We start from the raw sequence: 57,671 nt of genomic DNA, 5'->3' as shown, positions 1-57,671 counted from the left end.
ATGGAATGATAGGTAAGGTAGTTCGGCTAGATACTGATTCAATTCTGGTAGAAAACGATAAAGGCGAGCTCTTTGAGGTTCAGCGCGAGGTTTGGGAAAATGTGGAATATACCTATAGCGAAGAGAGCCAGCGGGTAGAATCGGAAGTGGTAGGTTCCTTTGTGCAGTTTCCGCTTAAGTTGGCTTGGGCCATAACCGTACATAAAAGCCAGGGGCTAACTTTTGACAGGTGCATCGTTGATATTGGCAAGTCTTTTGAGGCAGGGCAGGTATATGTGGCACTAAGTAGGTGTACATCATTGGAGGGATTGGTGCTTAAGAGCCCCATAAGCTTTCAGAGCATCAAAGTGAGTTCGGACAGTTTAGGGTTTCAAGCAGACCAAAGCCACGAAGAGGAAATAGAGCAAGAGTTGGAGTCAACTAGGGCGAAAGTAGCGGTAAGACATGCTTTCAGATTATTCCTCAGAGGTGATTACCAGCAGGCCAACCGGTTTTTCCGGGAAGCCCAAAGGGTGGAGGACTTTACGAGGTACCCAAAATGGCAGCAGTTTATGGCTGTGAGGGACTGGATAGAAGAAAGAAATACCAGATGGTGAACGAAGGGAAGCGAATTAGGCGGCAGATTGGGAAGGAATTGGTAAATAATCGCTTGATTTTTTGGTTCTTGCGTTTCCAAAGTATAATTTCGGCGTTTGTAACAGCTAAAATGTATTTGAAATTTTTTAAACTTTAGATTGTGGCAATTATGTATAAAAAGAGCAGGAGATTAGGGATAGTTTGGGTGCTAGTGCTATCGGTACTTGTATCCCATGAGTTGTTTGCGCAGTTGGATTGTACGCCAGCGGTCGGTTTACCAGAGGATTATTTTTCGAATCAAGATCTTTTCCGCGGAGAGGGTGTTTGGGTAGGAGCGGTTTTCCAGCTGAGTAGTTCTTTTGTACCAGGAATCCGTGTAAACGGGGTTTTGAATGATACCAATTTTAATTTTGGGGGAAATTCCAACGGAAACAGGCAATTTAAGGGGTTTCTACAAAGAAATGAGGCCTTCTTGCCCGTTTCTGCAGAAGAGGGGAATTTTGCCAGTGGTATAAATTTCTATACTCATTTTAATGATCCTTTGGTAGCTCAATCTGGAGCGGATGAGGGGAGTTTTTTTTCTACAAGCACGACACAAGACGGATCGAACAGTGATGGCTGCCAGGTTGAGCATCAGTTTTTTGGTGTTATTATGAGATCTAAGGTCACTATACCTGAGGCAGGGATTTATCAGATTCAGGTAGGTAGTGATGACGGCAGTTATCTCCGGGTTCGATCCAACGGGCAACCGATTCCTTTATTGGGAACCGAACGGGAAATGGAGCATATTAATTATTTTAAGACGTCAAATATGGAAAGCCCCTTTTTTGATGGGTTGAACAACTTCGTCTACTCGGAAAATATCAGGAGCTACCTAGTGGAGTTCAACGGGGGAGAAGAGGTTTGGTTTGACCTTACCTATTATGAGATGCGGGGCAAAAGTGAGTTGAGCTTTGATTTCCAAAAATACCAAGGCGGAGGTGAAATTAAAGTTAGAGGATCTAGAAGAAACTTTGTATCTTATTGCTCGGCTAATCCAAATCCAGCCCCTTTCGATGGCATTTTTGCACCTGCCATTTCAAGTAATGGTGTTTTGACGGATTATCAGTGGCAGTATTCTCTGACCACTGGGTCTACCGCAAATTGGGTGAATATACCAGGTGCAACTTCCTGGGACTACGATATCCCACCGTTTAATATGGATACCGATAAGTGGACAGGAATTCGGTATTTTCGGAGAGTGGCTCAAGATCAGGTTCTACAGCCTGATGGTAGTTTACAAACCGTTCTTTTCGTGTCCAATGTGATCGGTATCGAGAGGAATACAATCGGAGTGGAATTCGATGAGAACGAGTTTGGTATTAACGAATGGATCGGGCACATATACCGGAATATTAGGAATTTTAACACCAATGACTATTTGGGTCAACATGTGGAGGCAGCAAACTTCACCCAGAATTTTGGGGGGGGTGATCGTCCTCAGTTTACACCCAATCAATTTGGATGTACGTTTGAAGCCGAGTTTTTTACGGTCAGGTACAAGATGGTTTATTCTTTTAAGAAAGACACCGATTACACCTTTGATTTGAGATCTGATGATGGTTCCAGGTTATTTGTAGGTGGTGACTTGTTGATAGATGCTTGGGCAGGAAGTACAGGATCGGTAGTCTCGAGTTCCCCCCCATTCAAGGTAGATGAAGATACTGACATTGAGTTGGTTTTGGATTACTTCGAGCGTACAGGCCAACAACTGATTTCCTTTAGCATCACAGAGGTTTTTAATCCCTATGTGGTCGAATGGGGTACTATTTCAGGTCAACCCTGTGGAACCCAAAACTGCCTCACTTGGGAAACGACCCGAGAGCGAAATAACCGCGAATTTATCGTTGAGCGATCCTATGATGGCAGTACTTGGTCTCCGGTTGGGAATTCCATACCTGGGCAGACCGACTCTAACCAATCCAGGTTGTATTCTTTCACAGATGACTCCTTCTTGGCCGTAGGTACTTATTATCGTATCAAACGTGTGACTACTGATGATGCGATTGCCTATTCGGAAACCGTACGTATCGATAACGAAACCTTTGGCAGTAGGCTTATTCCCTATCCAAACCCAACAACAGATAAATTGAAATTCTATGCGCCGGGTGGTCTGAGATCGGTGCGAATCACAAATACAAGTGGAGCCCTCAACGAGGATCTTCCCTTTGCTTCTCTTGGCCAGCACATTTATGAAATCGATTTGTCTATCTTCCCAGGAAGTGTGTACGTGATCACGGTGACCTCCGAGGATTCCACCCAAAGACATAAGGTGATCAAAAGATAGCTTGAATAAAGTTGATCAATCGATTGCCCTGGTAGGGAATAGAGAAAACTCATTGAAGCTAGTAAGGCACTCGTTGGTTCATAGGTGCCTTACTTTTTTTCAACAATTTTACATTTCCTAGGTTCAGTTGGTATCTTTGCGGTTTATGGAAAATACGGAACCTGTAACCTCTGATAGTCTGGATATACTGGATTCGAAGAGGTTTATTGTCATAAAAAATGCCAGAGTAAACAACCTGAAAGGCGTAAGTTTGGCCATTCCAAGGAATAAATTGGTGGTAATTACCGGTCTATCGGGATCTGGAAAATCTTCGCTTGCATTTGATACACTCTTTGCTGAGGGGCAGCGTATGTATGTGGAAAGCCTTAGTTCCTATGCTCGCCAGTTTTTGGGTAGGATGGAAAAACCGGATGTAGAGTATATCCGTGGCATATCGCCTGCCATCGCCATACAACAACAGGTAAATACCAAAAACCCCAGGTCGACCGTGGGGACGACCACCGAAATATACGATTATCTCAAGCTTCTATACAGTCGTATTGGACGAACCTTTTCGCCCGTCAGTGGCGCAGAAGTCAAACATCACACGGTCACAGATGTCGTAAACCATATCCTTGGACTGAAGGAGGGTACCAAGGTTATGATAAGTTGCCCGTTGCATCGGGCAGCCGATAGAACTTGGGAAAAAGAGCTGGAAATTCTGCTTCAGAAAGGGTTTACGCGGATTATTTGTGACGGAGAGGTCCATTACGTGGAGGACCTGGTGAGAGATTCACGCCCTGGTATCGGGAATTTGGAGATACTCATTGATCGCGTTATGGTAGCCCAAGGTGACGAGGATAATCAGTTCCGAATCGCGGATAGTGTTCAGACGGCATTTTTCGAAGGACATGGGTATTGTATTGTGACAGTTCCAGGACAATCACGAACTGAATTCAGTGACAAGTTTGAACTTGATGGAATGGGTTTCGAGCTTCCGTCGGTCAACCTATTCAGTTTTAACAATCCCTACGGAGCTTGCAAAACCTGCGAAGGATTTGGTTCCGTACTGGGAATTGACCCTGATCTTGTTATTCCTGATAAATCACTTTCTGTATACGATGGTGCGATCGCTCCGTGGAGGGGCGAATCTACCGGTAAGTGGCTCACACCACTTGTAAAGAATGGCATTAGGTTCGACTTTCCCGTGCATAGGGCTTACGAAGACCTTACAGATCAGGAAAAGGAGCTCCTTTGGAATGGCAATAGCTATTTTAAAGGTATCCACGCGTTTTTTGAGTTTTTGGAATCCAAGCTGCATAAAATTCAATACCGTGTTATGTTGTCCCGCTTTCGGGGGAGGACCACCTGCCCTGACTGCCGAGGTACACGCATTCGAAAGGACGCGTCTTATGTCCGTGTAGGCGATGCGTCTATCACAGATGTGGTGTTAAAGCCGGTAGACAGGGCACTTGCGTTTTTTAGGGGTTTACGTCTTTCATCGTCCGATCAACAGGTTGCCAGTCGCTTACTTAAGGAGATTATTAACCGATTGGAATATTTGGATAAAGTAGGTTTGGGGTACCTAACCCTCAACCGGTTGACCTCATCGCTCTCCGGAGGGGAATTTCAGCGCATTCGGCTGGCAACATCGCTGGGAAGCGCTTTGGTGGGCTCTATGTACATACTAGATGAACCCAGCATAGGACTTCATCCCCGTGACACGGAAAGATTGATTGAAGTACTAAGATCCCTCAGAGACTTGGGAAATACCGTGATTGTCGTAGAACATGAGGAGAAGATCATTCGTGCCGCTGATCACATCATTGATATTGGTCCCGATGCAGGGGTAAATGGTGGTAAGCTAATGTTTCAGGGAGACTTGAGCGAGCTTTTGAAAGATAGATCTACCCATACGGCAAGGTACTTGAGACGGGAGGAAACCATAACCCGAAATTCAGCGCCCAGGAAATGGCGAAACAGCCTACTTATTCAGGGGGCGAGGGAAAACAACCTGAAGAATCTTACCGTTCGTATCCCGCTCGACGTGATGACAGTCATCACCGGGGTCAGCGGTTCGGGAAAGTCAACCCTCGTCAAAAAGGTGCTATACCCGGCCTTGGGTAAAATGTTGGGCACGGTATCAGATGAATCCGGGAAGTTTGACCGGTTGGAGGGCGATATTAAGTTAGTAAACAGGCTGGAGTTTGTGGATCAAAACCCCATCGGGAAGTCATCTAGGTCAAACCCCGTGACCTACGTGAAAGCCTATGACGTAATTCGATCTTTGTATTCGGATCAACCCATTTCGAAACAACGCGGTTACAAGCCGGCTTTTTTTAGTTTTAATGTGGATGGGGGGCGTTGCGAGGCCTGTCAGGGTGAGGGTACCCAAAAAATCGAGATGCAGTTTATGGCCGACATCTACCTTACCTGTGAGTCCTGTAAGGGAAAACGGTTCAAAAATGAAATTTTGGAAGTAACCTACAACGGTAAAAACATTTCGGATATCCTCGATATGACCATCGATGAGGCGATGGAGTTTTTTTCGGATAAAAACCCCATCATCAATCGGCTTCAACCACTCCAAGAGGTTGGATTGGGATATATAGGTATGGGACAGTCCTCTAATACCCTAAGTGGAGGAGAAGCACAGCGGGTGAAGCTGGCCTCGTTTTTGGGAAAAGGCGATAGCCGTAGTGCGGAGCGCATCCTGTTTATTTTTGATGAACCCACCACGGGATTACACTTTCACGATATAAAAAAACTGTTGCATTCGATGAATGCGCTTATCGACCAAGGACATTCTGTGCTGATCATAGAGCATAACTCAGAGGTCATTTCCGCTGCCGATTGGGTAATTGATCTTGGACCTGAGGGAGGAGAGCTGGGTGGCCATCTGCTATATGAGGGAATTCCGGAAGGACTGCCACTTGTTTCTGAGAGCCATACGGGGCGCTATCTTGGCTCAGCATAATTTTTTGCAGTTTCGTTATCCGCTAGATCCTGCTTTGAAACACGAACGGATTACCACTTAAATAAAAGGATAAGCTAGATAGGAAAGAATTCGTTTTTTTTACTTTTGTTTCCCATCTTGATGAGAAGGGTTCTTTTAATTGTTCGAAAATAAAGTTAAATTAGTCGTCCGGTTAAATCCAATCTTAGAAATCGTTTGTTCTTCGTGAGGGATTTCCGATAATTTCAAACCCAATTATGCATAAATTTCGCATAACAGCAGCACTCGCGGTGCTCGTTTTTTTATCCGCTTGGATAATGCTACCAAAGTGGGCAAATGATTTTAAAGCCTATGATCAGTCAATTCCCAATACATCCCTGAGCTTTGGCATGGTGCCGATTCCCGGTGGATCATTCAAAATGGGCAGCGAGACAGGTAAGCCAGATGAAGCACCGATCCATGAAGTGCATGTGGATCCGTTTTGGATGGGTACCCACGAAGTTACCTGGGATTTGTATGAGATGTTCTTAGATAAGAATTTTGAAGCCTCTATCAGCGATCAGCCCCTGACTACAGAGGTTGACGGCCTTACCCGCCCCTCCATACCTTATTTGGATATGACGTTTGGCATGGGCAAGAATAATAAGCCAGCCATTGGAATGACCCAGTACGGAGCGGTTCAATTTTGTAGGTGGCTATATCTTAAAACAGGGATTTTTTATCGGTTACCCACTGAAGCAGAGTGGGAATATGCCAGCAGGGCCGGTACCAGCACTGCCTATTTCTTTGGGGATGACCCATCGGAGCTGGGTAAGTACGCATGGTATGCAGAAAATGCAGGAGACGCGACACAGGAAATTGGGAAAAAATTACCTAATCCGTGGGGGCTTTACGATATTTATGGGAACGTAAATGAGTGGACCATTGACCATTACGATCCAGCGTTGTACGAAAAACGCTCCGGTACGAAAGTAAGCAATCCAATCCTATTGGACGAGGAGCTATATCCAAAGGTCCTTAGAGGGGGCAGCTATAAGAGCACAGCTGTGGATCTGCGCTCTTCCCATCGGGTAGCAAGTACAGCTCAATGGAAGCGAATAGACCCTCAGATTCCCAAGAGTCAGTGGTGGTTTCCCGAGGCACCTTTTGTAGGAATGCGTGTGGTAAGGCCGCTCAATCCCCCTACTCTGGAAGAAATCGAGGCCTATTTTGGTACCCTTCCGCAAGAAGACTATTAATTAAACATTCATAACTATGGAACCAATCAAAAATAACCAAAGGAGGGACTTTCTAAAGACCTCCGCTCTAATCACAGGCGGAGCGCTGCTGAACCCCTTCTCTCTACCGGGAGCGTATGCAGCCGGATCTGATGAAATCAAAATTGCGGTAGTAGGCTGTGGAGGCCGTGGAACAGGTGCGGTATTCCAAGCGTTTGAAACAGGACATAACATTAAATTGGTAGGCATGGCCGACGCTTTTGAGGATAGGCTGGAACAATCCTATGACCGTATCCTAAAGCGCTTTGGCGAAGATAAGGTGGTAGTTCCTAAAGAAAAGCGCATCGCCGGATTTGATGGGTACAAGGAAGTGATGAAGGATGCGGATGTCGTCATACTGGCAGCACCTCCGGGTTTTCGTCCAGACCATTTCGAGGAAGCGGTTCGCTTGAAAAAGCAGATTTTTATGGAAAAGCCAGTGGCTACCGATGCAGTCGGTATACGCAGGGTGCTTGCCGCCGCTGAAGAAGCCAAGAAGAATAAGCTGAATGTGGTCGTTGGATTGCAGCGTCACTATCAGGATAGCTACGTGGAGACCATCAAGCGAATCCATGATGGTCAGATCGGTGATATCGTGGGAGGCCAGGTTTTCTGGAACGACGGAGGTGTTTGGGTGAGAGAAAGACAGCCCGGCCAGACTGAAATGGAGTACCAAATGAGAAACTGGTACTACTTCAATTGGCTTTGCGGCGATCACATAGTAGAGCAACACGTACACAACCTGGATGTGGCAAACTGGGTGAAAAAAGGGTATCCGGTGAAAGCCGAAGGAACGGGTGGACGGACAGTACGCCGGGGCAAGGATCATGGAGAGATTTTTGATCATCACGTTGTTCTTTTTACCTACGAGGACGGTACGGTGATTCACAGTGAATGTCGGCATTTTCCAGGTGCGGCCAACCGGGTAGACGAATCCTTCCAAGGCACCAAAGGCCGAACCTACATGAACGCAGGTCACGTAGGTAGGATTTCGGATTACAAAGGCAACAGCCTATACGAGCACAACGGTGAGAATAACATCAATCCTTACCAAAAGGAACATAACGAACTGTTCGCAGCGGTGGTGAAGGGTGAGTATAAGTTTGCAGATGCAGAAAATGCGGCAAAGAGTACGATGACATCAATTCTTGGACGTTTTGCTACCTATTCTGGCAAAGTAGTATCCTGGGATGAAGCGATCAACTCGGAGATTAACCTGATGCCAGATGTATTGGCATGGGATGCTATTCCGAAAAATACCCCAAATAACGAAGGCTTCTATGCCTATGCCGTTCCGGGACAAAGTAAAGTAGTCTAATTACGACCTGATTATCGAATGAAAAGAAGAAATTTCATAAAGAACGTTTCTCTCGGTACCGCCGCGGGATTTGCAGGAGCTAGCGGGCTGCAGGCGGGTGTACTGGACAGCAACCCAACAGCCGAAAGCACATTCAATTTGAACTATGCACCCCATTTTGGCATGTTTCGAAACCATGCCGGCGAAGACTTGATTGCCCAGCTCGATTTCATGTACGAACGTGGGTTTAGGAGTTTGGAGGATAACGGCATGATGGGCCGACCGGTTGATGTTCAGGAGAAAATTGGCAACCATCTGGCCAAGCTGGGCATGGATATGGGCGTGTTTGTCCTTGACAAAGGAGGCAACGGAGCGAACACCTTTGCTTCCGGCCTTAAGGAGCATACAGATATCTTTCTTAACGGCTGCCGGAGAGCGGTGGAAGTGGCTAAGCGGGTGAACGCCAAATGGATCACGGTGGTTCCCGGAGATTTCGATAGGCGCTTACCGATTGATATTCAAACAGCGAATGTAATCGATACGCTCAGATTGGGCGCGGAGATATTGGAACCACACGGGCTGGTGATGGTATTGGAACCTCTGAGCGACACCCCCAATCTCTTTCTTCGAACCTCGGCGCAGACCTACATGATTTGCAGGGCAGTCAACAGTCCTGCCTGCAAGATATTGTATGATGTCTACCACATGCAGAAAAATGAGGGCCACTTGATCACCATGATGAATCATTGTTGGGATGAGATAGCCTACATACAGATCGGTGACAATCCTGGAAGAAAAGAACCCGGTACCGGAGAGATTAACTATTTGAATGTGTTTAAGCACATTCACGAAAAAGGATACCGCGGTATAATGGGTATGGAGCATGGTAACGCCCACCCGGGAAAAGACGGAGAGTCAGCCTTGATAGCGGCCTATAGAAAGGCAGATAGCTTCTTATGATAGACCGCTTTTGTCTCAAATTGGATTGACTGAATAGAAAAAAGGTTGAAACCAGCTGGTTTCAACCTTTTTTTAAGCTATACCCCTTTCGTTTCAGAATGGTCTCGATGAATTTCACATCGTTTTCAGAATTAAAGATCTTGAAGGGAAGATAGATGAACTGGGCCTTGGACATGGTAAAGACAAATGCATCTTTTCGTAGTTCTACCTTTTTTATCATCTCCCATTTGATCGGCATTCCCTGCCTTGCGTTCAGCTTCATTAGGATCTGCCTGCTATCAATTTCGTAGGCCATCTTTTCAAACATCACCTTGTTTTGTTCAAGCTGGGTCACTCCGGCAAACTGAATCACCCAAAAAAGCCAATAGAGAACATAGGCCAATATTGCCATGCTGATCCACCACCAAGAGGCGATCCAGAAATAACCACAGCCAATAAGGATGGCTATTAATACGACCCACCATTGCTCTTTCAGAATGTTCAGCAGGCCGAGTTTTATGTAGGTTCCGTTTGGGAGTTGGTATTTTTTAGTTTTTACGATCATCTGCGTTAAAATTTTCAGTCCGCAAATATCCGACGATACAGGCGTTATCGCAAGCGGACGAGGTAGTAGCCCTTGATATTTTATGTTTTTTTAGAACACTGCGAAAAGTACTTGGTTTTAAATATTGACTTATTGGATTTAATGATGTAATTTAAAGCGCTAAAGAGCTTGTATATGAGTAGCTTAGTGATAGACCTTTTCCTTTGTGGAGTAGCCTACGTGGTGTTGATTTACTTCGTGGCTACGATGACCAAGACACGAATAAATAAAAACCGCAACAATGACGACGATGGAGACGGAGGGGTGGAAGATCTGACGCCTCCGAAAATCGACCTCCCTCCGGGTATTGTATGGCCTACAGACGATGCTCCTAAGCCGACTAAACCACAGGTAGTTGAATACTAGCTACAGTTTTTGCAGATACCCTGCACCAAAAGGCTCTTTTCCTTACTGATGTATCCACTGGGTAGGGATATTTTTGGCAACGTTATTTCCTGTATACAACTGGTATTTCCACATACTTCGCATTTGAAATGAACGTGCTCGTGATTGTGGTGATGCTGTGTCGGGTCATGGGCACAAAGTGCGTACTTGGTGGTACCGCTATCGTCTAGCACCTTGTGTATGAGATCATTTTCCAGGAAGGTCTTAAGCGTCCTGTAGATGGTTACCCGGTCGAAATTTTCTTTCAACGCTTCCTCTAGGTCTGCATGCGATAGGGCGACCCTTTTCCCTATAAAGGTTGCCAGCACATCCCTTCTGCAACTTGTGATCCGGAGGTTGGCATCTCTTAAAATGTCCACCGTAGTTTCTGTCATGGGCTACTTATTTCATTTTTTTCCAACCTCTAAATACGAGCACCGCGCCAGTCGCTGCGATGATTGACGCGATTGTTCCGGCAAGAATATTACCGTAGATCCAAAAACCAGCTGCAAAAAGCGCGGCATATACCATGAATGAACCTATCAACATCAATCCAATCTCCATTGGAAGCTGTCCGACTTCACGTTGCTCCTCCGGATATCGGTCTAGTAGCTTCTGCCAGCCAAAGGAAGCTGGTTTTACTTTTCTATAAAACGCCAACAATACCTCGTCTTTTTCTGGCTTAGTAAACAAAGTTACAAAAATCCAAGTGATTGTGGTAATGGTGACGCCAAGGAGTAGCTTTAGATAACCCATTTCTGCGGGTATTGGCAAAAACCCAAGCTTATCGTGAATAGACTCGAAATACACTGCTACGACAAAGGAAATAACCATCGCCGATATTTCGGTGTATGAATTGATTCTCCACCAAAACCACCTTAGAATGAATATCAATCCAGTGCCGGCTCCAATTTGAAGCAAAATATTGAATGCCTCCAATGCGTTGGACAATGCAAGCGCCAAAAATGCGGCAAGTACCATCAAACCTACCGTAGAAACCCGCCCTATCATAACCAGTTCCTTGTCGCTCGCATCTTTTTTGATAAAACGCATATAGAAGTCATTCACCACATAGGAAGAGCCCCAGTTTAAGTGCGTGGAGATAGTAGACATTACCGCTGCAATAAGCGAGGCCATTACGATGCCGATCAGGCCGGTTGGCAAATAAGTAAGCATGGCGGAGTAGGCTAGATCATTTCCCAGCTTATCGGTAGGTATGTGGGGAAAGGCCGCCTGTAAGTCGCTAACCTGTGGAAACACAATAAGCGAGGCAAGTGCGATGATAATCCAAGGCCACGGTCTTAATGCATAATGGGCCACGTTAAAAAGGAGGGTTGCCCCGATGGCATTCTTTTCATCTTTGGCCGAAAGCATACGCTGCGCGATGTACCCGCCACCACCGGGCTCCGCGCCGGGATACCAAGTTGCCCACCACTGAATGGCAATGGGCATAATGAACAAAGGTATAAGCAGATTCCAATCGCTGAAATCCGGAATTAGATTTAGTTTATCCGACACATTTGGATGGGCCAACAGATTATCAAGTGTTCCAATCTCTGGTAGGCCCACTATATAGATGGCAGCCCCAAATGAACCTACAATGGCAATAAAAAACTGAAAGAAATCCGTCAGCAAAACACCTCGTAGTCCTCCCAATGAACTGTAGATAACCGTGACGACGGAAACCAACAATAAAGTGGTAAAAGGAGAAAGTCCCATCATGGTGCCAAATATCTTTATAGCTGCAAGCAGTACAGTTGCCATGATGACCACGTTGAAAAAAACGCCCAGGTATAGTGCTCTAAATGCCCTCAGGAAGGCAGCGGGTTTACCACCATAGCGAATTTCGTAAAATTCCAGGTCGGTAGTAACTTCTGATCTTCTCCAAAGCTTGGCATACACAAATACCGTCAACATGCCTGTAAGCAGGAAGGCCCACCAAACCCAGTTTCCAGATACACCGTCTTTCCGAACGATGTCCGTGACCAAGTTGGGGGTATCTGCAGAAAAGGTTGTCGCCACCATCGATACCCCAAGCAACCACCAGGGCATATTCCTTCCGGAAAGAAAAAATTCCTTGGCACTCTTCCCCGCAGTTTTTGAGGTCAGGATACCAATGAGCATGGATATTACAAAAAAGGCGATGATGATTGCCCAGTCAATTACCGAGATGTTCATGTTTCGATTATAAAAGGTTAATGTGTGCCAGGTGATGCAATTTTTTTATTAGTACTCTTAAAACAGCTCCTAAATTATCAAAAATTTAATTTATTTAAGCCGTCTTCTTTTATATTTTTATTTAGCTTTCTGGAAAGAAGCTTCCTTTGGGGAAGGAACTTCTTGTGTAAAATCCAGCAGTAAGGTAAATATAAACGGTTTCGAACAACAATAAGCAAAACTCTTGTAATTTTACCTGGTATTTGACGGTGAACTTCGCAAACGTAACAAGTTGCGAGTTGACTGTATCGGGAATTTTAGTTGAAAATGGACAAACAAATCGTAGAAAAGGTTTTATCAGCCTATCCGGATTTTGACAATAGGGTTTCTTTTGCCCGTTTTGGTTCGGGGCATATACACAGCACCTATAAGATCCAAGTCGGGAGCGAGGCATTTATCCTTCAGGAGTTCAACGACGGGGTGTTTCGATTTCCCGATAGAATTGCAGCCAATCTGACTATCTTGTACGAGTATCTGCAAGATGGAATGCTTGGCTTTGCTCTGCCACTTCCGCTCCTGAACCACCGTGGCGAGATGTTCACACGTGAACAGGGTAGACTTTTCCGGATGTTTCCCTTTATCCCAGGGGTTACCAAAGACAAGGTTGATGACATTCCGGCCTGTGGCTTGGCAGCACAGGCTTTTGCAGATTTTGTAGCGGCCTTCCTTTCAGTAGATGCCAATCAGATGCAGGAAACTATACCGAGCTTTCACGATTTGGCTCTACGTTTTGAGCAGTTTGATGCCAGTATACGGTCCACAGAAATCGAGATGAGCGGGGAGGTAGAAAGCTTGATCCGTTTTTATCAGGATCAACGAGATCTGTTGGAAAAATTCAACCTATATAAAAATCGCCTGCCCATACGGGTGACTCACAACGACACGAAAATCAATAACCTCATTTACGAAGAGGATCTGTCCAAGGTAAACGCCCTTATAGATTTGGATACAATTATGGGAGGGTTCGTTTTTTATGATTTTGGCGATTTGGTGCGTACGGTTGCGTGTACGGAAGACGAAGCCTCGCAAAACTGGGAAGCGATTTCCGTGGACTTGAGGAAGTATGAGGCGTTGATTCACGGTTTTTTTAAACCGTTAAAAGGTCTATTGCTTGATGAGGAGTTGGCCTCCCTCACCTATGGAGGGGAAATGATGACCTGTATTATGGGATTACGGTTTTTGACGGATTACTTGAATGGCAATGTATACTACCATATCAATTACCAAGAGCAAAACCTCCATCGGTCGAAAAACCAACGGATGCTCTTGCAGTCTCTGCGGGACAATCGAATCCAAATTCAAGAAATGGTAGATCGAGCGATGATGGGCTGAATCAATGAACGAAAAACATAAGGGGTTTGTCAGCATTTTTCGAAACAAACATTGAGTTTCTCAAGGGAGTCGGCCCGCAAAGGGCAGAGCTACTAAACAAGGAGCTCCAAATTTTTTCATTTGGGGATCTGCTGGAGCATTTTCCCTTCAGGTATGAGGACAGAACTTCGTTTTTAACCATAGGGCAACTGCACGCCGACCTCGATCAGGTACAGGTTATCGGTAGGCTGACAGCGTTTGAGCTGATTGGAGAGGGAAAGAAAAGGCGCCTAACCGCGTATTTTAGTGACCAAACCGGCGATATGGAGCTTACTTGGTTTAAAGGTGTGCAATGGGTCGCCAAACGTTTGGTAAAAGGGGCACTTTATATCGCCTTTGGCAAACCCAGTCAGTTTGGCAGGAAGTTTTCGATTGCCCACCCAGAGCTGGAATTGATTACGGAGCAACCACGTGAGCGGCCACACCTCCAGCCGGTTTATTCGACTACCGAGAAACTTAAATCCAGGTTTTTGGACAGCAAAGGCATTTCCAAACTGGTGGAGACGCTGTTGGAACAGGGATTGACAAAGATCACGGAAACGCTGCCTGCCCCTTTACTTCAGAACCAACGTCTTCTATCCAAGTCCGAGGCGGTGAAAAATATCCACTTTCCCTCCGATCCGAAGGTGCTCGAAAGAGCGAGGTACAGACTGAAGTTTGAAGAATTCTTTTTTTTGCAATTGAGATTGCTGAAGCTAAAGCTGGCGCGTACCGAGAAATACCGCGGCCAAGTGATGGGTCAGACTGGATTGTTGACGACTTTTTACCGGAACCATCTGCCATTTGATCTCACCAACGCCCAAAAGAACGTATCAAGGGAGATCTTCAACGACCTAAAATCCGGTAAGCAGATGAATAGACTGGTGCAGGGCGATGTGGGATCGGGAAAAACCATTGTAGCTTTTATCAGTATCCTGATCGCGGTGGATTCAGGCGCCCAAGCCTGCCTGATGGCTCCTACCGAGATATTGGCGAATCAGCATTACGAAGGTCTGCAGCCCTATGCCCGCCAAATGGGTCTGGAAATCGCCTTACTGACTGGTTCGACAAAGCGATCTGCCAGGGATGTGATCCATTCGGCATTGCTGGAAGGAAGGCTGTCCCTTTTGATAGGAACCCACGCGCTGCTGGAAGAAGTCGTGCAGTTTAAAAACCTGGGGTTGGCGATCATCGATGAGCAGCATAGGTTTGGTGTTGCGCAGCGGGCGAAATTGTGGGGAAAAAACCACGATGTGTATCCTCATGTTTTGGTCATGACGGCAACACCGATTCCACGTACATTGGCCATGACCCTCTACGGGGACCTGGATATCTCGGTTATCGACGAGCTGCCAAGCGGCAGAAAACCCATCCAAACCATTCATCGCTATGACAAGGATCGCTTGCGGGTGTTTGGCTTTATTCGAAAGCAGGTTGATACTGGAAGGCAGGTTTATATCGTCTACCCCTTGATAGAGGAGTCCGAAAAATCAGATTTGAAGAGCTTAATGGATGGATATGAAAGCGTCTGCCGTGCCTTTCCGGACTATCCGATCGGGATTCTACATGGAAACATGAAAGCCGCCGACAAGGAGTACGAGATGGCGAGGTTTGTGAAAGGGGAAACGAAAATAATGGTAGCTACCACGGTCATAGAGGTTGGGGTAAATGTGCCCAATGCAACGGTGATGATCATTGAAAATGCCGAGCGGTTCGGATTATCACAGCTTCATCAGCTTCGCGGGCGTGTGGGTCGGGGATCCAGCCAGTCCTATTGCATTCTCATGACCAAGTATGAGTTGTCAAAAGACAGCCGGGTACGCCTAGAAACCATGGTGAGGACAAACAACGGCTTTGAGATCGCTGACGTGGATTTAAAATTGCGGGGACCGGGTGATCTTGCAGGTACGCAACAGTCCGGGTTGACGGATTTGAAGATAGCCGATTTGAGCAGGGATGCATCTATTTTGACTCTATCCAGGGATGTTGCCAGAGAGTTGTTGGATCGAGATCCCCACCTTACCGCTCCTGAAAACCGCCCAATTTTAGAACAAATCAATAGGCAGAAGAAAAATGCCGTGAATTGGAGCAGAATATCCTGAGTTTAGCGTCTTTTTTTGCATCATATTGAAACGAAATTCCGTAGGAATCGGAGAGTTAACTAGTGGGTTGGTACGGTTTTTATAGTAGATGCGGGAAGCGATAAGACCAATGAAACAGTAAATGAACCACGGCTTAAACAGCAATGAGCCGTGGATATCCTGTATAGTATCATTTGAATCAATCTGTTTGGTTTTCCATGACGAGAGTTTAAACAGCCAAATACACACGATAATAAAGTACCCCTAAAATCCAAAAATTGACACGTATGAAATCTACGCACGTACCACTCCTGACCCTTATGGTGATAATGTTTGCCTTTTCTTCCTGTGTTTCCAAAAAGAAGTTTACCGAGGCAAACATGCGGATCTCTAATCTTACCCGTACACTCGGAGATACGGAGTCCTCGTTAAAATCGGTTCAGCAAAATCTGAAGGAAACCCAAGATCAGTTAAACCAAACCAAAAGTGAACTCTCTAGGGAAAAAGAGCTTACAGAGACACTCAATAGCCGCCTTAGTCAGGCTCTTTCTACCTCTTCCACCGTGCAGCAGCAGCTGACAGAGAAGGAACGCCGCTTATTGGAGCAGCAAGAGCGCTTGGACATGCTTCAAAGCCTTCTGGATGAACAAAGGTCTGTGATGGCCAATCTAAAAGCAACGGTGGACCGTGCCCTAAACCAATATCGATCCGACGAATTGCAGGTATATGAGGAGGATGGTAAGTTGTACGTTTCCCTTCAGGATAAATTACTGTTTCCTTCGGGCAGTGCTACTGTAAACAGAGACGGCCGCGAAGCTCTTGGAAAGCTTTCTGAAGTACTTAACTCGAACGAAGAGATTCAGATCATGGTGGAGGGTCATACGGATAATGTACCCATTAGCGGAAGATTTGAAGATAACTGGGCCCTAAGTACGGCAAGGGCCACGGCGATCGTACGGATCTTAACCCAAACCTATAAAGTGGATCCGGAGCGGGTAATAGCTTCAGGTAGAAGTTACTATTATCCAAAGGCTTCCAACGACACGGCTGAGGGAAGGGCAAGAAACCGAAGAACGGAGATTATTTTGACGCCAAAATTGGATGAACTTTTCAAGCTCTTGGGGCAGTAACCATGGGCTTTAGGTACTTTGTGGTCTACAAACCGTATGGAGTTCTGACTCAGTTTAGTGGAGGAGGCAGCACACTTTCTGAGTTGATGGATTTCCCGAAAGACGTTTATCCGGTGGGTAGACTGGATAAGGATAGTGAAGGGCTTTTGTTGGTCACTGACGACAAGAAACTAAACCATTTCTTGTTGGATCCGAAGTATGGCCACCAACGGACCTATTTGGTGCAGGTGGAAGGGCTTATTAATTTAGAAGCCCTTCAATCGCTCCAATCGGGCGTTACCATTACCATTGACAACAAAGAATACCTAACCAAACGCGCTAAGGCAAAGCTATTGCAATCTGAACCGGATCTTCCTCCAAGGGTTCCGCCGATTCGTTATCGTAAGCATGTACCGGACTGCTGGATTTCACTGACCTTGACCGAGGGAAAAAACAGGCAGGTAAGGAGGATGACGGCAAAGGTAGGATATCCCACCCTGAGACTGGTACGGTGGTCAATCGAAGGACTGACCATAGAAGGTATGAACAGCGGCCAAGTAGTGGAGAAGTCGATGGAGGAGGTTTACCTAGGGTTGGGTTTTAAGACCGGAGAGGGTTCCCATCGCTTCCATGGATTTAAAAAATAGACCGTTCTTCCTGCCAATGTTCAACAACAACGTCCCGTTAATTGTGAGATCACTTGAATTGTTCTAATTTAGGCCATGGAAAATGGCTAGATTTCTTCTGGCCTCTTAATGAATTGACTAGTTAAAGATAGGATATGCATCAGGAAAAAATAGCAGCAGCCATCCAAGAGGTGAAGAAAATTGTCGTTGGACAGGACAGAATGATCAACCGCCTCCTGATCGGCTTGTTTACAAATGGACACATATTGTTGGAGGGGGTTCCAGGCCTAGCCAAGACGTTGACGGTAAACACCCTTGCCAAGGTGCTCCACCTAGATTTCAAGCGGATTCAATTCACCCCGGATCTGCTGCCCTCTGATCTGATAGGTACCATGATTTACAATCAGCTAAATGCGAACTTTGAAGTAAAAAAGGGACCTATTTTCTCAAATATCATTTTGGCAGATGAAGTCAACCGGTCTCCTGCAAAGGTACAGTCTGCACTGTTGGAGGCGATGCAGGAAAAGCAAGTAACGATTGGCGAGACTACTTTTTTGCTTGATAAGCCGTTTTTGGTGTTGGCCACTCAAAACCCCGTAGATCAGGAAGGAACCTACCCCCTGCCAGAAGCGCAGGTAGACCGCTTTATGATGAAAGTCAATATCGATTATCCGTCCAAGAAGGATGAGATGGAAGTGATGAGGCGCATGACGGATGCTACGTTTGTTTCAGAGGTTAACCCTTTGCTCAATAAGGAAGACATCTTTGCTATACGTGGTGAAATCAATAAAGTGCGTATAGCGGAGCCGTTGGAGAACTATATCATTGAGTTGGTTTTCAGTACACGATTCCCGGCAAAATACGGGATGGAACAGGAGGCCCGTTACATCCAGTTTGGTGCATCGCCCAGAGCGAGTATCAACTTAAACCTCGCTGCAAAGGCGGTTGCCTATATGGATGGCAGGGATTATGTGTTGCCAGAGGATATCAAGGAGATTGCCGTTGATGTGCTTAACCACCGGATTATATTAAATTATGAGGCTGAGGCGGATAATATAAGTACAAGAGATATTGTCCTTCGTATACTTGACAAAATTCCGCTTAACAAGGCGGCAGTATTTAACTAAGAGGCAGGTTTACCTGCCTCTTAGTTTAAGGGAACGAAGCGTATTTTTTGTTAAGTCCGATGTATGGATAAGAGCAAACTATATTGGATTCTTCAGGGCGTAGGTTGGCTGGGTTATGCTGGTTTAAATCTGTTTTTCCTTTCCTTTGATAGGGGTATTACCCCCATTCAGGTGGGAGCATATCTTTCTTTGGGCACCTTTTACTTCCTATCTACCCATTTTTTCCGGTATTACATCAAAAAGAATACCTGGTTTGAATTTCCCTTGGAGAAACTCTTGAAACGGGTATTTATTTCCCTAGCTGTTTTAAGCATTTTGAACATGTTTGCCCAAGTGATCATCAACTTGGTATTTGATATTTTGAATCCCTTGGTTGATTTGACCCCGCTTTTTCTTCTCGCCAATTTATTCACCAGTTTCGTTTTTTATTCGCTTTGGGTATTGATATATTTTCTTTTTCACTTTCTGGACAACTACAACGCTACGCTGCGGTATCAGGCCAAGATCAATGAAATCAAACTTATTCATCTTCGCAACCAATTAAATCCCCATTTTATTTTCAACGCATTGAACAGCGTGCGTGCACTAGTGGATGAGGATCCCAAAAAGGCCAAATCGGCCATCACCCAGCTTTCAAACATTCTAAGGTATTCCTTAATAATGGATAAGCATAAAGTTATCCCATTCGGCGAAGAGCTAAATACCGTGAAGGATTACCTCAACCTAGAGCTGATTCGTTTTGAGGAACGCCTCACGGTGTACTATGAAATCGAAGAAGGGGCATTTCAATACAAGATTCCGCCCATGATGCTGCAGACGATTGTAGAAAATGCGATCAAACATGGCATATCCAATCTGATGAAGGGAGGCATAATCGAGATAAAATCGAGTATCGGTTTACTAGGAGATCTGTATATATGGGTCAAAAACAGTGGCCAACTAAAAGGTGAGGCTGTCAGTTCCAAAAAAGGTGAGGGACATGGTATTTCCAACACCATAGAGCGGCTTAAATTGATCTATGGAGGGAGGGCTTCCTTCAAAATTTTCAATCACGGCCAAGAATTTGTAGTGACTGAAATTAAAATACCGAAACAAAATAGTACCTTAGATTAAAAATAACCCCAGAAAATGCGCGCATTAATTGTAGATGATGAGAGATTAGCAAGAAAGGAACTGATAAACCTTCTTTCGAACCATGACAAAGTAGAGGTCGTGGGAGAGGCGTTGAATGTGGATGATGCCAAAGAGAAAATAGAGCAGTTGCAGCCTGATGTGATTTTTTTGGACATTCAAATGCCTGAAAAAACGGGATTTGACCTATTGGAGGAGCTGGATCACGTACCTCTTGTCGTATTCACCACAGCCTATGACGAGTTCGCCATTCAGGCGTTTCAAGTCAACGCGTTGGATTATCTGCTAAAGCCCGTCGAGCCGGCGCGGCTTTCAGAGACGCTTTCGAAGTTGGAAAAGAAGATGGAGGAGCTAAAGAAGGAGCAGAACGAATCCTCTGAGGTCGCTCCCCAGAAGTTATCGCTTTCTGACCAGGTTTTTGTTAAAGATGGTGACCGTTGTTGGTTTGTGAAGCTGGCAAATGTGAGGTTGTTTGAATCCGATGGCAACTATATCAAGGTGTATTTCGACAACAACAAGCCGATGATCCATAAATCACTCAATGCTCTGGACGAACGCTTGGACGAAAAGTCCTTTTTTAGGGCCAGTAGAAAACACATCATCAATCTTAGCTGGGTAGACACCATAGAGCCTTGGTTTAACGGCGGCCTGGTCGTCACGCTAAAAGGCGGTGACAGGATAGAGGTAAGCAGAAGACAAGCTGCTCGCTTTAAGGATTTGATGAGTTTGTAACTCGGCTCCCATTCCAAAAAAAATCGTTTTATTACCTATTTTTTACAAATTGTTGTATATTTAATCGCTTCAAGATCCCTCTAAAATGCGTCTGATCTTTTTCCAGGCATGAACCTAAAGGTTTTTTTGAAGCACAGCTAACGTACGGCAATTAGAAAAAAAGCTACCCGCTCTTGTCTTAAAAACTGGACGCACGTGGGTAGTTGTTTATAGGTATTTTTCATCAAATAAACGTGAATATGAAAGAAGAGCGGATCCTCATTGTGGAAGATGATGTCAATATTTCCGAAAACATCGAAGAGATATTACAGCTTTTAGGTTACGTCAACATAGACATTGCCAATTCTGCCAATCAGGCCATTAAGGTTGTGAAGAAATACCGTCCCGACATGGTATTTATGGATATCAAGTTGAAGGGCGACAAGGACGGGATCGAATTGGGGGAAATCATACAGCAAATGGTGGATGCGCCCATCGTTTATGTAACATCCTACAGCGATCCGGCTATTATCGAAAGGGCAAAGCGCACCCACCCCGCAGGTTTCATTGTGAAGCCGTTTAACAGCAATGATATCCATGCGATGGTCGAGATTGTCTTGTACAATCAGCGAACCCGGCCTGCTATGATGGTGGATCATGGAGGGGCGGCACCTGAGATAAGCCCATATTTGGTTACCGATGCGGTGTTTATCAAGGCCGATAACTCCTTTGAGAGGGTCAGCTATACGGATATCTATTATGTGGAGGCCAACGGTAACATGGTAACTATCTTTACCAAAAACCGGAATTTTACCATACGCAAGTCAATGAAGGATATGGAGGAAAAACTTCCATCCAACCTGTTTCTGCGTGTCCAAAAATCATTTATTGTTCAGCTCGCTCAGATAGAAAACTTCAACACAAAGGAAATCACCCTGAAAACCAATGACGTGGTTCCAGTGGGCAGACAATATTACAATTCTTTTCTTGCGAAACTGAACACCATTACTGAAAGCTGATAGAAGGGCTAAAGAAGGTCGTTTGCCAAATTGGCAAGCTCAGATCGTTCCCCTTTTTCCAGCGTAATGTGAGCATAAATTGGATGGTTTTTCACACGGTCTATCAGGTATGATAGACCGTTGCTTTGACTATCCAAGTAGGGTGTATCTATCTGAAAGACGTCTCCTGTAAATACAATTTTAGTATTTTCTCCTGCCCGGCTGATGATTGTCTTTACCTCATGGGGAGTGAGGTTTTGGGCCTCGTCTACGATAAAGAAAATATTGGAAAGGGATCTGCCACGGATATAAGCCAATGGTTGAATAACCAGCTTTTCCGTATTTACCAATTCAGTGATTTTTTGGTATTCCTTTTCGCCCTCCTTGTACTGGTTTTGAATAAACTTAAGATTATCCCAGAGAGGTTCCATGTAGGGGTTTAACTTGGATTTGATATCGCCGGGTAAGTAGCCGATATCTTTGTTGCTGAGCGGCACAATAGGTCTGGCCAAAAATATCTGTTTAAACTCAGACCTTTGCTCCAAGGCCCCCGCGAGGGCCAGAAGTGTCTTTCCGGTACCTGCGACCCCCTGTATGCTGACCAGTTTAATCGCAGGGTTTAAGATGGCATGAAGCGCAAAGGTTTGCTCCGCATTCTTGGGCTTGACATTATAGGCGGTTTTCTTCTCGATTTTTTCCAGCTGGTTTGCCTCACTGTTGTAGTATGAAAGTACCGATTTGTTCTGGCTCTTAATAATATAAAAGGTATTGGGCTCCTTTTGTTTTTCACCCAAAAACTTCGATGCGTCGATTGAGCCCACATCGTAGAGTTCGTTGATGAAATCTGGGTTTGCGTCCTCAATGACTCGTTTACCGGTATTTTCCAGTTCGGAAATGTTTTTGATTTTTCCCGTTTCGTAATCTTCTGCAGCGATCTCCAGTGATTTGGCTTTCAACCTAAGATTGATGTCCTTGCTAACCAGGATCACTTTGCGCCCCGCCTCGGATTGCTGTAGACTTAAGGCCGCATTTAGGATTTTGTGGTCATTTTTTTCCTCTCCAAAGATATCGTTTGCGTTGAGCTTGTTTTCGGGATTCATCAGCACTTTGAAATGACCTTTTCCCTTGCCGTTTAACGGTGTCCAATCATGGATCATGTGGTCTTTGGAAAGGTCATCCAGCAATCGTATAAACTCCCTGGCTTCAAAGTTTTTGGTATCGTTCCCCTTCTTAAACTGATCCAGTTCCTCCAGTACCGTGATGGGGATCACCACGTCGTGTTCGGCAAAGTTCATGATCGAGTTATGGGCAAATAAAATAACTGAAGTGTCCAGCACAAAAATTTTTCTCTCAGCAGACTTTTTTACTCTAGGCATTTAGGTAAAAGTTTAGCGTTCCATCACGGTTTAAGATAGAGAATAAAACTTTTGCTTCCGTGGTTTTTGCCAGAAAATATTCAGGGGAAGGCCCTTTTGGTCGCTATAGGGTTGATTATCAATCCAAAAATTAACCAGGTTCTGGTTTGGACGGAAACGTCTTAACTATTCCAGATTTCCCAGGAAGATTCCGCCTGTAAATGAAGCATTTCCAGCCCATTTTTCACCTTTGCGCCGCGCGCAGCCATCGCTTTCATAATGGCTGTCATCTCCGGGTTGTAGACCAAATCATAGAGCATATGCCTGCTATCCACCAAATTAAAGGGTACCTCAGGAGTAAGCTCAGTCGAAGGATAGGTGCCCACAGGTGTTGTGTTGATTATCAAATGGTACTGGTCTACCAACTCCCCTTGGTTTTTCAGCTGTTGGTACGTAACAACGGTGTCGTTGCCCACCTCGGCGTGACGGGATACGAATAAAAAGGAGATGCCTAGGTCACGTAAGGCCTCGGCCACTGCCTTGGAAGCTCCACCGGTACCCAACACCAATGCCTTGGGCCGAAGGCCTCCCAGCCAGCCTTCCAATGAGGCCTTGAACCCGTAGTAGTCTGTGTTATAACCCAGCAGCCTGCCTTGTGATATTTTGATGGTATTCACGGCGCCAATTGCCTCACAGGCCGGGTCAAGCTGATCTAAAAAGGGTATTACTTGGAGTTTGTACGGAATGGTCACATTCAGGCCTACCAACTCCGGGTTGGCGTCGAGTACTTCCCGAAGCTTTTGGATATCGTCGATCTCATACAGGTCGTAGACACAATCCGAGCGTCCTTCCCTGTCAAATTTGGCCGAAAAATACTTCTTTGAAAACGAATGGGATAAAGGGTACCCGATCAATCCAAATTTTCTCATGAGTGGGAGGTTTTGCTATACGCGGCCAATCGCTCTATGCCTACCACCAAAACAACACCTACGAAAAAGGCGAGGATTGCCATCAGAAAATGGGCTTCTTCTCCCGCAGCTGCTTGGTAGTGATGAGGCCAGATATTTTCGGTTATGAAGGGTTTTTGTTCCCCATTGCTTGCCAGCCGGTAGGAAATTACTTCTTTCCAAGGCCAAATTTTATTGATCGATCCAAGCATAAACCCCGAAAGAAATGCCAGTGTAACTGCATGGAAGTTTTTGAGCAACCACGATATCAATCTACTGAATGAGAGAATCCCAACAGTACAGCCTAGGGCAAATACCGCGAGGATGGGTATATTCCGCTCCGTAACTGCACGTAGGATGTTTTCATATTGCCCGAGAATCAACAAAAGAAAGCTCCCCGAAATACCCGGGAGTATCATCGCACAGATGGCAATTGTGCCGGAGATGAAGGTGAACCAGAGATTTTCCGGTGTAGAAACCGGAGGGATTTCGGTAATAAAATAAGCAGATACAGCACCCACTGGAATAGCCACCACGGACAGTAGATTCCATTTGCGAATATCCCTCAATATGACAATCGCGCTGATTAAAATAAGGCCGCAAAAGAACGACCAAAGCGGTATCGCATGGGTTTCCATCAAATAGGTAATCACCTTGGAAAGGGTGAAAATGCTGGTAAAAACTCCCAAAAGAAGTGTAAGCAGAAAGCCTCCGTTGACATGTTGCCACAGACGCCGGATTTCAAACGTCCTAAGTAGCCTAAGGGCCTCCAGGTCAATAGACCCTATGCTATCGAGAAGTTTTTCGTATATTTTAGTGACCAACGCAATGGAACCCCCTGATACACCGGGCACGATATCCGCGCCACCCATGGCCATGCCTTTCAGAAATAAAAGAATGTTGTCTTTGACATTTTTCATGAAGGATTCCTCAGGAGTGTTCGATAGGGCTAGTGTTGACGAATGGATTATACGCCCAGGTTAAGGAAGTGGTCAAAAGTATCTCCACGTAGTCCTAACCGTAACGTCTCCAGCGAAATGAATTCGTTGGGGGCAATATTGCCCAAGTTTACATTGGCACCTAAGAGTTTGATAAACCAAACCTGCTGCTCCTTTTGCGGGGCCTCCCAAATAATCCGATCTTCGGGGATTTTGGTCAAAATCTCTTCTACCAGTCCCTGCCTTACTTCCCCTGAATCCCTAAAAAGACCTACTGTTCCTCCTTCACGGGCTTCCCCTATCACTTTCCACGCTCCGGCATCCAGTTCCTTTTGCATTTGCTCTATCCACTTGTAGGGGGGGATGATCTTAGCGGCATCTTTTGATCCTACCTCCGAGAGTACCGTTACTTGCTTGGCCAACATACGAATGTATTCGCATTTTTTTTCGTGATCCAAGGTGATCGATCCGTCGGAAACCTCTGCAAAAGTGAGCTCATAGGTGTCCAGGAGTCTTCTGTAGTCATCCAACTGATCCCGTACCAAGAACGCTTCAAAAAGTGTTCCGCCAAAGTAGACAGGGATACCCGCTGACCTGTACAATTCAATTTTCTCTTTCAGACGTTTGGTTACATAGGACGTAGCCCAGCCAAACTTGACTATATCGATGAAATCACCACTTACCTCAATAAAATCTTCAACCTCCCGAAGGCTCAATCCTTTGTCCATCGCCATGGTAAACCCGGACGTCCTGGGCTTTACCGTTCGGTCTGGAATGCTTTTAAGAATGTAATTCATTCAATCGATTATTTGTAAAGACGAAATAATTGGAAATGTTACTTGGTAAAATCGGTTCTGTACTGATTGATGATTTTATAAATGGCTTTTTGATGCTCCAGTTCGGGCATAAGCTCAAATAAAATCACGTGTTTTTCAAACCCCAAAGTTAATGCATTTTCTAAAATTGAAAAGGCTTCTTTGTATTTCCCCGTCTTCAAAAGGTATACTACCAAGCGATAGTACAACTCGGCTTCGGCTGGCAGTTCTTCGATTCCTTCCTTGATTACATCCTCGGCTTCCTCAAACCTGTTCTGGTCAAAATAGATGATCGACAGATTGATATAGGTTTCCAAAATACCCGGTTCGAGGTTGATGGCCTCCTCATAGGCTTCTGAACTTGCCTGTAGGTTGCCCAAGTTGTATTCAGCTTCTGCTAGGCCAACCCAGTAGTTGGCGTTTTCATCAGAAATCTGAATAGCCTTTTTGAAATAGTGAATGGCTTCGAAATATTTTTTCTTTTTGAGCATGCACATGCCCATTCCAAACCAGGCATCATCGTATTCGGGATCCAGCTTGGCGGACTTTTTGAAGTACTTAAACGCCATCTCGATCTGATTGAGCTTCTCATAGGCTGCGCCCAAATAACAGCAATTTTCCGAATTGCTGCCCTCACAATTGATGGTATTTTGGTAAGCCTCCAATGCCAATTCGTACTGATTTGTATTCATCAGTGCGTTCCCCATGTTGAAATAGGCAGAGGCAAAGCTGTCGTCTATCAGAATGGCGTACTCGTAGGCAGCGATCGCTTCTTCAAACTTCCCCAGCCGGTTATAAACCACCCCAAGGTTGTACCAGGATCCAGGATTATAAGGATCCTGATCGATAAAATCCTGGTAGAATCTTAAAATTTCATCAAACGATCCCTCCTCCTCGGTAATCATGGCCAGTTGGAACAGGGCATCCTCGTGGTTAAGCCTTAAGGTAACGCAATCCTTGTATGCCTGTATGGCCTTTTCTTTCTGTCCGTCTGCTCGGTAGACATTTCCCAGCAGGTAGTGGACCTCTGCTTTGTCTTCTGCTACCGGAAGGTACCCCTCCAGTAGCTCAATGGCCTCGCGAATATTACCAACCAATGGATAGGCATTCGCAAGAGCCAAAACAATATCTTCATTGTTCGGAGAAATGTTGTTCAGGTTTTCCAGTATCTCAACCCCTTCTTCCACATCATCCAAAAAGATCAACGCCTGCGCTTTCAGAAGTTTTAGTTCTTGGGAAAAAGGGAATTTTTCAAGAGCAATCTGGCTCGCCTTAAAAGCTTTTTTGAATTTTTGGTTGTCCAAGTAAAATCTCACAATATCCTCAAGCTCCTCTTCGCCAAAATAGAGGTCCAAATTGGATTTTAGAGAGTTTTCGAATCGTAGCACCAGGTCTCGGTCCTGTTCTGAGTGGTTTTCAAAATCTCCCGTCATTGAATATCCTTTCTGTTTAACACTTAAGTTACCAAAATATTTGATAGCACGTGCTTTTTAGGTAATAAATTTCCTAAGTCTGTAAGGTTTACTAAACGGGTACCGTTTTGCTTTTGTTCCCCAAGGCCCACGTTAATGTCTCCTTTAGAGGGCGATACCCGAATCCAATAAGTCGCTGGACTTTTTCATTATCGTATACAATGGTTCTATCGGCTAGCGTCTTCTGTAGGCCATCAAATCTGCCGTATGCCTTTGATTTTGAAAACGGGTTCCAGACCCTTTCCCAGTAAGGCCTTAGTATATGCCTCCGGATTGGTTCGCTGCCGTAGCCATTCATCGCTTTGCCCCACTGATGTGTAAACGATTCAAAAGATATGCTCTCACTATTCAAAATATACCTGGCATCCCATGGGGCTTTTTCGATCATTTGGAGGATCACATCGCTGGCATCCCGAATATCGATATAGCTGATGTTGCCTTTGGGTATCCGAAAAGTAGGAGCTGACAAATGACGGTATAGATGGGCACTGGAACGCAAATCAGTGAGCTTGGGAAGCAGGGTGGTTGGGTTAAAAACCATTACTTTAAGTCCCTCTTGTGCCCCTCGCCATACTTCCAGTTCGGCAAGGTGCTTGGACACGGCATGCGGCGAGTTCAGTTCAGACGGGGTCCACTTGTATTGTTCATTGATGAGCTGGGTATCCGGATCCACTCCCAGGGCTGTCGCTGAACTGATATAAACGAGCCGGCCAGCTTGGGATGACAGCATGGCGTTTACCAGGTTGGCTGTTCCTTCCGTATTGACTTTGAGAAAATCTTCTTCACTAGACGAGGCGTAGGGGAGTAAGCCGGCTGCATGTACGACCATATCTTTTCCAATGATCGCTTCTTCCAACGATTGGAAATCATTTAGATCTCCCTCATGCCACTCAATTTGGGTAGCCATGGATCCCAATAGATGCAGGTTGCTGTCCCTCCTCCTAAAACCGTACACAGTTCCCACTTTTGTGAGTTGGTTAGCTAGGTAGCTTCCTAAGAGTCCGGTAATACCCGTGATCAGTATCTTCATAGAGAACTGTTTACCAATGGCAACGAAATAAGCTTTTCATAGTATTTCTCGCTGGGCAAACGTTCCAAGGCATCGAGGTATCGTTGATTATGACAATCTGTACCTACCAACCTCACCAACCCCATATCTATCAATTTTTCGGCAAATTTTTTGACAGGTTTGGAATAGTATCCGGTCAACGACAGCAGATTGAGCTGGAAAAAAATGTTTCGGTCTGCCAAAGAGTCCAATAGGGCTTGGTTTTGGTGCAGGTAGAGATACCGCTCCGGATGGGCATACACCGGTTTGTAGCCGGCAGTTTCCAACCTGAAAAGGGCATCTTCCAAAATATGCGTCTTGTTCATAAAACCTGTCTCCACCAAAACCATATTGTTTCCAAAGGTTAGCAGGGGATCTTTTTTCAGAATTTTGTCGTAGAAAAGCTCATCCAGGTAATACTCAGCGGCCGCTTCGACCTGTATGGGAATACCTGCTTTGCTGATCTCTTTTTTAAGCATTTCCAGTCCCTCTCCAATGATCTCAGGTGTGTTTTTATAAAACTCGCTCATGATGTGGGGGGTGACAATAAGCTTTTCGAGCCCCAGATCACTAAGCCTTCTTACTAAACCAATAGCATCCTCCATTGTTTGGGCTCCATCATCTATGCCTGGAATTAGGTGGCTATGCATATCTACCTTCATCCAGGAGAGGTCTAGGTGAAGGTCTTCTTTCGTCTTTTTCTTTTTAAATAAACTTAATATTGACATCAAAGTCCTCCTCCACTCATTTTTTCAAACTCTTCCAAGGTGGGTAATGCCAGGTCTTTTTCGGAAAGCACAGGATTTGACACCCCCCATTCGATGTTTAATGTTTTGTCGTCCCAAATAATTCCCCCCTCACTAGCTTTGTGGTAGAGGTTGGAGCACTTGTAGGAAAATATGGCATCCTCCCACACAGCAAACCCATGTGCAAACCCCTTGGGGATGTATAGCATATTTTGCAGGTTTGCATCCAGCACTACCGCATGGTAATGGCCAAAGGTAGGAGATCCCTTTCGCAGGTCCACACAGACGTCCAGTACCTTTCCGACGATCACACGTGCAAGTTTAGCCTGCGCGTAATCTCCTGTCTGAAAATGAAGCCCCCTCAGAATGTCCCGCTCAGAAAAAGACTGGTTGTCCTGCATCCAAACGGTAGGCAGACCGTACTTTTCAAAAACATCCTGCTTGTAGGTTTCCAAAAAATAACCCCGGTCGTCTCTGAATATTTTAGGATAAATCTCGAAAACGTCTTTGATAGGCGTATCACGTACCTCCATGGAAAATTGCGTTTAAATGACTGATAACTGACAAGATTTTCGGTGTTCCAAGGCTGTACTTGGACATCAGCCGCTTTTTATCCGTACTTTTGGTCAAAATTAGCTAAATTTAATCTGTCAAAATAGCAATGGAGGGATTTTTGTAGTCCCCTACAAAGGGTATCGACGGATTTTACCTAGCACTAGATAGACTGGGAGAAGAACATCGACCTATTGTATCTTGGTGGGCGAGTCAACGAATAGGAACATACATGAGTAAATACACTAGAAAGATAAAGAAATTGATCGATACGGCTCCTGAGCAGGAAAAGGCGATACTGGTGGCTCTCATCCATCAGCAGGATACTGATCGACTGATCCAAGACCACTTGGATGAGTTGGCGCTGCTTACCGAAACCTTGGGTGCGACGACCGTACACCGATTCACCCAACGCCTTGAAAAGCCCGACGTGAAGACCTTCGTTGGGTCGGGAAAGCTGGAGGAGATCAAGTCATACATTGAGTTTTTTGACGTGAAAATCGTCATCTTCGATGATGACCTGTCACCATCCCAAATGAGGAATCTGGAAAATGAGCTCAAGATCAAAGTATATGATCGATCCCTGCTGATTCTGGATATTTTTTTGCAACGAGCCCAAACCGCCCAGGCGAAAACCCAGGTGGAACTTGCCCGTTTCCAATACCTGCTACCACGCCTTACAAGGATGTGGACGCACTTGGAACGACAGCGAGGAGGGACATCAACCCGGGGTGGTGCCGGTGAAAAGGAGATAGAAACTGACAAGAGGGATATTCGGGCGAAAATAACCCTGCTAAAAGAGAAGCTCCAGAAGATAGAGAAACAGGGAATTACTCAGCGGAAAGGCCGCGAAGGGATCGTCCGGGTCGCCATGGTAGGCTACACCAATGTCGGAAAAAGTACACTCATGCGCCTGATGACCAAGGCGGATGTATTGGCTGAAAACAAGCTTTTTGCCACCGTGGATTCTACGGTCCGTAAGGTAGTACTTGATAACTTTCCTTTTTTACTTTCCGATACGGTTGGCTTTATCCGTAAATTGCCCACCCATCTTATCGAATCCTTTAAGTCAACCTTGGCGGAAATCAAAGAGGCGGATTTGCTGGTGCATGTGGTGGATGTTTCCCACCCCAGTTTTGAGGATCAGATCAATGTTGTGAACCAAACACTCAACGAGCTAGGTGCAGGCGACAAGCCGGTCATTCTTGCATTCAACAAGATAGACATCGCGCCGAAAATGCCAGAGGAGGCGGAAATGATGGAGATGAGTGAAATAGAGGTGGAAGAGGCAGGCTACATAGATTTCGAAAAATTGGAACAAAGTTACGCAAAGAAATCCCCTATCAAACCCGTCTTTATGGCAGCAGAATCCGGCCTAAACGTAGAGGAATTCCGAAAGGTACTGACTGCGGAAGTTCTTAAAATCCACCAAAAAATATACCCACACTATTTGGAGGACGAAGTGGTGGACATGTCCCGTTTTAAGGAGGGAGAGGACGAGGCCTACTAACTCATCCTAACTCGCCATTCTTTTGGATAATAGTTGTTTATCCGGTTGCCCAAGTTTTTCACCCATCCAAGCGGGTATTCTTGATAGGTGATCAAGACCCAGCCAGTGGCTGCGCCATCCATAGGAATTGGCTCCTTGCGGAGAAATTGCAGCGCATGGTCTAGGTTGACCTCCCATTTGACAACCAAGTCCTTGGGAAGAATGGACATGGCCCATTCGTGGCTTGGAATCCATTGCCCATTGGAGGCCTCACCGAGAAAGACTCCCATGTACCGAAGGTTAAGGTGTTGGGCAAGGAATTCAAATTCTGCCTGGAATCTCTTAGGAAACAGAAAGTAGGCACTACCTAATGCATACAGGGATTCCTCATTTACCCTCTCGACCTGATGCGATAACTCGGAAGGAATGTCACGTACGCTGACTCGTTTTAAATGAGGGTGTCTAAATTCTTTATGTAGTTTTGGCGTCGTTGTTACCGAGGTATCGGGTCGTCTCAAGATGCTGATAAACAATCCCTCTCCTTTTAGGCGGTGGGGGAAAAAGCGGTAGCCATAAAACAGGCCCGAATCACAGGCTATTTCACTTTCTACGATCCCCCAGTCTGATCCAAGAGGGATCCGTACCGGTTCGTACGAAAATTCCTCGGTCAAAAACCGGACATTTTGCTCATTTTCCTTTTGGTTAAAGGTACAGGTGGCATACATCAAATACCCACCCGCTTTGGGAAGTATACCGGCCTGGTCCAAAATCCGCTGCTGTCTTCCTGCACACAGATCCACATGTTCGGGTGACCACTCCTTAATCGCTTTGGGATCCTTTCTAAACATTCCTTCGCCTGAACAGGGCGCATCGATGACCACCAGGTCAAAAAATCCTGCCAGCTCTTGAAATTGCCCCGCATCGTTTTGGGTGACAATGGTATTTCCTAGTCCCCATTTAATGATATTTTCTTTTAGTATCTGTGTTCTAGCTGAAATGACCTCGTTTGCCACAAGCAGTCCTTCGTTGCCCAGGTAGGATGAAAGAAGGGTGGATTTTCCACCGGGAGCGGCACAAAGATCCAGAAAAACCCCATCCTTAGGGACAGCAAGATGGGATAATACATGGTAGAGAAAGGTAGAAGAAGCTTCCTGCACGTAGTAAGTACCGGCATGAAAAAGGGGGTCGAGCGTAAACGAAGGTCTGTTAGCCAGGTAATACCCCTCGTCACACCAAGGTATTTTCGCAGATTCGTCGAGGTGAACCCCCTTTTTGAAGGGATTCAGCCGAATGGAGGTGGGTGCCTCCTCCTGATAGGCCTGCATGAACTCCGCTGTTTCGTCGTTTCCCAAGGCTCTTTCCAATGATTGTAAAAAAGGAATGGGTAGTTGGGGGCTGGATTCCATGCTGTTCAATGGTTGGGGTGCGTGTTTGGGTATAGTCGGTGTCGTAAAAATAGAAGGATTAAGGGACTATGCCCAACCCAGGTTGGTTTTACAGGTTATTTTAGGCGAACTTTGCTGTTAAGTACCTGAATGTGATGAAGAAGGTGATACAGAAAATAGGGATTTACACGCTCCGACTGCTATTGGCTTTGCTGGTCTTTTCTTGGTTGTTGGTGTTTGTGTACCGGTTCGTTCCAGTCTGGATCACGCCGCTGATGATAATTAGGGTAGTGGAATCCTTTTTTGAACCGGAGAAGACAGTGGGTATACATAAGTCCTGGGTGGCCTACGAGGATATCTCTCCAAACATGGTGTTGGCGGTCATCTCCGCCGAAGATCAGAAATTTCCTGTCCACAAGGGTTTTGATTGGGAGGCAATCGAAGAGGCACGAAAGGAAATCGCATCGGGGAAGCGTTTTCGAGGGGGCAGCACTATTACAAATCAGACGGCGAAAAACGTATTTTTGTGGCCCGGCCGAAATCTGGTCAGAAAAGGACTTGAGGCGTATTTTTCGATTCTGATAGAATATGGCTGGGGGAAAAGGCGTATTATCGAGGTCTACCTTAACGTGATCGAAACGGGAGACGGAATCTATGGAGTGGAGGAAGCAGCGCGGCGTTTTTTCAAAAAACCTGCCAAGGACCTAAGTAGACACGAGGCCGCGCTGATAGCTGCTGTCTTGCCAAATCCCCGCCGATGGAGTCCAGCCCAGCCTACCGATTATATCCGCGGGCGGCAAACCTGGATTATCCGAAATATGGGAAATTTGGGCAAAATAGAATGGGAATAGACGGGTCACTTTCTGATTTTTCCAAATAATCGGGTCGCAAAGTTGGGGCGATCCTCGGTGATGGCAAAATCATCCTCGCTAATCCGTTTTACACTCTCTATGGTGTAAAATGCTTTTGGGTTGACAGTCTTTACCCTGGCGATAAAATCCTTGAGTTTTTCCCGCTTCAGGACAGTAAACAGTAACTGTACCCGGCCATACCTGCCCTCAGCGCCCACTATGGTGAATCGATAGTTTTTTTCCTTCATGTACTCGACCAATTCAGGCATGGGTTCCGGGGTGATTACCCGAACCAGTACCCTTCCCAGCGCCAACTTTTCTTCTATGGTCATGCCGACCCAGATTCCCATGGCAAATCCCCCGGAGTAGGCAATGTAGGATAGGGGGTTGTTGATATTTTGGAATATCTGGCCTATGGCAAGTAACCAGATCAGGGCCTCGAAAAAACCCATCAGCGGAGCGATGTATTTCTTGCCGGACATGACAAAGACAATCCGTAGGGTGTTGATGGACACATCGCCTATCCTAGCCAGAAAAATGAGCAATGGCATGATCACATAGGTGAACACCTGCTCTGAAATCCCAAAATTCGCTACGTATTCTTGCATGTCGGCAGGGGAATGATACCACAAAGGTATTGAATAGCAACTAAACCACTCTATTCTTTCCCGCAAAATAACCGAATCCGGCAAAGAACAGCGAGGTAATCAACAGTAGATAGATCAAATGATCCCAGTTTTGCCATCTGTCCAAGGCCATACCAAACAAAACGGGTCCTAGGGCTGCTAGGTAGTATCCAGTTGATTGGGCCATTCCAGAGAGTGCGGCCGTGGTACGATCATCCCCTGACCGCAGGGAGATAAGCGTATAGGCCATACTCAAACTGGCACCCATGCATAGACCGGCCAGGCAAATCCCGGATATATTCCATAGGAGGTCTCCAGAAAACAGCGATCCATACCCCAGGAGGTAACAGGCGGCCAACCCTAGGATCATATGTGATTGTTCGTTGAACTTGACGGCTATTATTGGTGCCAAAAAAGTACCGATCAGGGCAGAAAGCTGCATCAGAGACATGATAAAGCCGGCATTGATCGGGCTGACACCCCTGCTGATAAACAGATCTGGAAGCCACGCAACAAGCGTAAAAAAGAGCAACGATTGTACGCCCATAAAAAGGCTAACCTGCCAGGCAAGTTTGGATTTCCAAACGTTGACCGGATGTACTGTGGTATCATCTGCCCGGCTGGTTTTATCTGGCATTACCTGTGGTATCCAACAGATTATGGCTATTATCAGAAGCACTATCCAGAATAATAGGGATCCACGCCAGTTTAGACCCAAATCTACTGCCAATGGGACTGTCACCGCTGATGCGATCGCGGCTACCATGGTCATCACGGTAGCGTATACACCGGTGATCTTCCCTACTTTGCCGGGCATTCTCACTTTGACGAGCGGGATGAGCAATACATTACAGATCACGATGCCTACACCTGTGAGTCCAGTGCCCAGAAAGAGAAGAAAGGAGCCACCTAGGACACGGATCATAAGACCGATAGCTAAAAGAACCATCCCTACCAGAATGGCCCTTGCATAGCCCAAAAAACGTCCAATAGATGCAGAGAACAGCGAAAAAGTAGCGAAGGTGATGAGAGGCAGGGTTGTTAAAAAGCCTGCTAGACCATTGGACAATCCAAGATCTGACCGGATCATTGGAATCAACGGTCCAACCGAAGTAATGGTGGGTCTCAGGGTAGAGGCAACAAGAATGATCCCCACTAGAAGGCCCGGAGGTCTGAAGAAAGGCTGCTTATTTGACATCAGGGCAAAAGTAACCTAAAAATACGTTTGCTTGATAGGGGAAGTCCTGCAATAGCATCCTCATTAGTGCCATAAAACCTTGATAAATGTAAAAAAATGGGGGTTAAAAAATATTCGAAACACTAACCCCCGATTTAATCATTTAAAAACAGTCAGTTTGAAAAGTTGCTTAATCACCCGACGTAAAGGTAGGCGATTGATTTCGCATAAAAAATACCGTGATCGGGGTATTTTTTGTTAAAAATCATAAAATTTTTAAAAGCTGGAACATACCTATTTGTCTTGATTTTCTCTGAAAAGACACCCTTGGGTTCGATTCTCTCCATCGAGTATTATTTTTCTGCAAAAACGTTTAATTGTGAAACAGGAATTTTCTTCCCACTGGGAGTCACTACGTCAAATCGCCCATAGGTGTCGTACCTGTCTGGTAGGTGGTAAACAAGCCGGAATGGATGCAAGCCTGCTTCTAAGTAAATTTCTTCAGTTACGCTAACTTCCCGATTGTATTCGCTGAGCAGCAGTTCATCGTGCAGGTAAAATGTAAACAGTTGATAGGCATGGCCGCCGAACACATAACGCCCCGATTCCGGGACTTCGATGTATCCCCTGATTTCCGTACCCCAATCATAGCTCTTATGGGGAACTAGATTCCAGTCGAGCTTTGGAATAGTACCCTGTCCGGCTATTTCGAGCTGGTCAGCAAGCGGCTTGGTTGGATCCTTTAGTTTTCCCGTGTAGTAGATATAGTCGGCACCGGACTTCCCTTGGGCGTTTTTTACGGCCGGGTATAGGGGTGTTTTTTTGAAAACAAAGCTCCCCTGTGGCCCTACGCCGTTTTTATTATATGCGACGGCATTTAGTTCGGAGTTTTCTTTGAGTTCAATTGGGGCGGTATATTTGTTTGATTTGCGGTTTGGAGCGGAGCCGTCCAAGGTATAGAAGATATCATCTTGTGGGGAAGCGGTTTCCAGCTCGACTAGCAGCCCATCGGTAAATTTTCGTTGGTTTGATAGCGGTACTGGAGTCGTCGGTACGAGTTGGGAAGGAGACTTTTTGGGTCGTGGCCCGGTTAGGCTAAAATGATCAAATAAGTTGCCTTCCAAATCTATCGCATGATATTGCAAGTGATCACCGTTGATTGCAATGTAGGCATAATGGTGCAGGGTGCGCACTTTGTTTGTAAACCAAACCCGGTTTGGTGCCGCCTTTTCCAACCCCCCTCCTGATCCCCCAAGTATATAATACCGAACACCATCCCGTTCTACAACCTTACCATCCAGAATAGGCCATGTTCGCTCGTACATGTGCAGGTGTCCCGAAAACACCATATCAACGCCATACTTTTCATAGAGAGGGACAAGGAAGCGAGCCTCGTCGTCTCCCTGCAGGGAGCTTTCAAAGAGCGTATTGCCGTAGTCGTTTTCTTCGGAGGAGTAGGGAGGATGGTGCTGCACGACAAACTTCCAAGTGGCGGTGGACTCCGCCAATGCCCGCTCTAACCAATGATACATAGCGGTCCCCGGCTCTTGGTATTGGTCTGTGTCAATCATAAAAAAAGCTGCATTGCCGTATCGGAAGGTATAATAATGCTCCGGCTCGGGGTTCTTCATATATTGATAGTAGTAGGAGGCGTCATGTTCGTGATTTCCCAGGGTGGAGAAAATTGGAATTTGCTTCATAAAATGCTTTGCCGGGGCAAAAAACTCGTTGACCCATTCGCTCTTGCGGTACCCAAGTCCAACCAAGTCTCCCGCATGCACCGCAAAGTTCGGTCGTTCTTCATTGGCGTTTCCGGTGATCTTGGACCATACAGTCGGATTGTTTTGGGAATCAGAAAACACGGTGAATGCAAAAGGTGTATCTTCTTTTACTGCCGTTTGAAATGGAATAACATCACTCTGTATGGTATCCCCAGCTTCGGTGACGGATAAAACCTGATAGAAATAATTGGTTTCCGGACTCAGGGATCCAAGGGTAAGTTCGTGCATGTACTTCATACCGGTGTCTTGGATCCGTTGGGATAAAACCGCCTTTCCGGTGTTGAATTCGGAGGGACCGAACGCTACCATGCTGGAAGCCGCATGGGTGGTTTCCCATAGGATGGTCATTTCCGTTTGTGTACTGTACTGTACTGTAAATAGGGATGAATAAGAAATCCCGGTCTATTGTCGGGATGTTGCCGGCCAAAAAGCGAGACGCTTGAGCAGAGCAGGAGGCAGGCGATGATTGGACATGTCTTCATGGGGTCTTATGGTTTATACGCTATACCACAATACTCCATAAAACCTCAATTATACCCCTGACGAGGATCGAAAGGCAAAGGCTTTCAACCTTTTATCTACTCAAGCTCAGCTTGCAGACAATTCCGGCGATGCGGCTCCGACACACAATAAGCAGACGGGATACGCACCATTGGAGAAAACTGGATGGCTGGCAGTTAAGATCTAAGCATCATGAACCAAAAAAACGGTCATGCTGCGCGGACCGTGGGCACCGATCACCAAAGATTGCTCAATATCGGCAGTCTTAGAGGGGCCGGCAATAAACACACCGTAACCCGGAGCGTCTACCTGGATTTTTGCGTATACCGCATGCATATCCCCCAGCAGGTGACTACTGGAAATCACGACGGCGAGGTGCTGTGCAATGAAGGGTAGCACCCTATGCACCAAGTTCTCCTCGGGCATCCATATTGCCGCATTCTCCGCGGCAGACCAGGTTCCCTCCAGCACCGCCAGTTCCACCGTTTCCAACTCATGGGGATCGGTTATGGCAAGCAAATCTACGTTTCCATGTACTTCAGGTACCGTGGAGACGATCGGCAGGTTTTTTTGCAAATGATCGGCGAGATAACCGGCGACCTCTGTCCGGTCTTTGACCACGATGGTTTTGCCTCCGTTTAAGCGGCTGGCCTCCTGGAATTTTTCAACCAAAACATCCTTCGGAGGAGATTGAAAGGAAAGATGCCCGGGCAGCAGGGTCGCTGCCGGCTTCTTGGCTTTCGCATCGGAAAGTATTTGATCTCTGCTACTCATTTTTTCTGTTCTTTTGGTACCACTCCTTGAAACTTTCTTTTGGAACTTCGGGAAGATCCCGCTTTTTGCCCCAAGCGTTTACTTTGGAATAGATCAAGCTGTCGGGTGTGATCTTTAGCATGGTACGGGCAGTCTTACCCATAAAATTATACCAAGCCGGATTGCCCAAAACCTTGCCGGCAAGCTTCATGGACCATTTTTTTGCCAGCTGAGGGTTGCCTTCTTTTGCTATGACCTGACGCCATTTGTACAGTTGTTCGTGGATATTGATCTTGACAGGACATACTTCGGAGCAGGAACCGCAGAGTGTGGAGGCAAAGGGAAGGGTGCTGTATTTATTCAGGTCTATTCCAGGCGAAAGAATGGAGCCGATGGGTCCGGGCACAGTAGATCCGTAGCTGAATCCACTACTCCTTCGGTAAATGGGGCAGGTGTTCATGCAGGCGCCACATCGTATGCACTTCAGGGAGTTTCTGAAGTCCTCACGGCCAAGTTGGGTCGTACGGCCGTTATCAACCAAGATCAGGTACATTTTCTTCCCGGGACTGGGCCGGTGAAAGTGCGAGGAATAGTTGGTAATGCTCTGCCCAGTGGCACTTCGGGCCAGCAAACGCAGGAACACCCCAAGATCAGCTGCCCGTGGGATCAGCTTCTCTATCCCCATGCAAGCAATGTGAATATCGGCCAAGTGGGTGCCCATGTCGGCATTCCCTTCATTGGTACAAACCACGAAGCCACCCGTTTCGGCAATGCCAAAATTGACGCCTGTGATGGCGGCATTTGCTTGGATGAATTTTTCACGAAGGTGAATGCGTGCAGCTTCTGTGAGGTATCCGGGGTCGTCAGCCCCTTCTTTGGTACCTAGGTGCTTGTGGAATATTTCCCCTATTTCCTTTTTTTTCAGGTGTATCGCAGGCATTACGATGTGGCTGGGTACCTGATGGTTGAATTGAATAATCCGCTCGCCCAAATCCGTATCGACCACGTCATACCCCTTCTCTTCCAAGAAGTGGTTCAACCCACATTCCTCCGTAAGTATAGACTTACTTTTTACGAGTTTTTTCACGTGGTTTTCCTGCAGGATCCGGTACACATGTTCGTTGTGTTCCTTCCCATCCTTTGCCCAAAGGACTTCAACACCATTGGCAAGGGCATTTTTCTCAAACTGAACCAACAGCTCGTCCAAATGGGAAAGGACGTAATCTTTGATTTGGGAGGCTTGGTTGCGAAGGGTTTCCCATTCCGGGAGCTTTTGGGCGGCAGTATCTCTTTTTTGGCGCACATGCCAAAGGGTCTCGTCGTGCCAGAGGGTTCGCGCCTCGTCTTTTAAAAACTCCTCGGCGGCTGCCGCATGGGTCTTGGGTGATGACATGGTCGATTAGGTTTTGGAAAGCGTGGTTCCATTAAGAATTTCGGCGATATGCAGGATTTTCACGGGACTGTTTTGCCGCTTTAGCAGGCCCTCAAGATGCATGAGACAGGACATATCCGCTCCAGTGATGACGTCCACTTGTTTGCTGAGATGATCTGCCAATCGGTCTTTGCCCATTTGTACAGATACTCCCTCTTCAAATACTGCAAATGTCCCCCCAAATCCACAACATTCATCCTTTCTGTCCAGCGTAACCAGTTTCAGTTCTTCCACCTTGGACAGTAGGCTTTCGGGCTTGTTGAAGTCCTCGCCGACTATTTCAGAGGGCTTAGCCAGTCGTAATCCCCGTAGGCCATGACAGCTGGAGTGAAATCCGACCCGGTAGGGGAATCGGGCACCCAATTCAGACACCTTGAGTACATCGGTAAGAAATTCACAAAGCTCGTAAATTTGGGGTCCACTGCCATCATGGGCGAGTACATGCTCCTTGACATGAAGGGTACAGCTGCCGGAGGGAGCCACGATGTAGTCGTATCCCGAAAACGTTTCTAGGAAATGGGCAGAGGTTCCCTCGCTGTAATGTTGATATCCCGAATTGGCCATGGGCTGCCCACAGCAGGTTTGGTTGAGCGGATAGTCTACATTCACGCCCAGCTTTTCCAAAAGCTCCAACGTGGCGATCGCTACCGCAGGGTAAAACTGATCTACATAGCAAGGAATAAATAGTCCAACTTTCATGGGTTTGGGTTTCAAATATAGAACCTGCCTGCTTTTCGAAGGTTTTGGCAAGCCGCATTAAAGATAGCAATAAAGGGTAAAACCGTCATCGGCACTAGCGATTTTTGCTGGGTGGCCTTTTGGATTTAACCCCTGTGGAGTTCAAGAATTCAAAAATAGCAGTTGCCATGGATTTACTGTCCTGTACTGTACTGATTGAATTGCCTTCAACTGGAAATAAGGGGTGTATGGTTGGTTTTTGGAAACGTTGTCAAATAAATTGAGGTGGAAAATATAGATTTTCTCCCTATCTTAAGCCGTATTCTATCTAACATATCATCCATGAAACCATCCTTTAACCGCCGCAAATTTTTGCAGACTGCCGCCTTAAGCGGTGCAGGACTCTGGACAGGCCCAAAACTGCTCGCTTCTGCCGACCTCCCTTTTTCACATCCCGATCTGGGCAAATCCAAGTGGGATTTGGATACGCCGGCCCTTTGTCTGGATTTGGATAAACTTGACCACAATTTGAAAGCCGCCAGCATACCTTTACAGGGTAGTGGTGTGGGGCTACGACCCCATGTAAAGACCCATAAATGCCCGGACCTGGCACGTATGCAAATCGCCCATGGAGCTTTGGGGGTTTGCGCTGCCAAGTTATCCGAATCGGAAGTAATGCTGGAAAATGGCATTAACGATGTCTTAATGACGGGAGTCAACGTAACGCCGGCGAAAATCCGAAAGGCAATGGAACTTCGCAAAAAGCATCCTGGATTTATTCAGGCGGTGGATAATCCCCAAAATACCAGAGATCTACAAGAGGCTGCGAAAGCGGCCGGAATCGTAGCTGATGTGGTAGTGGATATTGACGTGATCCGAAGGTCAGGGATACCGGCCGGGCAGCCTGCGCTAGAATTGGCTCAGCTGGTAGATAAATCCCCTAATCTCCGCTTTCGGGGAATTCTGGCCTACGATGGCGGAGTTCAACATGTAATGGGGCATGAGGCGAGAAAGACACGATGCCTAAAGACCTTCGAGCCGGTCGTAGACACCTATCATTTGATGCACGCCGCAGGTTTAAACATGGAAATTTTCAGCGGAGGAGGCACGGGAACCTATGATATGATGCACGGAATACCGGGATTTACCGATGTACAGGTAGGCAGTTACCTATTTATGGATTGTCAGTACCTTGAAATCGGAGGTGCCAAGAACGAGGAGCGGTTTGACGATTTTGAAGCGGCCCTGACCGTAATGACTACCGTGGTCAATACCAACCACCCCGGAAGATTGATAACCGATGGTGGTTCAAAAGCATTTACGTTAAATAAGCCCACCGGCTGGGTAATTGGAGAGCCCGATTTTGTGTACAATGCGGGGTCAGATGAGTACGGCACCATCACATACAACGATGCTAGCAGGAGCTATAAGGTCGGAGACCCGCTGGAAGTAATTGTACCCCATTGTGATCCGGCTGTTAATCTGTATGACATTATCTATGGCATCCGAAAGGATCGGGTGGAGCGCATCTTTCCGGTTCTGGCCCGAGGAAAGTCGCAATAACGATAAATGGGAAACTCAAGCCACCGTTTAGTTTACTTTTCGCTTCTTCGATAGGCTTCGGATTTGTTTTCGGAGCCTTTTACTTTCTTTGATTGCCTGCTTTAGGGGCATGCCTTCCTTCATTCCCGGCCGCTCATGGCCAATATGGGTAAGCCAAGCGTCCTTTGTGGCCGACTGTTCCTTCCGAACCAGTGCCAAGACTTCCTGCCCAAGTGGCTTTGAGAAAAAATAGGCATCGGGTGAATCGTATCCTTTCACAGTAACGGCTCCCACACCCTGCAAAAGAGCCTGGGCCATGACCCAGTGACCGAGGTGGTTGGGGTGTATGGCGTCTTCGGCAAGAACAAAGTCAGGATCGGTTTGCCGCCTCTCCAATAGAACATCCTTCATGGGAAAGTGAAGATCAATGACCCGCCACTGTGATTCTTCCCGCTGGCTTAGCAGCCATTTGGAGTAGGTGTCCAGCACGTCGGCATAGGCTGGATCCTTTTTGGGATCGAATACCGGCGGAGTTAGGTGGATAAGTGGGATGGATTTTTCGATTACCTTATTGTGAAGTAGTTGGATTCCTTCGCGGTACCGGGCAAATCGTTCTTCGTCAAGGGGCAAATAGATCCCGTCGTTCATGCCATAGCAGGAAAAAATAAGATCGGGTTTCACAATCTCCAATATCCGGTCCAGACGATCGTGCAGATTGGGTCGGGGAAAACTTCCTCCTGCATGGCCTGGTTCGGATAGTCCGCTGGCCGTTTCGCTCGGCAAGCCTAGATTTATGGCTTCCATGTTGACCCCGGGGTTTTCCAGATACAGTGCCGCTAGGGTGTAATCCACATAATGGGCAGCATAAGTAATGCTGTTACCGATAAACAATACCCGCTTGCCGTTAAGCTCCACTGCATAAGGGGACTGGGCTGGAGATTGGCTAAGGGAGAGACCCATCCAAACCAGGATAAAAAACGACGTTCTCAGAAGTAACACCTGAATCAACGTCTTATTTGTTCAGCAATGATTTCGGCCATTTGGGCGTTTCCCTCCGCATTGGGGTGGACACCATCCGGGAACAAACCTTTTTTCTTCAAAAATGGCTTACGAAGGTCAATCAGACTTGCCTTGGCATTTCGGGCCACTTTTTTGATTTGTGGAGCCATTTCCTTCACGATGATGGATTCGGTTATGCCCCAATTGTCCTCAAAAACCGGTACCGGCAGACAGAGGTAGATCTGCCCTGCCTCCGGCATAACTTCTTTGAATGCCGCTACCATGTCCTGATAATCGCTTAAAAAGTCTCCCTTGTAGACCCAATTTTGGGGCTTCGAATCATTGGTACCCAGCTTGATTACCAGAATATCCGGTTTAAATGCGAGTGCTTCCTGAAACTGCGCCTGATCCCAATAGGGTAAATCTCCCTTTTTGAGGAGTGTGCTCCCACTGACACCAAAGTTTTTAACCTCGTATCCGTCTCCGAGCAACTTCTGCATCATGAGGGGGTAGCTGTTAATATTGTCTCTTCCGGGGCCCTGTGTGATGCTGTTCCCCACGCAGGCCACTCGTATGGGCTCCTGTGCAAGGCCATAACAACTCCATACCATTAGTACGATTCCTATCAACTGCCATTTCTGCATGGTAAAACAACGTTTGGTTAATGAAAGGGTTAAATTACACTTTTTTTGATGTCTTTTAGCGGTTCTATTACCTAACTTTGAGGGGATGGCTTTGAGAGTATTCCGAATAGCTAACTTCTTATCCGTAGATGTCGCTTTGGGCGCATGTGCTGGCATGTATTTTTTCGCCAAATTGCTTCGAGTGAAACTGGATCCTTCGGTCTATCTTCTGATGGCGCTCTCGGTTTGGGTAATTTACACGTTTGACCATCTGTTGGATGCGTATTTTATTGAAAATGAACGGGCATCCCCCCGCCATCGATTTCACCGAGATCACTTCAACGTACTTCGTATCGCCTTGGTGATTGCTTCCTGTTGTGCGATACTGGGAGGCTATTTATTGCTTTCTGGCACGAAGCTATTTCTCGTTGCAATAGGCTTAGCCACGATGATAGGGGTTTCTTTGTTGATGACCCAGTTTTTCAAGACTACCTTTGCCCGATGGAAGGAGGCAAGTATTGCGTTGTTTTATGTGCTTGGAATCATGCTGGTGCCCCTATTCAACAAGGAATACCTCCAGCTGGATTACACCTGGGTTGCTTTTGGCATCGGTTATTTCCTGTTGGCCTGGTATAATTTGGTCTTTCTGTCTGTGTTGGATTACAAAAGCGATAGTCTTTCGGGTCAGCACTCTTTTGTAACTGCCGTAGGTCACGGAAGATCGATTCGGATGTTACAGTGGGCTGGAATCATTGGCTTGGTTTACTTTATTGCCCTTTTGTTTTTTCTCCCTTCCTTCTATCATGTGTTCACCGCTATCCTTATCGTAGTGTTTAGCTGGCATGTGCGGTTCCTTCTCAAATACCGGAAGTTTCCAAAGGAGACATTGCGTAGACGCTTGGAGTTTTCTTTTTTGATGCCCTTCGCATTGGTGGTTCTACCCCTCTGATGGATTGGTGCTTTTTAGGGCACAAAATTTTGGCCCGGTGATGTAGCGTTTTGGGAAGTTGCCTCGTCCCACTATAGAATCAAACTATTTCTATGCCCGCTATGAACCTAACCCTACGAGCTATTATAACCCAAATTTGTTGTTGCGCTGCGCTATTTTTTATGCTGTCCTGTCAGGACACCGATGATCCGGTTCCTACGCCCGAGGTCGGTGACTTTGCGTTGGCCTTTCGTGGCCTTGATGGTCTGAAGGTAAATGAATTGAAGCTGCTGGAGGACAGGCTGTATGCCATGACCAACGATGGGATCTACCATGGAAACGTGGACGCCGGAGAGCTTCAGTTGTTGGGGTTAAAGGGCAAAAATATCATCAGTGCAGTAGTTTTTTCTCACAGAGAAATACTGGCTTCCTTCTGGGACGTGGACTTCAGCTCCGACCGCATTGCTGATCTTTTTTTTACCACAGATGGAGGTTCTACCTGGATTACCTTGGATCATGACTTTGGAGGGGGAGTGGAGGAGCCTATCTTTCATTTAGCCTGGAACCCGTCGCGTCCTGACCAACTATATGCTACGGGCTACCAGGTAGTAGCTGCGTCTACCGACAGGGGAATCACTTGGACGCCGGTCTGGGGCGACTTCGACATGTTTGCAAATCGCATGCGGGCATTCATCAATCCCGTATTGCCAGAGGAGATATGGGCTGGCGGACAGGGGGGTATTGAAAATGGATACCTTGTCCACCTGAAGGCAGGACAGGAAGCAGGTTTTTGGAACACGCTCGTTCCCAATCCCACCACCGTTAAGAAGGTCGTTTTTGATACCCAGAATCCACAGTCCATCTACGTGGGATGGGAGGGTGAGCTTTCCCGCACACAGAATAATGGCCAGACCTGGCAGAAACTCATCGATCGGCACGAGGAAGCCCACTTTTTCTTTGGGATTGGAATCAGTGAGCAGGATCCCCAGGTCGTGGTGGCCGGTAAATGGGCGAAAGTAGAGGGGCCCCAGCCTTTTGAATTGATGGTTTCAACCGATAAGGGACAGCATTGGGCTGAGGTAACCTTTGGTGAGGTATCCTATGGCGGTATCCTGGATTTGGTCATCAGCTCCCAGCCGGGGAAAGAGCGTATCTTTGTAGGCTTGGATCGAGGGGGTGTGTATGAAGTTACCTGGACCAGGTAGGGGCCTGGTAGGCCGGTGACCCACAGAAGCATTTCTTTGCAAACGGAAATCCAGCGAGCCAAATTCACTGGCAACGCAAGGTTTCTCGTTTTCTTCGCCTCCCATTTTTTGAAAAGCAGTTTTCGCCCGGGGCGTGGTTGGAAGGCTATGTTTTGCCAAATTCTCAGGCTGCCCTTCACAAAGCTGATGAGAATTATCCCTGCCAATCCCAACAAAACTGTGGGCATTTACTCGATTGGGGATTGCGATTTTGCTATCTTTAGCCTGATAAAGACTAGTTTTGGTTCAAAGGACTAGATTTTTGGAGTATGTCAATATAACGACATCTTCCAAAACTGGCATACCTAGAAGGTCGACGAATGGTTCAAGACGATTGGTGGGTACAGGCATAGTGTGAGGCAACCGAGCATAACAACCGGGGAAGATTGTGCACTGGATGTTGCATAAGCAGGGGTTTATGAAGAAGTTGTTCTCGAGAATTAGCGATTTTAAACATGGACCTAATAACAGAAGCAGAAGTTATTGCACTTTTAGCTGATATGGAAAGTGATTTGATCGAAAGAACGACTTCCATCAGAGAAAACAAGTTAGGTCCGGCTGTGTGTGCTTTGTCAAATGACTTCACTAATCATAATCTACCCGGATTCATTCTTCTGGGCGTACATGATGATGGGAAATTAGCCGGTATGACATGGAGGGATGAAGAATTGCAAGCGATTGGTAATGTAAAAAGCAATGGGAATGTATTGCCCCAGCCATCTATAGTTGTTAGTTCTATTTTCAAATTCCCTGAAGGAGAGGTAGTTGTTATTCAAGTCAACCCTTCTTCCTATCCACCCGTTCGCTACGATGGTAGATGCTGGATTCGAATCGGTCCGAGACGAGATAAGGCTACAATAGAAGAAGAGAAAGTTCTAATCGAGAGAAGGGCTTCCCATGCCAAGACCTATGATCTTGTTCCAGCACTGGGAGCAGATTTAGATGATTTAGTCCTTGAATTTTTCAAATCAACTTACCTTCCGGCTGCTATCGATAAAGATACGTTGAAGGAAAATGGAAGAACCATAGAGCAACAATTGTCTTCATTACGTTTCTTTGACGTCAAAGAGCAATGTCCAACGCATGCGGGCGTTTTGATATTTGGAATTAATCCCGAGTTCTATTTACCCGGAGCATATGTTCAATATGTGAAGTTCCAAGGCGAAGAAATGAACAGTGATGTAGAATATGAAAAGAAATTTTCCGGTGCATTGATTACTGAACTAATCACCATTGATGATTTTATCAAAAACAATATTATAAAAGAAAGACCGGTAAAGAATGATTCCTTCAAAGAAGGTTCTATTCGCAACTATCCTTACTGGGCACTTAGAGAACTCATGATGAATGCCATTATGCATAGAAATTATGAGTCTAATTCACCTATCTACATTTATGAGTTTTCAAATCGAATTGAAATCATAAATCCCGGGGGTTTGTTTGGTGATGTTAATGCTCACAACTTCCCTAATGCCAGTGATTATCGAAACGTAGTACTTGCCGAGTCTTTAAAAGTTTTGGGTTATGTAAATAGATTTAACTATGGGGTAAAACGAGCAATAGATGAACTTATTAAAAATGGAAACGGTGAACCTGATTTTGATTTAAGCCTTAGCACCAAATTCAAGGTTTCCATTTCGATCAACAAAAGATGGTAGTATGAAATCGATAATTTTCTTCAATAATAAAGGAGGGGTTGGAAAGACGACCACGGTTTACCACGTGGCATGGATGCTTTCTGAGCTAGGAATTAGAACAGTAGCTATTGACTTGGATCCTCAGTCAAATTTGACTTCAATGTTTCTAAGTCCGGAACGTCTTGAGGAGGTTTATGAGAATAATCTTCCGGTTACCGTTGTGGATTCGATCATTCCGGTATTATCAGGTGACCCATACATTCCGGTGCATATTGAAGAAGTAAACGATAACCTTGGTTTAGTTATGGGTAATCTTACGTTATCGACATTTGAAGATAGCCTAAGTGATGCTTGGCTAAAATGCCTAAATGGAGATATCTATTCGTTTAGACTAAACAGCATTTTCAATACCATCTTCCAAGATGCAGCGACCAAATTTAATGCTGACTATGTTTTGATAGATGTTGGGCCTAATTTGGGAGCTATTAATCGCGCTGTAACCATAAGTTCTGATTTTATTGTAATGCCTGTTGCCTCAGATTTATTCTCTCTTCAAGGTATAAAAAATTTAGGGATAACATTAAACACATGGAAAAGGCAATGGAACCAAAGAAAGGAATTAAAGCCTGACAATCTTTCATTCCAAATACCTTCAAATCAATCAATTCCGATTGGTTATATAGTCATGCAGTATTCAGCTAAGGAAAGTCGGCCTGTGAAGTCATACCTTAAATGGGCAAATAGAATTCCATCCGTTTTCGCAGACTATGTTTTTGGAAAGCCAGTAAAGATTAATTCAGTAGAAGATGATGATTACTGTATATCCTTACTGAGGCATTATCGAAGTTTAGCTCCAATGTCAATGGAATCTCATAAACCAATTTTCCTTTTAAAGCCTGCCGATGGTGCCATTGGTGCTCACGTATATGCAGTGCAGAAAAGTTATCAGGAGTTCGAGTCATTGACTAAAAATATTCTTGAACGATGCCAATTACCGCTAACCACCTCAAATGGTCAATAGAAATGTAAAACAACTCGATAATCCCATTTGGGATAGGAAAACTGGAAATGGTTTTCCGGTCCCATATTAAAGTGATGCAAAACTCACTCCCCCGCCCGGATGATGTTTGGTGAATGAGCTTGAGGAGCCGCAATGGCAATCGGAAACGAAGAAAGTATATATCACCCTTTTTTACAGTCGGTTGCTACCATTTTTGGAAAAAAAAACGTACCTTTAGCTAGCGACGTATTATACTATCCCACACTATGGCAACCTATACTTTAACGATCAACGGTGCGCGGCAGACCGTTGAGGCACCTTCCGACATGCCGCTTCTTTGGGTGATTCGAGACCTGCTCGGTATGAGCGGGACCAAGTTTGGCTGTGGCCAGGCGCTTTGCGGTGCCTGTACCGTGCTGCTAGGAGATGTAGCCGTACGATCCTGCAGTTTGGCCATCGCCGATGTGGGTGAACAACCGGTGACCACGATAGAGGGTCTTTCCAGCGACGGTAGTCACCCCCTCCAGAAAGCTTGGATCGATCATATTGTTCCCCAATGCGGGTATTGTCAGGCAGGACAGATCATGAATGCAGCGGCTTTGCTCAAAAGGAATCCCAAACCTTCCGAAGAGGAAATAGACCAGGCCATGGCGGGCAATCTGTGCCGTTGCGGAACCTATAACCGGATCAAAGATGCCATTCTCAGCACAAACAGCTAGTCCTACCTCCAAACCTTGAAATCCATGATACCAAAATTTCCATTTCTCAGTTTTCCACAGAAAAGTCAGTCGACTTCCCGGGTTTTTCAGCCTGCCCGTCGGGATTTTCTGAAGCTAGGAGCATTGGCAGGGGGCGGCCTAATGCTTGGGGTGACCTTTCAATGTAGCACCAAAGACGGTGCGCAGGTATTTTCGCCCAATGCGTACCTTAGTATAGACGCCGATGGAACCGTTACCATCATCGCACATCGATCAGAGATGGGCCAGGGGATCCGAACCTCGCTTCCGATGATTGTGGCAGATGAGCTGGGAGCGGATTGGAGTCAGGTGAAGATAGTACAGGCGGTAGGAGATGAAGATAGATACGGCAATCAAAACACCGACGGCTCGTTTTCGGTAAGGATGTTTTATGAGCCCATGCGTCGGGCTGGCGCAACGGCCAGGTACCTGCTGACCAAAGTGGCAGCAGAAGAATGGGGCGTAGATGCGTCTGAGTGTAAGGCAGAAAAGGGCCAAATCAGTCATACGGGTAGCGGACGCTCGCTGGGATTTGGTTCGTTGGCCTCCAAAGCGCAGGCACTGGAGTTGCCTGATCCCGCAGAGGTGATACTTAGGGATTTTTCGGAATACAAATTGGTGGGGAAAGACACCCCTATCATTGACTTAAAGGATTTTGTGACCGGCAAGGCAGTTTTTGGTGCCGATGTGGTGCTTCCGGGGATGAAGACGGCGGTAATTTCGCGTTCACCTGTGGTAGGTGCCACGATTTCTTCCTATCAAGATGCAAAGGCACTGGCCGTCCCGGGAGTGTTAAAAGTTATAAAAATTTCGGGCGCAGGAATACCTCCCGGGCTAAACAAACCCCTGGAGGGACTTGCCGTCATCGCCGATCATACGTGGGCAGCGCTGGAGGGAAGAAAGGCCTTGGAGATCGTGTGGGATATGGGACCGAATGCGGGATACGATTCAAGAAAGCAATTGGATGAAATGAAGGCCAGTACCCAAAACGATGGGATGGTTCGACGGGAACGCGGCGATTTTAAGTCTGCCTTAACGCAGGCTTCCCGGGTGATAGACCGGGTCTATGAGGCGCCCTTTTATGCCCATGCCACCATCGAGCCACCCGCAGCGGTAGCCCGCTTTGAAGGGGGCAAATTGGATATTTGGGCACCGACTCAGCATCCACAGTGGGCCAAGGAATCTGTTGCTGAGGCTACCGGCCTTCCCTTGGCGGATATTACGGTACACGTGACCCTATTGGGTGGTGCGTTTGGCCGCAAGTCCAAACCGGATTTTGTGGTAGAAGCGGCCTTGTTGGCCAAAGAGACCGGTCTTCCAATCCGGGTACAATGGACCCGGGACGATGATCTACACCATGATTTTTTCCATTCACACAGCGCGCAGCGAATCCGGGCAACGATCGATGGCAGTCGCCGCCTCCTAGGTTGGAACCATCATACGGTCTTTCCTGCCATAGGAGCTACCTCCAATGCAGATGAGCTGCATCCCTCCGACGGAGAGTTGGGACTTGGTTGCATCGATTTTCCCTTCGAAGTACCAAACATTCGAATAGAAACCCATGAATCAGCCGCCCATACCCGTATCGGATGGATGAGATCGGTGAGTAACATCCATCACGCCTTTGCGATATGTACGATGATGGATGAGGTGGCCGAAGCCTGTGGCAAGGATCCTGTTGCCTTTAATTTAGAAATGTTGGCAGACGATAAGAAGCTCACATTCGAAGGAGAGATTAAGGGAGATTTTGGAAACTACGGTGAATCACTGGAAGAATTCCCCTGGGAAACCGCCCGGTTAAAAGGGGTAATCCGTCGGGTAGCGGAGGAATCCGGTTGGGGGAAGAGCATGCCGGCGGGCAGCGCGTTGGGCTTTGCCGTTCACAAGAGTTTTCTAACCTATGTAGCCTGTGTGGTAGAGCTGCGTAGAGATTCAGCAGGAAAGATCACCATTCCCGAAGTACATTATGCCGTTGATTGCGGCATTGCGGTAAATACCGACCGGGTACGATCGCAATTCGAGGGAGGGGCAATTTTTGGTGCCAGCATCGCCAACACGTCGGCCATTACCCTAAAAGATGGAAAGGTAGAGCAAAACAACTTTGACGGTTACCGGTTGGTGCGGATGCCGGAGTCACCCAGGAAGATCCATGTCCACATCATCGAAAGTTCGAGGAAACCCACTGGGGTGGGCGAACCGCCGGTTCCGCCGCTTGCCCCGGCACTTGCCAACGCCTACTACAAGCTCACCGGCAAACGGGTTTACCAGCTGCCGTTTAGTTTGTCTTGAGCCTTCAAAACCCGGGTCCATCCCGGGTTTGGTGTTTTCGTGGCATGGCAGGCTGTGTCCATTGAGTGCCGAATGGGCTGCTGTGGTTGTCGCTTTGTAAAATCCGTTTTGTGTTGTGGACAAATCACCTATATTTAGGTGATTTCTCTGTCTATTGGGTAGGCGGCCTGCCAGAGACTACTAGGGGAGATGGGTTTGATATGGAAACGGATAATTTTTGACACGTGCAAAACAGGCAGTTGGTAATTCTTTATGCCCTAGTAGGGATTCTCTTTCTCGGCTTGGCGTTTCTTTGGACTCGGGTATCGGAGTTCGCTGCGTTACCCTTACCAGAAACCAAAGAGGTGGCCTATTTGGGGCCATCACAAAAACCTCCTGAGCCCAGGGTAAGGATTTTTCAGCTTCCCGAGCGCATGGACTTTGCCGGTGAGGCTGTTCCGTTACACCAACCGGATGTGTATGAGCGCCTGGAGCGAGAGCTCTATGTCAATGCCTATTGGGAATCCAATACGGTGTTGATGATGAAGCGCGCCGGAAGGTTTTTTCCGGTAATAGAGCGCATTCTCGCCGACAATGGCATACCCGACGATTTTAAATATGTAGCACTCATCGAGTCTGGCCTAATGAACGTTGTTTCACCGGCCGGTGCCCGTGGATTTTGGCAGTTTATGCCAAGCACCGCAAAGGAATTTGGCTTGGAGGTAAACAACGATGTAGATGAGCGGTATCACTGGGAGAAAGCCACGGTGGCGGCCTGCAAATACCTTCGGTCTGCCTATGGACGTTTCGGAAGCTGGACCAATGTAGCGGCCAGTTATAATATGGGTATGGCTGGCGTTACCCGTCGAATCAATGAGCAGCAAGTCCCCAATTATTATGACCTGCATTTAAATGACGAGACAAGCCGTTACATCTTTCGCGTACTTGCCATAAAGGAATTGTTTGCGCATCCTTCCCGCTATGGATTTGAGCTTCAGGCTCCGGATCTCTATCAGCTTCCCCCTTACCGCGAGGTTCTGGTTACATCCTCCATAGCCAATTTGGCCACTTGGGCCATTCAGCACGGAAGCAATTACAAATTGCTTAAGCTCCACAATCCGTGGTTACGATCAGATAAGCTTGGCATCCGGGCCGGGGGTTCCTATAAGATCCTGCTTCCGCTTTAATGGTTGGATTTCCCTTGTAGAAGATTAAAATTTTCGCAGGAATCGATTGGGTAAAGGAAATAAAGGCTAAATTGATAGAAACTATGCGAGATTCCATCCCGATAAACCGGGACAAGTTGTGACCGCTGAAAAACAATTATAGACACATGAAATCTGTCAGGATCATACTTTTTTTGATGGTAGGCTTAATGGGTTTAGCGGCAATAGGTTACTTCAGCCTTCCCACCATCGTCAACCTGTATCTGAATAATAATGCGGATCGCATTGTTCGGGATATGATTACCCGGACGTCCGATTTTGCGGGCCATGAGGTACATTTTGGCGAAATTCGAATCGCCTATGGTTTTTTGGGAACAGAGCTTAGGCTACGGGATGTGGAAATCAATCCCGGTGAGTCGGAAAGTGAAAGGGATAAAATTCGGTTTAACCTGAACCTCAAGGAAGCCAACCTTACCGGATTTCGTTGGGTGGATTTTCTGCTGGACAACACCATTCGATTGGACTCTGCCCATTTGGAGGGATTGTCTCTTGAGAGTTCCACCCCTCCCCTGGAAGAATTGGAGATAGCTAGGGGGAAGGACAAAAAGCGTGAGGGCAGGGATTATGATAGGATATGGGTAAGCCATATCCGCGTCAATCAACTTAATTTTTTCAATAAAGACAGCTACACAGATTCCACGCGCTTGAGCATGAAGGATCTGTTTGTTTTTGCGGACGAGTTTTCGTTTACCAAGGAGCACCTGGAGGATCGGAAGTCCTTGTTCGACGTTGCCTTTATTCAAGGCTATATGGCCGAGGCGACCGTTCACCTGAACGACTACAGAAATGCCATTAGTGCCAAGGATCTCTCCTTTGATACGGATGATAAAAAACTGCTCATCGGTGAGGTATCACTCGTAAACAAATTGGAGAAAAATGCCTATATCCGTCAGTTTGCCAGGGAAACCGACTGGATGGAGTTGCGTCAAGGTAGGTTGGAGCTATCGGGAATCGACTTGGCACTTTACCTAGGCTCAGGGGACCTGCATGCAGAAAAATTGCTGGTGATAGATCCTCAGTTGGAGGTTTTTCGGGACAAAAGGAAGCCGGAAGACCGTGAAAAGCGTCCCAAAATGATTCATGAGATTGTTAGGTCAATTGATCTTCGTATTCGAATCGATACCGTAGCAGTGGAGAATATGCGGGTGTCGTACGAGGAAAGGCCGGACAACGAGGCCCCTCGATCGGGAAAGATCTTTTTTGATCGACTAAATGCGACGATATACCCATTTACGACGTATGAGGAGGAGCTGGCCAACAATGATACCCTGCATTTGGTTGCCGAAGCGAGACTCATGGGACTGGGAAAGATCGACCTAAAAAACCGTTATTTTCTTCGGAATGAAAAGGGACGTTTTACGATGCAGGGGCATGTCGGCAGCTTTGACCTCCGCGCAATCAATCAAATGGTAGAGCCCGCGACCCGCGTGGCCGTCAAGTCGGGTAGGCTGACAGACCTGTACTTTACGATCGACGGAAACGACTACGACGGTTGGGGGAAGTTGATTGCCACCTATGAAAACCTCGAGATAGAGATTTTGGATAAGAACTTTAGTCATAACCAAAACATTTTTCAGCGGATAGGGTCTTTTTTGGCCAACAAGCTGGTCATCAAATCCCAGAATCCCAGCCGACGTGGAGAGTTAAAGGAAGGGGCGGTCTACCTAGTCCGCGATCAGAGTAAGTTCATATTCAACTATTGGTGGCAGTTGGTTCTCAGTGGCCTCAAATCCACCATTACGGGCGACACGGAAGAGGAGTTGAGGGAAAAATCCAAAAAGAAATAACGAGCACAATGTCAGAACCAAAATCCATGCCTAGAGGTTTACTAGGGGTTGTTGGCCTATTCTGGTAATAATACGTACTTTTGCGGGATTGGCCGATCAGCAGGGGATCTTTCCACTTATGACTGAAAAAAACATACTATCCGAGGAGTTAATAGAGATTTTTGGTGCCCGGGAGCATAATCTCAAGAACATTGATTTGAGCCTGCCCAGGTACAAACTGGTGGTGATAACGGGTATTAGCGGTAGTGGCAAGAGCTCCCTTGCCTTTGACACCATTTATGCGGAGGGCCAGCGCAGGTACATGGAGAGTTTTTCTGCCTATGCCCGGTCATTTTTGGGCGGAATGGAAAGACCCGATGTAGACAAAATCAACGGTCTGTCTCCGGTTATTTCCATTGAGCAAAAAACCACTTCCAAAAACCCCCGATCCACGGTGGGCACGGTGACCGAAATTTATGATTTCATGCGGCTATTGTATGCACGGGCTGGCGAGGCCTTTTCCTACTTGACCGGTAACCGCATGGTTCGTCAGACAGAGGATCAAATTGTGGAGCAGCTCTTTCAGCAATTTGATGGTAAGAAACTCTACCTGCTGGCACCGGTGGTAAAGGGCCGAAAAGGGCACTACCGCGAGCTATTCGAGCAGGTGCGGAAAATGGGCTATTCCAAGATGCGGGTAGACGGCGTGGTGATGGATTTGATTCCGAAGATGCAATTGGATCGATATAAGATCCACGATATAGAGATTGTCGTAGACCGTATCGTAGCAGACGAATCTGACCGTTACCGCATTGTTCAGTCGCTAAAAACAGCCCTGAACCTTGGTAAGGGGATTATTATGCTTCGGGATGAAAGTGGAGCGGTATACCATTTTTCCAAATTCCTTATGGATCCCGAGACTGGGCTGAGTTACGATGAACCAGCCCCGAACAGTTTTTCGTTCAACAGTCCCTATGGAGCCTGCCCTACCTGCAATGGGTTGGGAATCATCGAGGAGATTACCCGGGAAAGCATCATCCCCGACCCGGAGCTCAGTATCAGTCGTGGAGGAATAGCCCCACTTGGTGAATACAGGGATATTTGGATTTTTAAGAAAATTGACGCCATTTTAAAAAACCACAAAGCCAGCATCTCTACGCCGATCAAAAAGCTGAGCGAAGAGGTGATCCATACGCTGCTGTATGGAGACAGCGTGGAGGTAGCGGTGGACTCTGTCAAGTACCCGGGCACTACCTGGAACACCACTTTTGAAGGGATCATCCATTTTCTGCAAAAGCAGCAGGAGGGTGGCTCTGAAAAAATCCAAAAGTGGGTGGCAGATTTTACAAGTACCCGCACCTGCCCCGACTGCGAGGGGTACCGCCTTAGGAAAGAATCGCTACACTTTAAAGTGGCGGGCAAACACATTGGGGAATTGGCGGAAATGGATATTCAACATCTTTCTGAATGGATTTCCCAAGTAGAACAGCACCTGACGGAAAAACAGCTTATCATCGGCACAGAGGTGCTGAAGGAAATCAGAAAACGAATCGGTTTTCTGCTGGATATTGGGCTGAGCTACCTTACCTTGAATAGACCTCTCCGTACACTTTCTGGTGGAGAAGCCCAGCGTATTCGTCTGGCAACCCAGATCGGCACCCAGTTGGTGGGGGTCTTATACATCCTGGACGAACCCAGTATTGGCCTGCATCAGCGGGACAATGTAAAGCTTATCAAGGCATTGCAGGACCTTCGGGATCTTGGCAACACCGTGCTGGTGGTAGAACACGACAAGGACATGATGTTGGAATCCGACCACCTCGTGGATATAGGCCCGGGTGCCGGTCGACATGGCGGACAAATAGTAGCCAGTGGTACCCCCTCGGAGATTTTGAAATTGAACAGCCTAACGGCGCAGTACCTCAGCGGACGAAAGACCATTCCCGTGCCGGAACGGCGGAGGGAGGGAAATGGAAAAGTACTTTCATTGGGTGGTGCCACAGGCCATAACCTGAAAAACATCTCGGTAAGTTTCCCCTTGGGAACCATGATTTGTGTGACCGGGGTTTCCGGATCCGGCAAAAGTTCGCTTATCCACGAGACCCTTTATCCACTGTTGAACCGGCATTTTTACCAGTCAAAGAAGGAACCACTACCCCACCAAACCATAGAAGGCCTGGAGCACTTGGATAAAGTGATCGAAGTGGACCAATCGCCGATCGGAAGAACCCCCAGGTCGAATCCCGCTACCTATACCGGCGTATTTACGGACATCAGGGCCTTATTTACCGAGTTGCCGGAATCCAAGATCCGTGGCTACAAGCCCGGCCGGTTTTCGTTCAACGTCAAGGGCGGCCGCTGTGAAGACTGCGAAGGCGCAGGTATGAAGCTAATCGAAATGGACTTCCTTCCGGATGTCCACATACCCTGCGAAACCTGTAAGGGAAAGCGGTATAACCGGGAAACGCTGGAAGTCCGGTTTAAAGGAAAGAGTATTTCCGATGTACTGGATATGACGGTGGAGCAGGCCGTGGACTTTTTTGAAAACCAGCCGAAGATACTTCGGAAAATCCAGACCTTGTTTGAAGTTGGGCTTGGCTACATTACCCTGGGCCAGCATGCCACCACGCTTTCGGGTGGGGAGGCACAACGGGTCAAGCTGGCCACCGAACTGTCAAAGAAGGATACCGGCAAGACCTTTTACATTCTGGATGAGCCTACTACGGGCTTGCACTTTCAGGACATTGAGCACCTGTTGGAAGTCCTTAACAAACTGGTCGAGAAAGGGAATACCGTGCTGATCATAGAGCATAACCTGGATGTGATCAAAGTGGCCGATCATGTTATAGACCTGGGGCCGGAAGGCGGGGATAAAGGCGGCGAGATAGTGGCCATCGGCACGCCGGAAATAGTCTCAATATGCCCACAGAGCCATACCGGGCGGTTTCTTGTGGCTGAGCTCACGCGAAATTAACTACCCCATACTGCGTACGTACTTCCGAATATTAACGGTAAATCAACTAGGTACCTCGGGCTACTGTACTTTGTTAACAATTTGTTAAATATTCCTACCCGCCCAATTCACACGCCGATCTGACCTTTGCATCGCTGTATAAAACGATGTAAAGAAAATGATCAAAAGAATTTACCCCTTATTGCTGCTTTTCATTTGCAGCATCCCCTTAGCTGCCCAGACAGGAGCCATAAAAGGGGTGGTAAAAGATGCTACCTCCAAGGAAACCATTATTGGGGCGAATGTTTTAATAGAGGGAACTTCCCAAGGTGCTGCAACGGATTTTGACGGTGGCTTTGAGATTCGGCAAATCCAACCTGGAAATTACAACCTTATTATCTCTTTTATTTCCTATAAGACCATCCGATTGGAGGGTTTGGAGGTGGCCGAGGGGAAAGTTACCACGGTAGACCTGAATCTGGAAGAGGACGCCAGGAATTCAGCTTAAAAATAAATTAGCGTGATGCTCTGATTT

The 57,671-nt window shown here is 46.6% G+C and carries 49 protein-coding genes (1 of these 49 running past the window's edge); 28 read left to right on the top strand and 21 right to left on the bottom strand.

Going from position 1 to position 57,671, the window contains the following annotated elements; translation table 11 throughout:
• The 6 genes from ADIS_RS01695 to ADIS_RS01670 all read left to right on the top strand — a co-directional run.
• Positions 1-596: the final stretch of an ATP-dependent DNA helicase gene (locus tag ADIS_RS01695; protein ID WP_010852536.1), read on the top strand. The gene continues 988 nt to the left of window position 1, outside the view; only the last 596 of its 1,584 coding nucleotides appear in the window; its start codon lies beyond the left edge, outside the window; it ends in the stop codon at positions 594-596.
• 149 nt (positions 597-745) lie between these two features.
• Positions 746-2,902 (top strand): PA14 domain-containing protein, encoded by a 2,157-nt coding sequence (locus ADIS_RS01690; protein ID WP_010852534.1) that lies wholly within the window; start codon positions 746-748, stop codon positions 2,900-2,902.
• A gap of 145 nt (positions 2,903-3,047) precedes the next feature.
• Positions 3,048-5,858: an excinuclease ABC subunit UvrA gene (gene uvrA, locus ADIS_RS01685; RefSeq protein ID WP_010852533.1), complete on the top strand. Its 2,811-nt coding sequence runs from the start codon at positions 3,048-3,050 to the stop codon at positions 5,856-5,858.
• 236 nt (positions 5,859-6,094) lie between these two features.
• The gene (locus ADIS_RS01680; protein WP_035804289.1) at positions 6,095-7,075 is read left to right on the top strand and encodes a formylglycine-generating enzyme family protein; all 981 of its coding nucleotides are present in this window, start codon (positions 6,095-6,097) and stop codon (positions 7,073-7,075) included.
• A gap of 16 nt (positions 7,076-7,091) precedes the next feature.
• Positions 7,092-8,411: a Gfo/Idh/MocA family protein gene (locus ADIS_RS01675; protein WP_010852531.1), complete on the top strand. Its 1,320-nt coding sequence runs from the start codon at positions 7,092-7,094 to the stop codon at positions 8,409-8,411.
• 18 nt (positions 8,412-8,429) lie between these two features.
• Positions 8,430-9,350, top strand: coding sequence for a hydroxypyruvate isomerase family protein (locus ADIS_RS01670; RefSeq protein WP_010852530.1), 921 nt, complete (start codon positions 8,430-8,432; stop codon positions 9,348-9,350).
• A 61-nt stretch (positions 9,351-9,411) separates the two neighbouring features.
• Here ADIS_RS01670 and ADIS_RS01665 read toward each other — a convergent pair whose 3' ends face one another.
• Positions 9,412-9,894: a YcxB family protein gene (locus tag ADIS_RS01665; RefSeq protein ID WP_010852529.1), complete on the bottom strand. Its 483-nt coding sequence runs from the start codon at positions 9,892-9,894 to the stop codon at positions 9,412-9,414.
• 174 nt (positions 9,895-10,068) lie between these two features.
• Between ADIS_RS01665 and ADIS_RS01660 the strand changes: the two genes are divergently transcribed.
• Positions 10,069-10,299 (top strand): hypothetical protein, encoded by a 231-nt coding sequence (locus ADIS_RS01660; RefSeq protein ID WP_010852528.1) that lies wholly within the window; start codon positions 10,069-10,071, stop codon positions 10,297-10,299.
• Here ADIS_RS01660 and ADIS_RS01655 read toward each other — a convergent pair.
• On the bottom strand, positions 10,296-10,712 hold the full coding sequence (locus ADIS_RS01655) for a Fur family transcriptional regulator (RefSeq protein ID WP_010852527.1): 417 nt from the start codon (positions 10,710-10,712) through the stop codon (positions 10,296-10,298). The two genes, ADIS_RS01660 and ADIS_RS01655, sit on opposite strands and share 4 nt — an antisense overlap.
• Before the next feature lie 7 nt (positions 10,713-10,719).
• A complete protein-coding gene (locus ADIS_RS01650; RefSeq protein WP_010852526.1) occupies positions 10,720-12,495 on the bottom strand; it encodes a sodium:solute symporter family protein in 1,776 nt (591 codons plus the stop codon).
• Positions 12,496-12,801: 306 nt separating this feature from the next.
• Between ADIS_RS01650 and ADIS_RS01645 the strand changes: the two genes are divergently transcribed.
• From ADIS_RS01645 to ADIS_RS01610, 8 genes are all read left to right on the top strand, one after another.
• Entirely contained in the window at positions 12,802-13,866 is a 1,065-nt protein-coding gene (locus tag ADIS_RS01645) for a phosphotransferase enzyme family protein (protein ID WP_010852525.1), read from the top strand.
• Positions 13,867-13,892: 26 nt separating this feature from the next.
• Positions 13,893-15,986, top strand: coding sequence for an ATP-dependent DNA helicase RecG (recG, locus tag ADIS_RS01640; RefSeq protein WP_010852524.1), 2,094 nt, complete (start codon positions 13,893-13,895; stop codon positions 15,984-15,986).
• 266 nt (positions 15,987-16,252) lie between these two features.
• Positions 16,253-17,095 (top strand): OmpA/MotB family protein, encoded by an 843-nt coding sequence (locus ADIS_RS01635; protein WP_010852523.1) that lies wholly within the window; start codon positions 16,253-16,255, stop codon positions 17,093-17,095.
• 2 nt (positions 17,096-17,097) lie between these two features.
• A complete protein-coding gene (locus ADIS_RS01630; RefSeq protein WP_010852522.1) occupies positions 17,098-17,721 on the top strand; it encodes a pseudouridine synthase in 624 nt (207 codons plus the stop codon).
• Between the two features lie 134 nt (positions 17,722-17,855).
• Positions 17,856-18,827, top strand: a complete 972-nt coding sequence (locus ADIS_RS01625; RefSeq protein ID WP_010852521.1) for an AAA family ATPase — start codon at positions 17,856-17,858, stop codon at positions 18,825-18,827.
• 63 nt (positions 18,828-18,890) lie between these two features.
• On the top strand, positions 18,891-19,940 hold the full coding sequence (locus ADIS_RS01620) for a sensor histidine kinase (protein ID WP_010852520.1): 1,050 nt from the start codon (positions 18,891-18,893) through the stop codon (positions 19,938-19,940).
• Between the two features lie 15 nt (positions 19,941-19,955).
• A complete protein-coding gene (locus ADIS_RS01615) occupies positions 19,956-20,690 on the top strand; it encodes a LytR/AlgR family response regulator transcription factor (protein WP_010852519.1) in 735 nt (244 codons plus the stop codon).
• A gap of 239 nt (positions 20,691-20,929) precedes the next feature.
• The gene (locus ADIS_RS01610; RefSeq protein ID WP_010852518.1) at positions 20,930-21,688 is read left to right on the top strand and encodes a LytR/AlgR family response regulator transcription factor; all 759 of its coding nucleotides are present in this window, start codon (positions 20,930-20,932) and stop codon (positions 21,686-21,688) included.
• Positions 21,689-21,696: 8 nt separating this feature from the next.
• Here ADIS_RS01610 and ADIS_RS01605 read toward each other — a convergent pair whose 3' ends face one another.
• The 8 genes from ADIS_RS01605 to rfbC all read right to left on the bottom strand — a co-directional run bounded on the left by ADIS_RS01605 (position 21,697) and on the right by rfbC (position 29,521).
• Positions 21,697-23,043 carry a PhoH family protein gene (locus tag ADIS_RS01605; protein WP_035804288.1) on the bottom strand — a complete coding sequence of 449 codons (1,347 nt, stop codon included), beginning with the start codon at positions 23,041-23,043 and terminating at the stop codon, positions 21,697-21,699.
• Positions 23,044-23,204: 161 nt separating this feature from the next.
• On the bottom strand, positions 23,205-23,951 hold the full coding sequence (locus ADIS_RS01600) for a shikimate dehydrogenase family protein (protein ID WP_010852515.1): 747 nt from the start codon (positions 23,949-23,951) through the stop codon (positions 23,205-23,207).
• Positions 23,948-24,889, bottom strand: a complete 942-nt coding sequence (locus ADIS_RS01595) for a DUF368 domain-containing protein (protein ID WP_010852514.1) — start codon at positions 24,887-24,889, stop codon at positions 23,948-23,950. Before ADIS_RS01595 ends, ADIS_RS01600 begins: the two co-directional genes overlap by 4 nt.
• 47 nt (positions 24,890-24,936) lie before the next feature.
• Positions 24,937-25,704 (bottom strand): phosphosulfolactate synthase, encoded by a 768-nt coding sequence (locus tag ADIS_RS01590; RefSeq protein ID WP_010852513.1) that lies wholly within the window; start codon positions 25,702-25,704, stop codon positions 24,937-24,939.
• Positions 25,705-25,742: 38 nt separating this feature from the next.
• Positions 25,743-27,155: a tetratricopeptide repeat protein gene (locus ADIS_RS01585; protein WP_010852512.1), complete on the bottom strand. Its 1,413-nt coding sequence runs from the start codon at positions 27,153-27,155 to the stop codon at positions 25,743-25,745.
• Positions 27,156-27,246: 91 nt separating this feature from the next.
• The gene (locus tag ADIS_RS01580; RefSeq protein ID WP_010852511.1) at positions 27,247-28,224 is read right to left on the bottom strand and encodes an NAD-dependent epimerase/dehydratase family protein; all 978 of its coding nucleotides are present in this window, start codon (positions 28,222-28,224) and stop codon (positions 27,247-27,249) included.
• A complete protein-coding gene (locus ADIS_RS01575) occupies positions 28,221-28,970 on the bottom strand; it encodes a tyrosine-protein phosphatase (protein ID WP_010852510.1) in 750 nt (249 codons plus the stop codon). The genes ADIS_RS01580 and ADIS_RS01575 overlap by 4 nt, the downstream gene beginning before the upstream one ends.
• Positions 28,970-29,521 carry a dTDP-4-dehydrorhamnose 3,5-epimerase gene (gene rfbC, locus ADIS_RS01570; protein ID WP_010852509.1) on the bottom strand — a complete coding sequence of 184 codons (552 nt, stop codon included), beginning with the start codon at positions 29,519-29,521 and terminating at the stop codon, positions 28,970-28,972. The genes ADIS_RS01575 and rfbC overlap by 1 nt, the downstream gene beginning before the upstream one ends.
• Positions 29,522-29,772: 251 nt before the next feature.
• Between rfbC and hflX the strand changes: the two genes are divergently transcribed.
• Positions 29,773-31,050, top strand: a complete 1,278-nt coding sequence (gene hflX, locus ADIS_RS01565) for a GTPase HflX (protein ID WP_010852508.1) — start codon at positions 29,773-29,775, stop codon at positions 31,048-31,050.
• Here the strand turns inward: hflX and ADIS_RS01560 are convergent.
• Positions 31,047-32,435, bottom strand: a complete 1,389-nt coding sequence (locus ADIS_RS01560) for a methyltransferase RsmF C-terminal domain-like protein (RefSeq protein WP_035804285.1) — start codon at positions 32,433-32,435, stop codon at positions 31,047-31,049. The genes hflX and ADIS_RS01560 overlap by 4 nt on opposite strands.
• A 134-nt stretch (positions 32,436-32,569) precedes the next feature.
• On the opposite strand from ADIS_RS01560, the gene mtgA reads away from it, so the two are divergent.
• The gene (mtgA, locus tag ADIS_RS01555) at positions 32,570-33,265 is read left to right on the top strand and encodes a monofunctional biosynthetic peptidoglycan transglycosylase (RefSeq protein ID WP_010852505.1); all 696 of its coding nucleotides are present in this window, start codon (positions 32,570-32,572) and stop codon (positions 33,263-33,265) included.
• Between the two features lie 5 nt (positions 33,266-33,270).
• On the opposite strand, the gene ADIS_RS01550 is transcribed toward mtgA, so the two are convergent.
• From ADIS_RS01550 to ADIS_RS01525, 7 genes are all read right to left on the bottom strand, one after another.
• The gene (locus tag ADIS_RS01550) at positions 33,271-33,873 is read right to left on the bottom strand and encodes a DUF2179 domain-containing protein (protein ID WP_035804284.1); all 603 of its coding nucleotides are present in this window, start codon (positions 33,871-33,873) and stop codon (positions 33,271-33,273) included.
• Positions 33,874-33,913: 40 nt separating this feature from the next.
• Positions 33,914-35,089, bottom strand: coding sequence for a CynX/NimT family MFS transporter (locus ADIS_RS01545; protein WP_010852503.1), 1,176 nt, complete (start codon positions 35,087-35,089; stop codon positions 33,914-33,916).
• Between the two features lie 332 nt (positions 35,090-35,421).
• Positions 35,422-37,197, bottom strand: coding sequence for a metallophosphoesterase (locus ADIS_RS22125; RefSeq protein WP_010852501.1), 1,776 nt, complete (start codon positions 37,195-37,197; stop codon positions 35,422-35,424).
• Positions 37,194-37,331, bottom strand: a complete 138-nt coding sequence (locus tag ADIS_RS22850; RefSeq protein ID WP_155907013.1) for a hypothetical protein — start codon at positions 37,329-37,331, stop codon at positions 37,194-37,196. Before ADIS_RS22850 ends, ADIS_RS22125 begins: the two co-directional genes overlap by 4 nt.
• A 202-nt stretch (positions 37,332-37,533) precedes the next feature.
• On the bottom strand, positions 37,534-38,124 hold the full coding sequence (locus ADIS_RS01535) for a LutC/YkgG family protein (protein WP_010852500.1): 591 nt from the start codon (positions 38,122-38,124) through the stop codon (positions 37,534-37,536).
• Positions 38,117-39,496 (bottom strand): lactate utilization protein B, encoded by a 1,380-nt coding sequence (locus ADIS_RS01530; RefSeq protein ID WP_010852499.1) that lies wholly within the window; start codon positions 39,494-39,496, stop codon positions 38,117-38,119. Before ADIS_RS01530 ends, ADIS_RS01535 begins: the two co-directional genes overlap by 8 nt.
• 6 nt (positions 39,497-39,502) lie before the next feature.
• Positions 39,503-40,234, bottom strand: coding sequence for a (Fe-S)-binding protein (locus ADIS_RS01525; protein ID WP_010852498.1), 732 nt, complete (start codon positions 40,232-40,234; stop codon positions 39,503-39,505).
• A gap of 321 nt (positions 40,235-40,555) precedes the next feature.
• Here ADIS_RS01525 and ADIS_RS01520 point away from each other — a divergent pair, with 321 nt between their 5' ends.
• Positions 40,556-41,776 carry a DSD1 family PLP-dependent enzyme gene (locus tag ADIS_RS01520; RefSeq protein WP_010852496.1) on the top strand — a complete coding sequence of 407 codons (1,221 nt, stop codon included), beginning with the start codon at positions 40,556-40,558 and terminating at the stop codon, positions 41,774-41,776.
• 27 nt (positions 41,777-41,803) lie between these two features.
• Here ADIS_RS01520 and ADIS_RS01515 read toward each other — a convergent pair whose 3' ends face one another.
• Positions 41,804-42,754 (bottom strand): SGNH/GDSL hydrolase family protein, encoded by a 951-nt coding sequence (locus tag ADIS_RS01515; RefSeq protein ID WP_238325355.1) that lies wholly within the window; start codon positions 42,752-42,754, stop codon positions 41,804-41,806.
• A 5-nt stretch (positions 42,755-42,759) separates the two neighbouring features.
• A complete protein-coding gene (locus ADIS_RS01510; protein ID WP_035804283.1) occupies positions 42,760-43,398 on the bottom strand; it encodes a GDSL-type esterase/lipase family protein in 639 nt (212 codons plus the stop codon).
• Between the two features lie 85 nt (positions 43,399-43,483).
• Here ADIS_RS01510 and ADIS_RS01505 point away from each other — a divergent pair, with 85 nt between their 5' ends.
• The 10 genes from ADIS_RS01505 to ADIS_RS01460 all read left to right on the top strand — a co-directional run bounded on the left by ADIS_RS01505 (position 43,484) and on the right by ADIS_RS01460 (position 57,644).
• The gene (locus ADIS_RS01505) at positions 43,484-44,326 is read left to right on the top strand and encodes a hypothetical protein (RefSeq protein WP_035804282.1); all 843 of its coding nucleotides are present in this window, start codon (positions 43,484-43,486) and stop codon (positions 44,324-44,326) included.
• A 101-nt stretch (positions 44,327-44,427) separates the two neighbouring features.
• Positions 44,428-45,510 (top strand): sialidase family protein, encoded by a 1,083-nt coding sequence (locus tag ADIS_RS01500; protein WP_155907009.1) that lies wholly within the window; start codon positions 44,428-44,430, stop codon positions 45,508-45,510.
• Positions 45,511-46,004: 494 nt separating this feature from the next.
• Positions 46,005-47,207, top strand: a complete 1,203-nt coding sequence (locus ADIS_RS01495; RefSeq protein WP_010852491.1) for an RNA-binding domain-containing protein — start codon at positions 46,005-46,007, stop codon at positions 47,205-47,207.
• 1 nt (position 47,208) lies between these two features.
• The gene (locus ADIS_RS01490; RefSeq protein ID WP_010852490.1) at positions 47,209-48,207 is read left to right on the top strand and encodes a ParA family protein; all 999 of its coding nucleotides are present in this window, start codon (positions 47,209-47,211) and stop codon (positions 48,205-48,207) included.
• 245 nt (positions 48,208-48,452) lie between these two features.
• A complete protein-coding gene (locus ADIS_RS01485) occupies positions 48,453-48,905 on the top strand; it encodes a (2Fe-2S)-binding protein (RefSeq protein ID WP_010852489.1) in 453 nt (150 codons plus the stop codon).
• A gap of 24 nt (positions 48,906-48,929) precedes the next feature.
• Positions 48,930-51,212, top strand: coding sequence for a xanthine dehydrogenase family protein molybdopterin-binding subunit (locus tag ADIS_RS01480; RefSeq protein ID WP_010852488.1), 2,283 nt, complete (start codon positions 48,930-48,932; stop codon positions 51,210-51,212).
• Between the two features lie 224 nt (positions 51,213-51,436).
• Entirely contained in the window at positions 51,437-52,378 is a 942-nt protein-coding gene (locus ADIS_RS01475) for a lytic transglycosylase domain-containing protein (protein ID WP_010852486.1), read from the top strand.
• 146 nt (positions 52,379-52,524) lie between these two features.
• Positions 52,525-54,204 (top strand): hypothetical protein, encoded by a 1,680-nt coding sequence (locus tag ADIS_RS01470; RefSeq protein WP_010852485.1) that lies wholly within the window; start codon positions 52,525-52,527, stop codon positions 54,202-54,204.
• A gap of 118 nt (positions 54,205-54,322) precedes the next feature.
• Positions 54,323-57,157, top strand: a complete 2,835-nt coding sequence (gene uvrA / locus ADIS_RS01465) for an excinuclease ABC subunit UvrA (RefSeq protein ID WP_035804308.1) — start codon at positions 54,323-54,325, stop codon at positions 57,155-57,157.
• A 157-nt stretch (positions 57,158-57,314) separates the two neighbouring features.
• Positions 57,315-57,644: a carboxypeptidase-like regulatory domain-containing protein gene (locus ADIS_RS01460; RefSeq protein WP_010852483.1), complete on the top strand. Its 330-nt coding sequence runs from the start codon at positions 57,315-57,317 to the stop codon at positions 57,642-57,644.
• The last annotated feature ends 27 nt before the right edge of the window (positions 57,645-57,671 follow it).

The sequence above is a fragment of the Lunatimonas lonarensis genome, assembly GCF_000390185.1.
In the GTDB taxonomy this organism is placed as follows: domain Bacteria; phylum Bacteroidota; class Bacteroidia; order Cytophagales; family Cyclobacteriaceae; genus Lunatimonas; species Lunatimonas lonarensis.
This window is presented reverse-complemented; position numbering and strand designations above follow the sequence as displayed.

Excerpts from the sequence above, each read along its gene's own strand:
- ADIS_RS01520 (WP_010852496.1), top strand. The coding sequence starts at position 40,556 with ATGAAACCATCCTTTAACCGCCGCAAATTTTTGCAGACTGCCGCCTTA.
- uvrA (WP_010852533.1), top strand. The coding sequence starts at position 3,048 with ATGGAAAATACGGAACCTGTAACCTCTGATAGTCTGGATATACTGGAT.
- ADIS_RS01615 (WP_010852519.1), top strand. The coding sequence starts at position 19,956 with ATGCGCGCATTAATTGTAGATGATGAGAGATTAGCAAGAAAGGAACTG.
- ADIS_RS01655 (WP_010852527.1), bottom strand. The coding sequence starts at position 10,712 with ATGACAGAAACTACGGTGGACATTTTAAGAGATGCCAACCTCCGGATC.
- ADIS_RS01665 (WP_010852529.1), bottom strand. The coding sequence starts at position 9,894 with ATGATCGTAAAAACTAAAAAATACCAACTCCCAAACGGAACCTACATA.
- ADIS_RS01595 (WP_010852514.1), bottom strand. The coding sequence starts at position 24,889 with ATGAAAAATGTCAAAGACAACATTCTTTTATTTCTGAAAGGCATGGCC.
- ADIS_RS01470 (WP_010852485.1), top strand. The coding sequence starts at position 52,525 with ATGAAATCTGTCAGGATCATACTTTTTTTGATGGTAGGCTTAATGGGT.
- ADIS_RS01505 (WP_035804282.1), top strand. The coding sequence starts at position 43,484 with ATGGCTTTGAGAGTATTCCGAATAGCTAACTTCTTATCCGTAGATGTC.
- ADIS_RS01545 (WP_010852503.1), bottom strand. The coding sequence starts at position 35,089 with ATGTCAAATAAGCAGCCTTTCTTCAGACCTCCGGGCCTTCTAGTGGGG.
- ADIS_RS01560 (WP_035804285.1), bottom strand. The coding sequence starts at position 32,435 with ATGGAATCCAGCCCCCAACTACCCATTCCTTTTTTACAATCATTGGAA.
- ADIS_RS01670 (WP_010852530.1), top strand. The coding sequence starts at position 8,430 with ATGAAAAGAAGAAATTTCATAAAGAACGTTTCTCTCGGTACCGCCGCG.
- ADIS_RS01580 (WP_010852511.1), bottom strand. The coding sequence starts at position 28,224 with ATGAAGATACTGATCACGGGTATTACCGGACTCTTAGGAAGCTACCTA.
- ADIS_RS01590 (WP_010852513.1), bottom strand. The coding sequence starts at position 25,704 with ATGAATTACATTCTTAAAAGCATTCCAGACCGAACGGTAAAGCCCAGG.
- mtgA (WP_010852505.1), top strand. The coding sequence starts at position 32,570 with ATGAAGAAGGTGATACAGAAAATAGGGATTTACACGCTCCGACTGCTA.
- ADIS_RS01500 (WP_155907009.1), top strand. The coding sequence starts at position 44,428 with ATGAACCTAACCCTACGAGCTATTATAACCCAAATTTGTTGTTGCGCT.
- ADIS_RS01625 (WP_010852521.1), top strand. The coding sequence starts at position 17,856 with ATGCATCAGGAAAAAATAGCAGCAGCCATCCAAGAGGTGAAGAAAATT.
- ADIS_RS01690 (WP_010852534.1), top strand. The coding sequence starts at position 746 with ATGTATAAAAAGAGCAGGAGATTAGGGATAGTTTGGGTGCTAGTGCTA.
- rfbC (WP_010852509.1), bottom strand. The coding sequence starts at position 29,521 with ATGGAGGTACGTGATACGCCTATCAAAGACGTTTTCGAGATTTATCCT.
- ADIS_RS01510 (WP_035804283.1), bottom strand. The coding sequence starts at position 43,398 with ATGCAGAAATGGCAGTTGATAGGAATCGTACTAATGGTATGGAGTTGT.
- ADIS_RS01550 (WP_035804284.1), bottom strand. The coding sequence starts at position 33,873 with ATGCAAGAATACGTAGCGAATTTTGGGATTTCAGAGCAGGTGTTCACC.
- ADIS_RS01600 (WP_010852515.1), bottom strand. The coding sequence starts at position 23,951 with ATGAGAAAATTTGGATTGATCGGGTACCCTTTATCCCATTCGTTTTCA.
- ADIS_RS01620 (WP_010852520.1), top strand. The coding sequence starts at position 18,891 with ATGGATAAGAGCAAACTATATTGGATTCTTCAGGGCGTAGGTTGGCTG.
- ADIS_RS01530 (WP_010852499.1), bottom strand. The coding sequence starts at position 39,496 with ATGTCATCACCCAAGACCCATGCGGCAGCCGCCGAGGAGTTTTTAAAA.
- ADIS_RS01575 (WP_010852510.1), bottom strand. The coding sequence starts at position 28,970 with ATGTCAATATTAAGTTTATTTAAAAAGAAAAAGACGAAAGAAGACCTT.
- ADIS_RS01680 (WP_035804289.1), top strand. The coding sequence starts at position 6,095 with ATGCATAAATTTCGCATAACAGCAGCACTCGCGGTGCTCGTTTTTTTA.
- ADIS_RS01605 (WP_035804288.1), bottom strand. The coding sequence starts at position 23,043 with ATGCCTAGAGTAAAAAAGTCTGCTGAGAGAAAAATTTTTGTGCTGGAC.
- ADIS_RS01645 (WP_010852525.1), top strand. The coding sequence starts at position 12,802 with ATGGACAAACAAATCGTAGAAAAGGTTTTATCAGCCTATCCGGATTTT.
- ADIS_RS22125 (WP_010852501.1), bottom strand. The coding sequence starts at position 37,197 with ATGACCATCCTATGGGAAACCACCCATGCGGCTTCCAGCATGGTAGCG.
- ADIS_RS01630 (WP_010852522.1), top strand. The coding sequence starts at position 17,098 with ATGGGCTTTAGGTACTTTGTGGTCTACAAACCGTATGGAGTTCTGACT.
- ADIS_RS01650 (WP_010852526.1), bottom strand. The coding sequence starts at position 12,495 with ATGAACATCTCGGTAATTGACTGGGCAATCATCATCGCCTTTTTTGTA.
- ADIS_RS01485 (WP_010852489.1), top strand. The coding sequence starts at position 48,453 with ATGGCAACCTATACTTTAACGATCAACGGTGCGCGGCAGACCGTTGAG.
- ADIS_RS01525 (WP_010852498.1), bottom strand. The coding sequence starts at position 40,234 with ATGAAAGTTGGACTATTTATTCCTTGCTATGTAGATCAGTTTTACCCT.
- uvrA (WP_035804308.1), top strand. The coding sequence starts at position 54,323 with ATGACTGAAAAAAACATACTATCCGAGGAGTTAATAGAGATTTTTGGT.
- ADIS_RS01495 (WP_010852491.1), top strand. The coding sequence starts at position 46,005 with ATGGACCTAATAACAGAAGCAGAAGTTATTGCACTTTTAGCTGATATG.
- ADIS_RS01585 (WP_010852512.1), bottom strand. The coding sequence starts at position 27,155 with ATGACGGGAGATTTTGAAAACCACTCAGAACAGGACCGAGACCTGGTG.
- ADIS_RS01635 (WP_010852523.1), top strand. The coding sequence starts at position 16,253 with ATGAAATCTACGCACGTACCACTCCTGACCCTTATGGTGATAATGTTT.
- ADIS_RS22850 (WP_155907013.1), bottom strand. The coding sequence starts at position 37,331 with ATGAAGACATGTCCAATCATCGCCTGCCTCCTGCTCTGCTCAAGCGTC.
- ADIS_RS01660 (WP_010852528.1), top strand. The coding sequence starts at position 10,069 with ATGAGTAGCTTAGTGATAGACCTTTTCCTTTGTGGAGTAGCCTACGTG.
- ADIS_RS01460 (WP_010852483.1), top strand. The coding sequence starts at position 57,315 with ATGATCAAAAGAATTTACCCCTTATTGCTGCTTTTCATTTGCAGCATC.
- ADIS_RS01490 (WP_010852490.1), top strand. The coding sequence starts at position 47,209 with ATGAAATCGATAATTTTCTTCAATAATAAAGGAGGGGTTGGAAAGACG.
- ADIS_RS01535 (WP_010852500.1), bottom strand. The coding sequence starts at position 38,124 with ATGAGTAGCAGAGATCAAATACTTTCCGATGCGAAAGCCAAGAAGCCG.
- ADIS_RS01480 (WP_010852488.1), top strand. The coding sequence starts at position 48,930 with ATGATACCAAAATTTCCATTTCTCAGTTTTCCACAGAAAAGTCAGTCG.
- ADIS_RS01610 (WP_010852518.1), top strand. The coding sequence starts at position 20,930 with ATGAAAGAAGAGCGGATCCTCATTGTGGAAGATGATGTCAATATTTCC.
- hflX (WP_010852508.1), top strand. The coding sequence starts at position 29,773 with ATGAGTAAATACACTAGAAAGATAAAGAAATTGATCGATACGGCTCCT.
- ADIS_RS01675 (WP_010852531.1), top strand. The coding sequence starts at position 7,092 with ATGGAACCAATCAAAAATAACCAAAGGAGGGACTTTCTAAAGACCTCC.